This is a genomic window from Rothia sp. HMSC058E10, from assembly GCF_001809415.1.
Classification (GTDB): domain Bacteria; phylum Actinomycetota; class Actinomycetes; order Actinomycetales; family Micrococcaceae; genus Rothia; species Rothia dentocariosa.
In genome coordinates this window covers 114958-172628 of sequence record NZ_KV797643.1, presented here as the reverse complement: position 1 = coordinate 172628, position 57671 = coordinate 114958, and the positions used below count along the sequence as shown (strand labels likewise).

At 55.5% G+C, this 57671-nt stretch carries 48 protein-coding genes and 1 tRNA gene (2 of these 49 only partly in view); 17 read left to right on the top strand and 32 right to left on the bottom strand.

The window, feature by feature from the left end:
* The 4 genes from rlmB to ispD all read right to left on the bottom strand — a co-directional run.
* Positions 1-458, bottom strand: the beginning of a protein-coding gene (gene rlmB / locus HMPREF2609_RS10085) for a 23S rRNA (guanosine(2251)-2'-O)-methyltransferase RlmB (RefSeq protein WP_070536725.1). Its footprint begins 529 nt before the window's first position; 458 of the gene's 987 nt are visible here — the first part of the coding sequence; the start codon lies at positions 456-458; its stop codon lies off the left edge, out of view.
* 63 nt (positions 459-521) lie between these two features.
* Positions 522-1952, bottom strand: a complete 1431-nt coding sequence (cysS, locus tag HMPREF2609_RS10080; protein ID WP_070536723.1) for a cysteine--tRNA ligase — start codon at positions 1950-1952, stop codon at positions 522-524.
* Positions 1953-2034: 82 nt separating this feature from the next.
* Positions 2035-2559, bottom strand: a complete 525-nt coding sequence (gene ispF, locus HMPREF2609_RS10075) for a 2-C-methyl-D-erythritol 2,4-cyclodiphosphate synthase (RefSeq protein WP_070536721.1) — start codon at positions 2557-2559, stop codon at positions 2035-2037.
* 34 nt (positions 2560-2593) lie between these two features.
* Positions 2594-3364: a 2-C-methyl-D-erythritol 4-phosphate cytidylyltransferase gene (gene ispD / locus HMPREF2609_RS10070; RefSeq protein WP_070536719.1), complete on the bottom strand. Its 771-nt coding sequence runs from the start codon at positions 3362-3364 to the stop codon at positions 2594-2596.
* Between the two features lie 286 nt (positions 3365-3650).
* Here ispD and HMPREF2609_RS10065 point away from each other — a divergent pair, with 286 nt between their 5' ends.
* Positions 3651-4355 carry a hypothetical protein gene (locus HMPREF2609_RS10065; protein ID WP_037232124.1) on the top strand — a complete coding sequence of 235 codons (705 nt, stop codon included), beginning with the start codon at positions 3651-3653 and terminating at the stop codon, positions 4353-4355.
* A 90-nt stretch (positions 4356-4445) separates the two neighbouring features.
* Here the strand turns inward: HMPREF2609_RS10065 and HMPREF2609_RS10060 are convergent, their stop codons facing one another.
* The 5 genes from HMPREF2609_RS10060 to HMPREF2609_RS10040 all read right to left on the bottom strand — a co-directional run bounded on the left by HMPREF2609_RS10060 (position 4446) and on the right by HMPREF2609_RS10040 (position 8977).
* The gene (locus HMPREF2609_RS10060; RefSeq protein ID WP_004006589.1) at positions 4446-5132 is read right to left on the bottom strand and encodes a response regulator transcription factor; all 687 of its coding nucleotides are present in this window, start codon (positions 5130-5132) and stop codon (positions 4446-4448) included.
* Between the two features lie 41 nt (positions 5133-5173).
* Positions 5174-6331 carry a sensor histidine kinase gene (locus HMPREF2609_RS10055; protein ID WP_070536717.1) on the bottom strand — a complete coding sequence of 386 codons (1158 nt, stop codon included), beginning with the start codon at positions 6329-6331 and terminating at the stop codon, positions 5174-5176.
* 170 nt (positions 6332-6501) lie between these two features.
* Positions 6502-7239 carry a phosphoglyceromutase gene (locus HMPREF2609_RS10050; protein ID WP_004006587.1) on the bottom strand — a complete coding sequence of 246 codons (738 nt, stop codon included), beginning with the start codon at positions 7237-7239 and terminating at the stop codon, positions 6502-6504.
* A 201-nt stretch (positions 7240-7440) separates the two neighbouring features.
* Positions 7441-7776 (bottom strand): DUF2516 family protein, encoded by a 336-nt coding sequence (locus tag HMPREF2609_RS10045; protein WP_004006586.1) that lies wholly within the window; start codon positions 7774-7776, stop codon positions 7441-7443.
* Between the two features lie 7 nt (positions 7777-7783).
* Positions 7784-8977 carry a trans-sulfuration enzyme family protein gene (locus tag HMPREF2609_RS10040; RefSeq protein WP_070536715.1) on the bottom strand — a complete coding sequence of 398 codons (1194 nt, stop codon included), beginning with the start codon at positions 8975-8977 and terminating at the stop codon, positions 7784-7786.
* Positions 8978-9109: 132 nt separating this feature from the next.
* Here HMPREF2609_RS10040 and tmk point away from each other — a divergent pair, with 132 nt between their 5' ends.
* Together tmk and HMPREF2609_RS10030 are read left to right on the top strand one after the other, a co-directional pair.
* Positions 9110-9871 carry a dTMP kinase gene (gene tmk, locus HMPREF2609_RS10035; RefSeq protein WP_246825649.1) on the top strand — a complete coding sequence of 254 codons (762 nt, stop codon included), beginning with the start codon at positions 9110-9112 and terminating at the stop codon, positions 9869-9871.
* Positions 9868-11007, top strand: a complete 1140-nt coding sequence (locus tag HMPREF2609_RS10030) for a DNA polymerase III subunit delta' (protein WP_070536713.1) — start codon at positions 9868-9870, stop codon at positions 11005-11007. The genes tmk and HMPREF2609_RS10030 overlap by 4 nt, the downstream gene beginning before the upstream one ends.
* A 117-nt stretch (positions 11008-11124) precedes the next feature.
* On the opposite strand, the gene HMPREF2609_RS10025 is transcribed toward HMPREF2609_RS10030, so the two are convergent.
* The 6 genes from HMPREF2609_RS10025 to manA form a co-directional block, all read right to left on the bottom strand.
* Positions 11125-12480, bottom strand: a complete 1356-nt coding sequence (locus tag HMPREF2609_RS10025) for a PFL family protein (protein WP_070536711.1) — start codon at positions 12478-12480, stop codon at positions 11125-11127.
* Positions 12481-12497: 17 nt separating this feature from the next.
* A complete protein-coding gene (locus HMPREF2609_RS10020; protein ID WP_004006581.1) occupies positions 12498-12767 on the bottom strand; it encodes an ACT domain-containing protein in 270 nt (89 codons plus the stop codon).
* A gap of 152 nt (positions 12768-12919) precedes the next feature.
* A complete protein-coding gene (locus HMPREF2609_RS10015; RefSeq protein WP_070536709.1) occupies positions 12920-15379 on the bottom strand; it encodes an RNA ligase in 2460 nt (819 codons plus the stop codon).
* Between the two features lie 170 nt (positions 15380-15549).
* Positions 15550-15885 (bottom strand): HepT-like ribonuclease domain-containing protein, encoded by a 336-nt coding sequence (locus HMPREF2609_RS10010; RefSeq protein ID WP_210391470.1) that lies wholly within the window; start codon positions 15883-15885, stop codon positions 15550-15552.
* Positions 15885-16175 carry a nucleotidyltransferase family protein gene (locus HMPREF2609_RS10005; RefSeq protein ID WP_013398471.1) on the bottom strand — a complete coding sequence of 97 codons (291 nt, stop codon included), beginning with the start codon at positions 16173-16175 and terminating at the stop codon, positions 15885-15887. Before HMPREF2609_RS10005 ends, HMPREF2609_RS10010 begins: the two co-directional genes overlap by 1 nt.
* A gap of 82 nt (positions 16176-16257) precedes the next feature.
* A complete protein-coding gene (gene manA, locus HMPREF2609_RS10000; RefSeq protein WP_070536707.1) occupies positions 16258-17439 on the bottom strand; it encodes a mannose-6-phosphate isomerase, class I in 1182 nt (393 codons plus the stop codon).
* 150 nt (positions 17440-17589) lie between these two features.
* Between manA and HMPREF2609_RS09995 the strand changes: the two genes are divergently transcribed.
* Positions 17590-18993, top strand: a complete 1404-nt coding sequence (locus HMPREF2609_RS09995; protein ID WP_070536705.1) for a phosphomannomutase/phosphoglucomutase — start codon at positions 17590-17592, stop codon at positions 18991-18993.
* A 773-nt stretch (positions 18994-19766) separates the two neighbouring features.
* On the opposite strand, the gene HMPREF2609_RS09990 is transcribed toward HMPREF2609_RS09995, so the two are convergent.
* The 3 genes from HMPREF2609_RS09990 to HMPREF2609_RS09980 all read right to left on the bottom strand — a co-directional run bounded on the left by HMPREF2609_RS09990 (position 19767) and on the right by HMPREF2609_RS09980 (position 24162).
* Positions 19767-20936 carry an FAD-binding oxidoreductase gene (locus HMPREF2609_RS09990; protein ID WP_070536703.1) on the bottom strand — a complete coding sequence of 390 codons (1170 nt, stop codon included), beginning with the start codon at positions 20934-20936 and terminating at the stop codon, positions 19767-19769.
* Positions 20937-21439: 503 nt separating this feature from the next.
* On the bottom strand, positions 21440-21952 hold the full coding sequence (locus HMPREF2609_RS09985; RefSeq protein ID WP_048753342.1) for an RrF2 family transcriptional regulator: 513 nt from the start codon (positions 21950-21952) through the stop codon (positions 21440-21442).
* A 359-nt stretch (positions 21953-22311) separates the two neighbouring features.
* Positions 22312-24162, bottom strand: a complete 1851-nt coding sequence (locus tag HMPREF2609_RS09980) for a phosphoenolpyruvate carboxykinase (GTP) (protein ID WP_048753345.1) — start codon at positions 24160-24162, stop codon at positions 22312-22314.
* Between the two features lie 482 nt (positions 24163-24644).
* Here HMPREF2609_RS09980 and HMPREF2609_RS09975 point away from each other — a divergent pair.
* The 5 genes from HMPREF2609_RS09975 to HMPREF2609_RS09955 all read left to right on the top strand — a co-directional run bounded on the left by HMPREF2609_RS09975 (position 24645) and on the right by HMPREF2609_RS09955 (position 29185).
* Positions 24645-24717, top strand: a tRNA-Arg gene (locus HMPREF2609_RS09975).
* Between the two features lie 506 nt (positions 24718-25223).
* Entirely contained in the window at positions 25224-26558 is a 1335-nt protein-coding gene (locus HMPREF2609_RS09970; RefSeq protein WP_070536700.1) for a hypothetical protein, read from the top strand.
* 21 nt (positions 26559-26579) lie between these two features.
* Positions 26580-27764 carry a cell wall biosynthesis glycosyltransferase gene (locus tag HMPREF2609_RS09965; RefSeq protein WP_070536698.1) on the top strand — a complete coding sequence of 395 codons (1185 nt, stop codon included), beginning with the start codon at positions 26580-26582 and terminating at the stop codon, positions 27762-27764.
* A 217-nt stretch (positions 27765-27981) separates the two neighbouring features.
* Entirely contained in the window at positions 27982-28302 is a 321-nt protein-coding gene (locus tag HMPREF2609_RS09960; protein WP_004006570.1) for a 2Fe-2S iron-sulfur cluster-binding protein, read from the top strand.
* Between the two features lies 1 nt (position 28303).
* Positions 28304-29185: a DUF4232 domain-containing protein gene (locus HMPREF2609_RS09955; protein WP_048753352.1), complete on the top strand. Its 882-nt coding sequence runs from the start codon at positions 28304-28306 to the stop codon at positions 29183-29185.
* 291 nt (positions 29186-29476) lie between these two features.
* Here the strand turns inward: HMPREF2609_RS09955 and HMPREF2609_RS09950 are convergent, their stop codons facing one another.
* The 3 genes from HMPREF2609_RS09950 to HMPREF2609_RS09940 all read right to left on the bottom strand — a co-directional run bounded on the left by HMPREF2609_RS09950 (position 29477) and on the right by HMPREF2609_RS09940 (position 31809).
* A complete protein-coding gene (locus HMPREF2609_RS09950; RefSeq protein WP_239664711.1) occupies positions 29477-30133 on the bottom strand; it encodes a malonic semialdehyde reductase in 657 nt (218 codons plus the stop codon).
* 183 nt (positions 30134-30316) lie between these two features.
* On the bottom strand, positions 30317-30901 hold the full coding sequence (locus HMPREF2609_RS09945) for a malonic semialdehyde reductase (protein WP_070536696.1): 585 nt from the start codon (positions 30899-30901) through the stop codon (positions 30317-30319).
* A 323-nt stretch (positions 30902-31224) separates the two neighbouring features.
* Entirely contained in the window at positions 31225-31809 is a 585-nt protein-coding gene (locus HMPREF2609_RS09940; protein ID WP_070536694.1) for a malonic semialdehyde reductase, read from the bottom strand.
* A gap of 190 nt (positions 31810-31999) precedes the next feature.
* On the opposite strand from HMPREF2609_RS09940, the gene HMPREF2609_RS09935 reads away from it, so the two are divergent.
* Positions 32000-37606, top strand: a complete 5607-nt coding sequence (locus HMPREF2609_RS09935; RefSeq protein ID WP_070536692.1) for an Lhr family helicase — start codon at positions 32000-32002, stop codon at positions 37604-37606.
* A 97-nt stretch (positions 37607-37703) separates the two neighbouring features.
* Here the strand turns inward: HMPREF2609_RS09935 and HMPREF2609_RS09930 are convergent, their stop codons facing one another.
* Positions 37704-38330, bottom strand: a complete 627-nt coding sequence (locus tag HMPREF2609_RS09930) for a TetR/AcrR family transcriptional regulator (RefSeq protein WP_070536690.1) — start codon at positions 38328-38330, stop codon at positions 37704-37706.
* Between the two features lie 367 nt (positions 38331-38697).
* Between HMPREF2609_RS09930 and HMPREF2609_RS09925 the strand changes: the two genes are divergently transcribed.
* From HMPREF2609_RS09925 to HMPREF2609_RS09910, 4 genes are all read left to right on the top strand, one after another.
* Entirely contained in the window at positions 38698-39792 is a 1095-nt protein-coding gene (locus HMPREF2609_RS09925; protein WP_083296730.1) for a pseudouridine synthase, read from the top strand.
* A 76-nt stretch (positions 39793-39868) separates the two neighbouring features.
* A complete protein-coding gene (locus HMPREF2609_RS09920; protein ID WP_070449665.1) occupies positions 39869-41131 on the top strand; it encodes a glycoside hydrolase family 76 protein in 1263 nt (420 codons plus the stop codon).
* A gap of 185 nt (positions 41132-41316) precedes the next feature.
* Positions 41317-42618 carry a tRNA guanosine(34) transglycosylase Tgt gene (tgt, locus tag HMPREF2609_RS09915; RefSeq protein WP_048754561.1) on the top strand — a complete coding sequence of 434 codons (1302 nt, stop codon included), beginning with the start codon at positions 41317-41319 and terminating at the stop codon, positions 42616-42618.
* A 25-nt stretch (positions 42619-42643) separates the two neighbouring features.
* On the top strand, positions 42644-43144 hold the full coding sequence (locus tag HMPREF2609_RS09910) for an SRPBCC family protein (RefSeq protein ID WP_048753498.1): 501 nt from the start codon (positions 42644-42646) through the stop codon (positions 43142-43144).
* A gap of 145 nt (positions 43145-43289) precedes the next feature.
* Here the strand turns inward: HMPREF2609_RS09910 and HMPREF2609_RS09905 are convergent, their stop codons facing one another.
* The 3 genes from HMPREF2609_RS09905 to HMPREF2609_RS09895 all read right to left on the bottom strand — a co-directional run bounded on the left by HMPREF2609_RS09905 (position 43290) and on the right by HMPREF2609_RS09895 (position 46096).
* Positions 43290-44000 carry a hypothetical protein gene (locus HMPREF2609_RS09905; RefSeq protein WP_070449668.1) on the bottom strand — a complete coding sequence of 237 codons (711 nt, stop codon included), beginning with the start codon at positions 43998-44000 and terminating at the stop codon, positions 43290-43292.
* 284 nt (positions 44001-44284) lie between these two features.
* Positions 44285-45121, bottom strand: a complete 837-nt coding sequence (locus HMPREF2609_RS09900; protein ID WP_070536688.1) for a hypothetical protein — start codon at positions 45119-45121, stop codon at positions 44285-44287.
* A 414-nt stretch (positions 45122-45535) separates the two neighbouring features.
* Positions 45536-46096 (bottom strand): DUF6318 family protein, encoded by a 561-nt coding sequence (locus tag HMPREF2609_RS09895; RefSeq protein WP_070536686.1) that lies wholly within the window; start codon positions 46094-46096, stop codon positions 45536-45538.
* Between the two features lies 1 nt (position 46097).
* Between HMPREF2609_RS09895 and HMPREF2609_RS10825 the strand changes: the two genes are divergently transcribed.
* Positions 46098-46331: a hypothetical protein gene (locus HMPREF2609_RS10825; RefSeq protein WP_141745279.1), complete on the top strand. Its 234-nt coding sequence runs from the start codon at positions 46098-46100 to the stop codon at positions 46329-46331.
* A 171-nt stretch (positions 46332-46502) separates the two neighbouring features.
* On the opposite strand, the gene HMPREF2609_RS09890 is transcribed toward HMPREF2609_RS10825, so the two are convergent.
* The 5 genes from HMPREF2609_RS09890 to HMPREF2609_RS09870 form a co-directional block, all read right to left on the bottom strand.
* Positions 46503-47696 carry an MFS transporter gene (locus HMPREF2609_RS09890; protein WP_070536684.1) on the bottom strand — a complete coding sequence of 398 codons (1194 nt, stop codon included), beginning with the start codon at positions 47694-47696 and terminating at the stop codon, positions 46503-46505.
* A 291-nt stretch (positions 47697-47987) separates the two neighbouring features.
* Positions 47988-48488 (bottom strand): acyl-CoA thioesterase, encoded by a 501-nt coding sequence (locus tag HMPREF2609_RS09885; protein ID WP_070536682.1) that lies wholly within the window; start codon positions 48486-48488, stop codon positions 47988-47990.
* 494 nt (positions 48489-48982) lie between these two features.
* Positions 48983-50527 carry an amino acid permease gene (locus tag HMPREF2609_RS09880; protein ID WP_070536679.1) on the bottom strand — a complete coding sequence of 515 codons (1545 nt, stop codon included), beginning with the start codon at positions 50525-50527 and terminating at the stop codon, positions 48983-48985.
* Between the two features lie 177 nt (positions 50528-50704).
* Positions 50705-52159: an amino acid permease gene (locus HMPREF2609_RS09875; RefSeq protein ID WP_070536677.1), complete on the bottom strand. Its 1455-nt coding sequence runs from the start codon at positions 52157-52159 to the stop codon at positions 50705-50707.
* 366 nt (positions 52160-52525) lie between these two features.
* Positions 52526-53251 (bottom strand): queuosine precursor transporter, encoded by a 726-nt coding sequence (locus tag HMPREF2609_RS09870; protein ID WP_013398444.1) that lies wholly within the window; start codon positions 53249-53251, stop codon positions 52526-52528.
* Between the two features lie 199 nt (positions 53252-53450).
* Between HMPREF2609_RS09870 and HMPREF2609_RS09865 the strand changes: the two genes are divergently transcribed.
* Both HMPREF2609_RS09865 and HMPREF2609_RS09860 read left to right on the top strand, forming a co-directional pair.
* Complete coding sequence (locus HMPREF2609_RS09865; protein WP_070536675.1) at positions 53451-54344, top strand: alpha/beta hydrolase; 894 nt, start codon at positions 53451-53453, stop codon at positions 54342-54344.
* 142 nt (positions 54345-54486) lie between these two features.
* Positions 54487-55173: a TetR/AcrR family transcriptional regulator gene (locus HMPREF2609_RS09860; RefSeq protein ID WP_070536673.1), complete on the top strand. Its 687-nt coding sequence runs from the start codon at positions 54487-54489 to the stop codon at positions 55171-55173.
* A 121-nt stretch (positions 55174-55294) separates the two neighbouring features.
* On the opposite strand, the gene HMPREF2609_RS09855 is transcribed toward HMPREF2609_RS09860, so the two are convergent.
* Together HMPREF2609_RS09855 and HMPREF2609_RS09850 are read right to left on the bottom strand one after the other, a co-directional pair.
* On the bottom strand, positions 55295-55603 hold the full coding sequence (locus HMPREF2609_RS09855) for a type II toxin-antitoxin system VapB family antitoxin (RefSeq protein ID WP_004006550.1): 309 nt from the start codon (positions 55601-55603) through the stop codon (positions 55295-55297).
* A gap of 39 nt (positions 55604-55642) precedes the next feature.
* Positions 55643-57671: the 3' portion of an ATP-dependent DNA helicase gene (locus HMPREF2609_RS09850; RefSeq protein WP_070536671.1), read on the bottom strand. Its footprint extends 695 nt past the window's final position; only the last 2029 of its 2724 coding nucleotides appear in the window; the start codon falls outside the window, past its right edge; the stop codon is at positions 55643-55645.

Below are 57671 nucleotides of genomic sequence, written 5' to 3'. Positions count from 1 at the left end.
TACTGGTAAGGCGGAATCTGCATTGCGATCCCCTGATGCACGGCACCATCCGTCAGGCGATCCAGCTCGCTGCGGGGAATCTCCAGCATGGGCAGGTTTTTCTTATTCGCCGTCGTCATAATGTCGCGTATGCGGTCATCAACCTCAATACGGCTCATCACGTATAGGTGCTTCGCTGGAATATTAGTGCGAAGCGCCTCCAGAACCGCGTTGCGACCGGTAACAAGTTCATCGCTCACGCGCTTGCCGCCCAGACGAGTCTGGAACTTACGGTTCGTACCGGTAGCCGCACGGCGCTCCGCCGCGCGCTTCATCTTATACGCCTTGTGATAAACGCGGTCCTCAGCCTTCGGGGTGGGGCCCTTACCTTCCAACGCACGCCGGCCATGACCGCCGGTACCCTTCATCGCACCCTTTTTCTTTGCGGTAGCGCCGGGGCGCGAACCTGCCTTAGCCATATCTGTATCCTTTAGTTCAACGTCTGTCATGCCCGCTTTCGGGGCGAGTTTCGGGGGAATCTGTTATGCGTTGAGGCTCCACGTAGAGCCCTGCGCGCCGTCCTTGACCGTAATACCTGCGGCGGCGAGCACATCGCGCATCCTATCGGCGGTCGCCCAATCCTTCTCGGCGCGGGCACTCGCGCGCTGTTCCAAAATAGTGTGAATGAGCGCATCTAATGCCTGATGTTCCGCACCAGATGCTCCCGAACCGTCAAGATTCATGAGCGAAATCAGCCCCAGCACGTTCGCCATCGCCCACACGGCGTTTGCACATTCGGAGGCATCCGAACCGGCGGCAAGCGCGGCGTTACCGGCGCGGGTCTGTTCGTGAAGCACCGCAAGCGCACGCGGAATATTCATATCGTCATCGAGCGCATCCGCAAACTCCTGTGGTACGCGACGTTCCTGTGGGTCCGGAGCCATAAGCTCCGAGGTAGCGGCGAGGAACGCCTCCACACGCTCGATAGCTACCCGTGCCTCTTCTAATGAAGTAGGGCGGTAATCCAGCACCGAACGATAATGTGCCGAACCCAAGTAATAGCGCACCACCAAGGGGCGAGCCTGCTGCAGCATTTGCACGGGCGAAATGGTGTTGCCGATTGACTTCGACATTTTCTCGCCCTCGTAAGTGACCATACCGTTGTGCATCCAGAAGTTAGCGAAATCATCGCCCGCAGCCGTGGACTGCGCCAGTTCATTCTCGTGATGCGGAAAACGCAGATCCAGCCCGCCGCCGTGGATGTCGAACCGCTTCCCCAGATATTTACCCGCCATCGCGGAGCATTCCAGATGCCAGCCGGGACGACCGCGACCCCACGGCGAATCCCACGCTGCGGTCAGCGGTTCGCCTTCCTTATACCCCTTCCACAGGGCAAAATCGCGGGGATCACGCTTGCCGCGCGGGTCTGCGTCGGCGGAATCCTGCATATCGTCCACGCTCTGGCGGGTGAGCGCGCCATACTGTTCCCAAGAACGCACATCGAAGTAGACATCCCCAGAATCGTCAAGCGCCGGGTATGCGTGCCCGCGGTCGATAAGACGCTGAATAAGCTCAAACATTTCTGGGATGTGACCGGTCGCGCGCGGCTCATAGGTTGGCGGGTCAATACCCAACGTCGCATATGCGCGCGCAAAAACCTTCTCGTACCGGTATGCGAGCGCCCACCACTGCTCGTTGGGGTGTTCCCCAGTATAGGTGGGCTGTGCAGATTCAACGGACTTCGCCAGAATTTTATCGTCAATATCCGTAACATTGCGCACGGTGGTGACTTTGAGCCCGCGGTAGCGCATCCACCGCGCAAGTTGGTCGAAGACCAGGGCGGAACGGATATGCCCCACATGCGGTTCACCCTGCACGGTGGCACCGCAGTAGTAGATGCGTGCCTCGCCGGGGACTACCGGTTCAAAATCACGGATGCTTGATGTTGCTGAATCATAAAAACGCATAGTCACAGTACCTAGTTTACGGGGTATAGCACCCGAGTGGCGGGTACCGCCGGATTCTCTATTAATAATCTTCCGTCGGGGGTGAGAACTACACCATCGGGTAAAGGAGCGCGGTAGCAACGGCTGCAACGCCTTCGCCGCGTCCGGTCAGGCCCAAGCCGTCGGTCGTGGTCGCGGTAACGGTCACCGAAGCCCCAGCCGCTTCACTCAGAACGCGACTGGCTTCTGCGCGGCGCGGCGAAAATTTGGGGCGGTTACCGATCAGCTGCACGCTGATGTTGCCGATCTCGAAACCTGCCGCTCGCACGATTGCCGCCGCCTCCGAGAGAATACGCACCCCGGATGCGCCCGCCATATCTGGACGATCCACCCCGAAGTTACTGCCCAAATCTCCAGTACCGGATGCGGCAAAGAGCGCATCGGCGGCCGCGTGCGCAACGACATCGCCGTCGGAATGCCCGCTGAGCCCGCGTTCGTCCGGCCAGTACAGCCCCGCGATCCACAGTTCGGTGTTTTCCTCGCCAAAGGCATGTACGTCTACGCCGGTTCCTACGCGGGGTATGACCGGCTCTTGGGAACCGGGGCGGTTCTGCGTGCTGGGAATATCTGTCATGAAGGTGCCTTTCATCGCGGTTGTGTGCTTAGTTTCAGGAGCGGGCGGATTCCGGCGCGGTCGGGTAGAGTGCGCGCGCTATGCGCAGATCGAGCGGGGTTGTAATTTTGAAGGCATCGGCATGCCCAGTCACGGTATGTACCTGTTCTCCGTATGCCTCGACCGCCATTGCATCATCAGTAATTTGCTCGGCGACTGAAGCCTCAAGCGTGCGGCTGTGCTCATGCGCGGCACGCAGAGTGTCGATCCTGAAGCCTTGCGGGGTTTGTACGGCACGCATAAGCGCACGGGAGGGCGTGCCGGTGACGGTGCCGTGCGCATCCACGGTTTTAATGGTGTCGATCACGGGAACGACGGGGATAACGGCCCGATGACCGGCAGTCAGTGCTTGGGCGACCGTGCAGAAAACCTGGGGAGGCGTAAACGCGCGGGCGCAATCGTGAATAAGCACCCGCTCGATGGATGGGTTTTCGGCGGCGAGCGCATCGAGGGCGGCGATGACCGATGCGGTGCGGGTGTTGCCGCCTTCCGTAACGAGAGCATCAAATTCGGCAGCATCGACCAGCAATTGCGGGCACCGGTGTGCGCAGTCAGTCGGAACTGTTACGACGATACGTTCTGCAATACCCGAGGCACGCGCGCGCTCAAGCGCCCAGTACAGCAGGGTTTTTCCGTGCACATCGACGGCGGCTTTGGGCATCTTTTCTTTGAGGCGGCTGCCGGAACCCGCGCCGAGCACGACGATGGCGGTGCGAGCTGTCGGGGAAGCATTCGTGGCTAGAGCCTCTGGATAGTTTTCAGTCACATCTAAGAGGGTACCCGATAGTGTGCTTCTGAGGTTTTGAGATGTTTGCGCAGGTTTATGACGCTGAGCGAGACTCGCAAAGTTCCACGGTGTTTTCCCGAGGACGGCATAAAACCGGCGTCATGTGCAGGTCTCATACTGACGATTTGTCATCACATTGCTAAACTAGAGTGCGAGAGTCAAATCTTGTGTCGCTTCTGTGCGCTCGAAGGACTGCGCGTGCAAGGCGGCTTTATATGCACGCACACAGAGTCGCAGGGCTCATCAGAATCTAGGAGGACGCGCCGTGAAGTTCGCCGTTTCCCACTCTCTTAAGCGCGCCGGTGCGGGTGTGGCTATTGCAGCCGCGCTCATATCAGCAACCGGCTGCGGTTATATCTATACCCAGCCGACAACCCTGCAGTATGCTGCATCCGACGGGGTTAAGGCCGATCTTAACGGCGTTGAGCTTCGCAATATCATGATGGTTTCATCCGGCAAAGGCGCGGATGGTCGTCTGCTCGGCACTATCCTGAATAAGAGCGACCACGATATTACTGTTACCTTCGCGTTCCCGAGCGGCGAGAAATCCGTCAAGGTTGCCAAGGGCCAGCAGGTACGTTTAGAAAGTAATGATTCTCAGGTGATCGTGCCGAAGATTTCGCAGACTCCCGGTGAGACCCTGGCGAATACTCAGGTTTCTTCGAACGATCAGTCCACAAACCTGAATATTCCGATCTTAGACGGAACTCTCAAGGAGTACGCTTCCTATATGCCGAATGCGGCGAGCTCGCGTGCATCCTCGCAGTCTTCTCATGCGGCGACTCCCAGCGCCAGCACGCCTGCGAAAACCCCAACGCCGAGCGCATCGGCAACTGCCGTTCCCACGAATACGGCGACCGCTGTGCCTACGGCTCCTGAACCGGCAGAGACTCCTTCATACGACGAATCTGAGGAAGTCCCCGCCCCAGCCCCTACGGCGAGCGTACCCGTCTACGAGAACGTGCAGTAGCGCTGGTGAGGGTTTCACCCTCTCAAGGTATAGAAAAAAGGCTCTTTATATGACATAAAGAGCCTTTTTCTGTATGGAGATGGCGATTCTCTACGCCTCAAATTTATAGCCCAGCCCGCGCACCGTAATCACATAGCGCGGGGAGGATGCCTTCGGCTCGATCTTAGAGCGCAGGCGTTTAATGTGCACATCTAATGTCTTCGTATCGCCCACATAATCCGCGCCCCAGACCCGCTCAATCAGCTGGGCGCGCGTCATCACGCGACCGGTGTTGCGAAGCAAAATCTCTAAAAGTTCAAACTCTTTCAGGGGCATGGAAACTTCCTCACCGTCCACGGTGACGACGTGACGCTCCACATCCATACGCACCGGACCAGCTGCCAAAGCTTTCTGATCCTGTTCATCGCCGTGGTCGGGGCTCTGCCTCCGCAGCACCGCCCGGATGCGCGCCATCAGCTCCCGCGAAGAGTACGGCTTGGTCACATAGTCATCAGCCCCAAGTTCGAGCCCAAGCACCTTGTCAATCTCAGAATCCTTAGCGGTCAGCATGATGATCGGAACCGAGGAGGATGCGCGAATTTTCTTGCACACCTCCATGCCGGACATTCCGGGAAGCATCACGTCAAGGAGCACTAGATCTGGGTCTTCTCTCTCAAAGGCAGGCACCGCATCCAGACCGTTATCGACTACAACGGGCGTAAAACCTTCGCGCCCGAGCAGGAAGGACAGCGGGTCATAGAGCGCCTCTTCATCCTCAACAAGCAGAATTTTCGTCATCGTTACCTCTGTTTTAAGTCCTGTAGCTAGTGTAGCTCAGCTCACGAGTTATCGGCAGATTCCAGGATTTCAGGGGTCGAATGGTCTGCCTCGGCAAGCGGCAGACTCAGCGTAAATGTGGAGCCCTCCCCCAGGGTCGAATCCACGGTGACCATGCCACCGTGCTGCGCCATTACGTGCTTGACGATGCTCAGGCCCAGACCGGTACCGCCGGTTTGCCGTGAACGGGCCGGGTCTACGCGATAAAAACGCTCAAAAATACGTTTCTGGTCTTCCTCAGAGATTCCGGCGCCCTGATCTGTCACCGAAATCAGCAGGTTCTCGTGCGAGGTGTCGACCGTGACATCAACGCGGGTATCTTCGGGAGAATACCGCACCGCGTTCTCAATGAGGTTGTGCACCGCGATCCCAAGCAGTTCGGAGTCTGCGTAAACCTCACGGTCGGCGTGGGCATCCGTATGGATGGTGATGTTCTTGGCTTCGGCGGCGAGCTTGGAACGGTCCACCGCCTCCGCCACCAAGCTGTTGATAGACACCAATTTTCCGCTGCCGATCACATCGGCGGACTGCAGACGGGAAAGTTCGATAATATCGCGGACCAGCGCGGTCAGACGCTTTGTTTCTTTGTGCAGACGACTCGTGAAATAGTCGATAGATTCCGGGTCATCGCGGGCTTCTTCAATGGCTTCTGCGAGCAGGCTAATTGCCCCTACCGGAGTTTTCAGCTCATGCGAAACGTTCGCCACGAAGTCGTTGCGTACCCGTTGCACACGCGAGATTTCGGTGCGGTCATCGGCGAGCACCAGAATATATTCGTTTCCCACAGGAGCCACACGCAAATCGATCACCAGGGATTCGTCCTCGCCCCGGGCTATCTCAAGTTCTTTTTCCACGAAAATACCGCGGTGCCGCACGGTGCGGATCATCTCGGCAAGCTCAATCGAAAGCACGGTGTGCCCGCGCACCAGCCCCATGGCGTAGGCGCCCGGCGAAGCCTGCACGACGCCTCCGACCTCGTCTACCACCACATAGGCGCGCCCAATAACCGCGAGCACCTGCGCCGCGCCATCACTCAAGGCGGGTTCGGCAACGGTCGTGCGATGTCGTTCACGCTCGAACCGCCTCAGAATACCCATGCTCAAAAGACCTAGAGCCAGTCCGAGAACGCCGGAGGAAAAAGCGATAAGACCTGCGTTCAACGGGCGATTCCTTCCTGAAAGTGCCTATCTGATGTGCGGTGTGCATTGTATCTGAAGCGAAAACCTGACCGCCGCGGTGCCGAGGTGCTCTGAAAACGGTGAGAACCCACCGCCCCGGTCAGTTCAACACTACCGGAACGATGGGTTCTCCTACCATGCGCGTTAAATAATTACTTACCCTGGTTTGCGACAGCCGCGATAGCATCCTTCGCAGCTTCAGGGTCAAGGTACTCGCCCGGCTTGAGAGGCTTAAAGTTCTCGTCCAGCTCGTAGTACAGCGGAATGCCGGTCGGAATGTTCAAACCAGCGATATCCTCATCGGAGATGTTCTCCAGATGCTTCACGAGCGAGCGCAGGGAGTTACCGTGCGCCGCGACCAGCACAGTCTTACCGTCGGCAAGGTCGGGCTTAATATCGGATTCCCAGTACGGAAGCATACGACCGAGAACGTCTTTGAGGCACTCAGTGCGGGGTGCGTTCTCAACGTCTGCATAGCGGGGATCGTTTGCCTGCGAGTAGGGGTCGCTATCGTCCAGCGGCGGAGGCGGCACATCGTAGGAACGACGCCAAGTCATGAACTTCTCGTCACCGTATTCTTCACGGATCTCAGACTTGTTCTTACCCTGCAGCGCGCCGTAGTGACGTTCGTTCAAACGCCAGGTACGCTTGACCGGAATCCAGAGGCGGTCGGCCGCATCCAGGGCAATATTTGCGGTGTTGATAGCGCGGCGCTGCAGTGAGGTGTGCACAATATCGGGAAGGATGCCGCGTTCTTTCAGTAGTTCGCCGCCGCGCTGAGCCTCAGCACGGCCTTTATCAGTCAGATTAACATCGACCCAGCCGGTGAACAGGTTCTTTTCGTTCCACTCCGACTGGCCGTGACGCAGGAGTACTAATTTGTATGTCATAGCTTCTATTTTTTCATGCGGGCGGCGGTTTGTCATGCTTATGCCAGCAACACCACACCGCCATCTTGCCCTACATCTCGCGGCAGAAGACGAATCGGTACGCGGCACACCCCTGCATAGATGCGCCACGCGCCGAAAAGGTCAAAGTCACCCTATACCCGGGTGAAAGATACGGGCTGCACGCCTTGACGAAACGAGCGCCTAGTAGCGGCGATTACCGCCCACGGCAGGCCAGACTCCCGCCAGGAAAACACTCGAAATAGTGGCGGCGACCAGCTGGAAAAGTACCACGCTGCTTGTAGCGCTGGGGTTATATGTAAAGCTCAAGGCGCTCCAAACCCCCAGCAGACCAACCGCAGCGGAACCGCCGGTCATAGCCATCCAGAAATTCTTGGAGCGTTTGCCGTTGAACGTGTACATATTCGCGGGTGCCATGACGGACCGCACAAAGGCGAGAATACAAATCCACGCCACCACGAGGGCAAGCAACCCGTCAATAATCAGGGTGGCGTAAAACAAAAGCTGAGGAGCAGTCATATTTTCCTTACTGGATGACCTGCTCGATGGCGGTCACCAAATCCTGGTAGAGATCATCGACATTCTCAATGCCGACCGATAGACGCAGCAACGACGGCGGAATGGAGTCGGGTTCGCTCCCGTGCCGACGACGGCGTTCAATCAGGGATTCTACACCACCAAGGCTCGTTGCCGGAGTCCACACGCGCAAAGCCTCTACCACACGCTGCGTTTGTTCATCGCTGGCACGCAAGACCACGCACAGCACCGCGCCGAACCCGCCGTGCATCTGCTTCTTAGCCAGCTCATGCCCATTACTGCCCGGCAAACCGGGGTACCGTACCTCTTCTACCGCCGGATGCTCGCTCAAGCGCTCAGCCAGCCTCTGCGCGTTGTGCACCGAACGCTCCACGCGAAGCGCCAGGGTTCGCAGACCGCGTAAGCCGAGCCACGCCTCCACGGGTCCGGGAATAGCCCCGTTGGTGATGCGATGGTGCAGCATTGCCTGATATAGGTCCTCGTTCGAGGTGACCGTAACGCCCAGAAGCACATCCGAATGCCCCGCTAAGAACTTGGTCGCAGAGTGAACCACCACATCAGCACCGAAGGAGAGAGGCTTCTGCAAAATCGGGGTGGCAAAGGTGTTATCGACAGCAGTCACCACACCCAAACGTTTCGCCGCCGCGCAAATAGCGGGCAGGTCGGCGACCTCAAGCATGGGGTTCGTAGGACTCTCCAGCCAGGCGAGTACCTTCGGAGCCGCATAATCCACGGTTTCGGGGGTTACACCGGTGCGGGCAGCAGCATCTTCGAAGGCGGCGATCACCGAATCGGTATCTTCCAGATCGATGCGCACGACCTCAGCAATACCGCGTTTCTGCAAATCCTTGCTCATGGTAATAGAAGCCATGTAAGCATGTTTAGGAATGAGAATAACCGACCCGACCGGTACCAAATCCAGAATCGAGGCAATCGCTGCCATACCCGAAGGGAATAAGAGACCGTGTGTGCCACCTTCCAACCCAGCGACGACCTCTTCCATAGCCTCCCAGGTGGGGTTGGCGAACCGCGCATACACTTTATCGGAGACGGTATCAACGGTACCGGCGCCACGGTAGGTTGAGGACAAAATAATCGGTGGGTTCACCGGCGCATCATGCTCATGCGCGGGACGGCCACCGCTCACCACATAGGTCTCTGCTGACATCTTCTCTTCACTCATGCTTTTAAGAGTGGCACAGCGAAGGCTCACATGCACGCCGAACCCCGCAGAAAGTCATGTTCTGGCTCGGCAACGCCGTGAAAACGTTCACCTTCCTTTATCGCGTTCGACAGGCACGGTACCCTTAGTAGGGTGAACGATTCCCTGCACTACACGCCACAGAGTACGCCCGCGCAGCCGGGTTCAGCGCCCGATCGCCGCGGGCTTTTTATCGTCTTTGAGGGCGGTGACGGTGCGGGCAAAACTACCCAGCTTGCCCGGCTTCAAGCCGCTCTAGAGGCTCAAGGCTACACCGTGATTGCTACCCGAGAACCGGGCGGAACGCCCCTTGGCGAGTCTCTGCGGGAACTCGTTCTTAAACACGGTTCCAGTGAGGTCGATGCCCGTGCCGAAGCGCTGATTTTTGCTGCATCCCGCGCGGCGCATGCGGCGCAGAAGATTCGTCCCGCACTCGCTGCCGGGGCGGTAGTACTCAGCGACCGTTATCTCGATTCTTCCGCAGCCTACCAGGGTATTGGGCGTAATCTGGGCAAAGATACCATCACGGATTTAAGCCGCTGGGCAACCGAAGATCTGATACCGCACGCCACAATTCTGCTGGATGTTCCCCTCACCGATGAGTCCCAGCGCATGAGCGACCGCGGCACCGTAGATCGGATTGAGGCGGAAGGCGCTGATTTCAAAGCCCGCGTGCACATCGCTTTTGCTGATATTGCGCGGCAGAATGCCGACGGCGCGCACTATGTAGTGGATGGTTGTGGAAGCGTGGATGCGGTGCACGAACGGGTACTTGAGGTTGTTCGCCCGCTCTTGGAGTCCCGAGAGTTAGCCCACGATAACGGCGATACGGCTGAGAATCTTACCCCCGGTGGTTTCGGGGAGGACTCCCTATGAGCCTGTGGGATGAGCTGATTCTGCCCGCGGGCACGCTTGACCAGCTGCGCCGCGACGCATCCGCCGAACGCCCCACGCACGCCTGGCTTTTTACCGGGGCGGCGGGGGCACCGCATCGGCGAGCTGCCCTTATTTTCGCGGCGGCGCTGCTGTGTGAACAGCCCGATCCTGCCGATCGCGGATGCGGCACCTGCAAGGGCTGTGTGACCGTGCTGAACGGTTCGCACTCGGACTTTACGCATTTTCGCACCGAGGCGGTCAGCATTAGCATTGACGATGCCCGCGAGCTTGTGATGAAGGCGCAGGATAGGCCGTCGGTTGGGCGGTGGCGCGTGATCCTTATGGAAGACACCGAACGCATGCCCGAGCGCACCTCTAACGTGCTCTTGAAGGCTATCGAGGAACCGCCGCCGCACACGATTTGGCTGCTAACGGCCCCCTCCCCCACCGATGTGCTCGTGACGATTCGTTCGCGCTGCCGTCCCGTGCAGCTTCCGGTTCCTGCCATCGCCGATGTTACCGCCAAGCTCGCTGCCGACGGGGTTGAGGATGCGCTGGCACGCCACGCGGCAATCCTCGCGCAGGGTGATGCCGAGGTCGCCACCCGCCTAGCCCACGACCCCGCATCCCTGCAGCGGCGCGAAACTCTGCCGCTTCTCATCATGAACATTCGTTCTATTTCTTCGGCGTATGCGGCAGCGGACAGGCTTATCACGCTCGCGGAACAGGACGCCGCCGAAGCCGCCGCGGCGCGCGACGAGAAGGAACGCGCCGAACTATTGGCGATCCTGGGCATCACAGAAGGGGCGCGCATCTCCCCCAGCCTGCGCTCGCAGGTGCGGCGACTGGAAGACGAGCAGAAACGGCGTGCGAAGCGCATCCAATCGGATACACTGCTGCGATCGATGACGGAGATTCAGACGGTGCTGCGCGATGTGCTCACCCTGCAGCTAAACTCCGGGTCTGCCCTCATGAATGAGCATGCCCGGGATGCGCTCGCCGAGTTCGCTGCACGCACAAGTGCCACGCAGACCTTGGAACATGTGCAGGCGCTTGAGGTTGTGCTCAGCAGGCTGCGTACTAATGCGAACGCACGCCTGCTCATTGAAGGATTTATGGGCAGGTTTGTGCACTAGCTAGCCGCGTCCCGTCCCCTCATAACAAGAGCCTTGATCGTGAAAAAAGCGAATTTTCTAACGCTTTATTCACGTCAAGGCTCTTTTAGTACCGAGAAAACGAAGCCGCAGATGCTCCTAGTTCCTAAACCCGTGCACCGGCGAGGGTATCCTGCCGCAGCGGGCGATGAACGCCTCCGAAGATGGGGTATGCACCGGCATAATCGGGGCGCGCCCCAGCAACCCGCCGAATTCGACGGTATCGCCCACGCCCAAACCGACGGCTGGAATCACGCGCACGGCGGTGGTCTTGTGGTTCATCACGCCGATCGCAGCCTCATCGGCAATCATAGCGGCAAGCGTCGCGGCGGAGGTATCGCCCGGCACCGCAACCATATCCAGCCCGACCGAGCAGATCGCGGTCATCGCCTCCAACTTATCGAGCGTAATATGCCCGGCGGCAGCAGAATCGATCATGCCAGCATCCTCAGAGATCGGAATGAACGATCCAGAGAGCCCGCCCACATGCGAGCAGGCCATGAGCCCGCCCTTCTTGACCGCATCGTTGAGCAGAGCAAGCGCCGCCACGGTACCGTGAGTTCCCACAGTTTCCAAGCCTATTTCTTCAAGAATATGTGCTACTGAATCGCCGATCTCAGCGGTAGGCGCCAGCGAAAGATCCACAATATTGAAGTACACGCCCAGGCGTTCGGCGGCTAAATGACCGACCAGCTGACCCACGCGAGTAATCTTGAAAGCGGCGCGTTTGATAGCCTCGGCGCACGCATCAAAACGCTCACCACGCACTTGCTGTAGGGCACGCTGCACCACACCGGGGCCGGAAACGCCCACCGAAATAGTGGTGTCTGCCTCCTGTACTCCGTGGAAAGCGCCCGCCATGAAGGGGTTGTCGCTCACGGCGTTGGCGAAGACCACAAGTTTGGCGCACCCGAAGCCGTTGGTATCTGCGGTGAGGTCAGCGGTTTCACGAATGATTTCGCCCATGCGTTTAACGCCGCTCATGTTAATACCGGCGCGGGACGAACCAATATTCACCGACGAACACACGACATCGGTCTCAGCGAGCGCAGCGGGAATAGAATCCATGAGCACGTTATCGGAGGGGGTAGCACCTTTGTCGATCAGCGCGCTGAATCCGCCGATAAAGTTCACGCCCACGGCTTTTGCTGCGGCGTCGAGTGTGCGAGCATACTCAAGATATTCGCTTTCTCCGCTGGCCGCCGCTACCACGGAAATTGGGGTTACGGCAATGCGCTTATTCACGATCGGTATGCCCAGCTCAACTTCGATACCTTCACATACGCTTACCAGGTTTTTAGCGCGGGAGGTGATTTTGTCGTAGATTTTGCTGCGTGCCACATCGCCGTCAGAGTCGGCACAGTCTAGGAGCGAGATACCCATGGTGACGGTGCGGATATCGAGTTTTTCTTCCTCGATCATGCGGATGGTTTCGAGTATTTGGTCGTTCATCATTGAGGTTATCCCGCGCCTTAGATGCTGTGCATCGCTTTGAAGATGGTTTCCGCTTGAATACGGATTTGCACCTTTTGGGCGTGTTCTACGGCTGTCATAGACTCCTGTAGGTCGATGAGATTCTGTTCGGTGTCGTCAAAGGAGCAGTGCATAATCATGGTGAAGTACTCGCCCATAATGGTTTGAGAAACGTCAAGCACATTCACGTGGCGTTCCGTGAGCTTGGTGGTGACGGCGGCGATAATGCCTTCGTGATCGATTCCGGTTACGGTCAGAATAATTTTCACGGTGATTCCTTTACTCGTGTAAGCCCGGTATTCGCACGTTTGCTGGCACGAATGCTTGTTTAGGAATTGTAACGCACGTATAGCTATGCAGACCCGCGCAACATGCTTGAGGCGGCGCTCACGTTCTCGCGGGCGCCACCTCAGCTTGTGGGCTAGTCCAGCCGTCCGTGCGTGTTAACGCCGTGCAGCAGGTCTTTCAGATGCGGTGCCAGCCGCGGTAAATCCCATGCGCGGTGCCTGCTGATGGTGGAGACAATATAGTCGCTGAGGTTCAGCCCCAGGCGTTCGGCGTTGCGTTCCAGCTTCTCACGGTCGGCCTGGGTGCCCCTGCGCTGTTCGGATGGCTCGCGCAGGTAGTCCACCAGTGCGGGAATTGCGCGGGCGCGTTTCGTGGCGGAGTATCCGGGCGCCTTGATTTTAACCATATAGCCCGTAGAGTCACGGATAACCCAGCCCTCAGCGTCGCTGGTACGCGCATCCTGGAGCAGGCGGGTGAAATCGGCGTCATCTTTGAGGGGAATTTCTTCGACTGTAGAGATGCGCACGGAACCGTAATCCTCGGTGGGGCGCGGCTGCGCGAAGGCTTTCGGCGAGAGCCACAGATCTTCAAAGCGGGCCGGCTTCACCCTGAACTGTGCGGTGTTCGCAACCAGATCGAGCAGATAGAGCGTGACCTGTTTATAGGGCACAATGTGCGGGTCACGGAACGGATCGATCACCTCAACTGTTAGTGATGAATCCATACGGGTGAGCGCTTCGGTGAGCCGGGCGCGTTCTTCCTGGGTGAGGACCGCGTGCAGGATGCTTTCGGCATGGCGGCTGTAGGCGGTTACCCCGCTCTTGCTATAGACGGCGAGCATGCCGTCGAAAACCGTGATAATCGCTAGGTATCCGTTTTCTTTGGCGCGTGCAATGGCCGGGTAGGCGAGGCGTTTGCGAACTTGTGCCTCGCTCTCATGCCCGGGCTCGTCCATATTGAAGAATTTTTCGTACCCGCGACCTACAATTTTGCCGGTTTCGGCGTGGATAAAGAGTCCGCGCGCTTTGGCAGTGGTCTTATCCCAGGCGCCTTTGTAGAAGGCTTTGCGCGTGAAGTTGCACGCGAGCACGCCTGCTGGTTCGGTTGCGCGCACGTTCACGTTGGGGTTGGCGCGCATCTCCTCCAGCAGGCGATGCCCGTCGTTGAGGGGTTCTGCGGCACCGTTTGCAGCGTTTTTTGAGGCGCCCGCCGTTCTACTCCCCGAGGCGTAAGGATCGGGGACGAGGGAGCTCGATGGAATTTTCACGATTTCGCGCTTCCATACGGCTTTTTCGGGCGCGCCGAATGAGCTGTCCTCGCGGCTGAACACCACGGCACTCAGCTCGCCGCCGGTAAATTCGACGCTGCTTTCTAACGGAATGAGATTACTGTATCCTTCCGAACCGAGTGCCGCCGGGCGGTGACCGTAAATTTGGGTGATATCGGCGGCCCGGTTCAGGTCGTTGAGCGTGTCTTCATAACCCGCGTACTGGGTTTTACCCGCCCGCGCCTGCGAGTACGGATTAGAACCCAAATAGAATGTTTCATCTGCATACAGCCCCGTGAGGTACCCCTCCCCCACGTCTTCCAGCGTGCGATGGGAATCCGCGAAGAGCTGCGGCGCAACCCCGGCGTGGGTTACGAAATAACGCTCCTGCCCGAGAGTAAAGGGCATCATATTCACGGCGGTGTTGAGCATAGCAATCACCCGGCTGTTGTACACGCCGTGGGCGGCGAGAGCATCCAGGGTTTCGCGGGCGTCACGGTAGCGGCGCACGCCCCTAATAGTGTGCATGATGGAGCGTTCGTGGTTGCCCATCACCAGGTGCACGTTGGGCAGGGTGCCAAGGGCGGGTTCAAGAATGTCAAAGACCTTTTCGGGGTTTTGTCCGCGATCGAAGAGGTCACCGGCGAATATCCAGCAGATGTTTTCATCGCTCAGCCCGGTTTCGGGTGAGAGAGTGTCAATAAGCTTTTCGAGTTCGCTACCCATGCCCTGAATATCGCCAACCACGACTACCTTATGGTAGTTATCGAGCGCGCGCACCGGGGTGAAGAGTTCGGCGAAAACCTGGTTGGGGGCGATGTACCCGGCGACCACATCCCGGTAGTTCTTGAGGATACTGCGCCAATTCTCGCGCAGCTCACGGTGGTTGCTGTAGGCGGTCTCGATAACCTCTTCAGGTACACGCTTAGTGTATTCGCGGGCTCTGTTGCGCGTATACAGCTCGTCGAGGGTGAGTTCGCCCTGAAAATCGACCAGGTATGCGGTGTAGCAGTATTTGCGCGCAAATTCGAGGAAGGTTTTCATGTTACGCAGCAGCACGTTCATATTGTCGATAAATACGGTGTTGCCGTGCCGCATATTCTCTTCCACACAGTCATTCACCCGGCGGATAGCCTTCGACTCGGCGCTGGTGTTTTGCGATAGGGCTAGTGCGGGCTGATTATCGAGCGTGTAGGTGATGTATCCGCATTTGCGGCGCTCGGCATCCCAAGAATGCGTCAGGTCTGCAAGTTCGGGATGCGCGGCGATCCAGGTGCTCTTACCGGAACCCGCCGCACCGGCTAAGAGGAAGATTTTACGTGCCATCGGTGCTGTCTTTCGTCGTCGGAGGTTGTGGTTGGGTAATTTATGTCAGGGTTTTGCCGGATATTCCATTCCTGTATCTCTGAAATATTTATATGTTACATCTGAAGGTGCACCGAGGCACAAAAGAATATATCTAAAAATTATATTCTTAATATTTTAGTTCTATGAAGCTAAAACTCTTGTTCCAGCAGAGAAGGTAACCAATTTTTTACAGTATCCCACACGATATCGAGGTTTATATCAAAGTACCCATGAGCCAACCGGTTCCTCATATTTCGCATGCTGCGCCACGGGACCTCAGGAGTCGTACGAGTATAGTCTTCGTAATTATCCATGATTTTTGTTGCAGCTTCGCCGATAATAATAAGATTTAGGATAACTGCCTGTTGAGTCTTTTTATCTTTTAAAAAATCTTGATGAGTCATATTTTCCGTAAAAGAATATGCATCACCGGCTGCCTGTTGTATGTGCTCTATGTAATCAGAAAGACGATTTTTGCTCATCATTACACCGGCTGAGCCTCAGCAAGTACGCGTTCACGGAATTTATGGGGCAAATCTTGGGGAGTGAGAACTTCTACTCGGGTTCCAAGCGCCTGCACCAAATCTGCTTCCAGATCTCCGAGATCTAGAAGAGTAGCTCCAGGCAGAGCATCCACGAGGACATCAAGATCGCTCTCCTCATGATCGGTACCATGTAGAACAGAGCCAAAAACACGGGGATTTACTGTAGGATATTTTTTCACAATCTCGCGTATAGCACGCCGATGTGTTTCAAAAGCTAACGAAGGCCGCATAGCGCTACTCCTTTCTTAAGATACAAGTCTTATAGTAAATACTCACAAACTTGCTCTCAATATTCCCCACACAATAAACACGCTACACATACCGGGCGATATACAGTTCGCCCTCCCCCGTGATGGTGGCGGAGGTGACATCCCCAGCGTGCAGTACCGACTCGGTGCCGCGCAGCGTTATGTTCTGCTCGCCCGCAGAAATCGTGACCGAACCGTCCACCACCAGCGCGGCAGAGGTGCCTTCAAAGGTGTATTCAACCGATTCGTCAGCGAGCACCCGTATATGCTGCACGCTCATGCGTTCATCCCACATGGCGTATTGTTCCACGCCCGAGCTGTTCGCCGTCGGGCGCTGTAGTACCGGCGCATCCTGATGCTCGCCGAGCACCTTAATAAGTTCTTCCGCATCAATATGCTTTGGGGTAAGACCTGCGCGCAGCACATTATCCGAGGGATTCATGAGCTCAATCGCCGTGCCAGAGACATATGCATGCACCTGACCATCCGGGGTAAAAGCAGAGTCCCCCGGCGCAAGGTTCATCAGGTTCATCACAAACGCGACGAGTAGCCCCTTATCACCCGGATACTTCTGCGCCACCAGGTTCACCAGGTCGGCGGCATCCGACACCGTTGCAGAGACACCATCCTGTGTCATCAGCTTTTGCGCCGCAGTTACCAAACCCGCTATGGCGCGGTCAGCAGCATCTTGCGGAAGACGAATAATCTCGGTCAGCAATTGTTTTGGGCTCAGCTGTACACGAGAACTCAGCCAATCGGCGCCAAAAGCTTCAGCTAGCTCCCGCAGCTCACCTTGCGGACGCACGCCCGTCAGTACCTTCATGGGGGTTAAGGCAATTACGTTCTCAGGTTTAGAGTACCGGTCTTTATAGTTACGATGCGGCGCATCAGCCGGAATCCCGCGCGCCTGTTCATCCTCGAACCCGGCGACGGCCTGCTGCGGTGTAGGGTGAACCTGAATCGACAGCGGAGCATCAATAGCCAAAATCTTAAACAGGAACGGGAACCAGTCGCTCGCACGGTCAGGGCGCAAAAAACGGTCCGGATGCGCCGCCACCAGCTCGTTCAACGGCGACACAGACCCATCGACCGTGGCTTCAGACGGAGCCGCAGGATGCGCCCCCACCCAAACCTCAGCCTCCGGCTTTTCCGTGGGTACGGGCACACCGCGCATGCGACCCAGAACTTCGTGCGAACCCCACGCATAATTCTGAATCTTATTCTTCAACGGAAAAATTTCGCCCATGTCGCCTTGGCCTTTCTAGGAACTTTTACACGCAACATCACCAAAACTACGGCATACGTGATATAAAACCCATAAAATTCAGGGAATTCTCTGGATACTCCCACCAATTATAGAGGTACATTTCGAAGATATACCCGCTAAAATAAACGAGTGACTACTATTAACCTCAAAGACTCATTTAAGGCGTACGACGTTCGCGGTATCGTCGGCGAAACTATTACCCACGAAACTGTGCGTGCAACCGGCGCCGCTTTTGTTGATGTGCTCGGTCTGGCTGGTCAGACCGTTTTGGTGGGCGGTGACATGCGCCCCTCCTCCCCCGAATTCATGGATGCATTCGCTGAAGGTGCCACCGCACGCGGCGCAAACGTCCAAAAAATCGGTCTCATTTCAACCGACGTACTCTACTTTGCATGCGGTATTGAGAATGCGGCAGGCGTTACTTTCACTGCAAGCCACAACCCCGCCGAATACAATGGCATGAAAATGGCTAAGGCCGGGGCGGTGCCTGTATCCTCCGAAACCGGTCTTTTCGATATTTGTGATCTTGCTCAGAAGTACCTTGACGAAGGCTCTATTCCTACCGTTGAGAATCCCGGCGTCGTCACCGAAAAGGACGTTCTCAAAGCCTACGCCGAGTACTTGCGTAAGCTCGTGGACCTCTCCAATATTCGTCCCCTCAAGGTTGTTGTGGATGCGGGTAACGGCATGGGCGGTAAGACCACACCCGCCGTCTTGGGGGATGCTCTTCTGCCTGCGCTTCCGCTTGAGATTGTGCCCCTTTACTTTGAGCTTGACGGAACTTTCCCGAACCACCCGGCTAACCCGCTTGAACCCGCTAACCTTGTCGATCTGCAGAAGGCGGTTGTTGAGCACGGTGCAGACATCGGTCTTGCCTTTGACGGCGATGCCGACCGTTGCTTCGTGATTGATGAGAAGGGTAACGCGGTCACCCCTTCCGCCATTACCGCGCTCGTGGCAGAGCGTGAAATCGCGCGCGCTAAGGCGGAAGGCAATGAGCAGCCGGTTATTATCTATAACCTCATCACGTCCAAGGCTGTACCCGAGCTCGTCGAAAAGCTCGGTGGACGCGCCGTGAAAACCCGTGTGGGTCACTCCTTCATCAAGGCAGTCATGGCTGAAGAATCCGGTATTTTCGGCGGTGAGCACTCTGCGCACTACTATTTCAAGGACTTCTTCAACGCAGACACCGGTATGCTCGCCGCGATGCACGTGCTCGCGGCTCTCGGCGGCGGTAACCAGGCGCTCTCCGAGATCAGCGCCAGCTACTCCCCCTATGTCGCATCTGGCGAGATCAACTCCGAGATTGAGGACAAGGCAGCCGCTGTGGACCGTGTACGCGCGCACTACGCTGGCGCGCCTGTCAAGGTCGAAGACTCCGACGGTACCACCTTCACCAATACCGAAGAAGGCTGGTGGGCGAATCTGCGGCCTTCCAATACTGAGCCGTTCCTGCGTCTGAACCTTGAAGCACCGGATATCCCCACGATGGAGCGCGTGCGCGACGAGATTCTGGCTCTGGTGCGCCAGTAGTTCTTTGAGCTCACATTATTTTGGGCGGATGCCGATTATTATCGGTATCCGCCCTTCTTCTAAGCATTATTGGTGCTGGGTTATACGATCGCCTTACAGCCCTGGCACGAGCGCATTTGAGCCCGCTTTGCCCCGGTAGGCGTGCCGAGCGTGAACGCCAGCGCGAGGGCTTTGTAGTTTTAACAGGGGTATACCCACTGATATTTAGGTATAATGTTAGATAGCGGGCACCCCTAAACCGCGAAGCTAGGGGAACCCGCTGAGACGTTACATCGGCTTAGCCGATGGCGTCGATTAGGTCAGCAATCGCTTTGACGAGTTGCGCGAGGGCTTTGATAATTCGCGCAGCCGCCAAAGCGATTTTGCTTTTACCTTTTTTCGGCATTCCGTCTCACCCCCTTTCGGAACTACGACCCTCCACGGCTGATTAGGTCAGAAGTGTTCCGTGGGGTGTAGCCGCGACGGGGGCTTCTTTAGTTTACCTTTGGACATTTAGAAATACTTAAATAAAAATATTGGGGGCTCAACGCCCCCAATATTTTTTGTCTCTCCTCTTGAATATGGGATATTCGGTGCAGCGTCAGACGGGTCTCCCGAACGGCTTCAGGGTGTTCTCCAAGAGCCTTCTTCAGGATGCAGATGCGCACCAGAAGAGGGCCGAGGCGCCCCTGACGCCGAGAGACGGACTTGCACAGAGACTTCCTGAAGAAGGCGACTATTAGCTCACCCAGCCGCCTCTAAATACTCCAGCACGGGCTACGCTGAAGTAGCCTTTATGAGCGCAGCATCCACTGGTCCGGTCCAAAGATCTCGTAATTGATATTCTGCGCCGGTACACCTGCATCCACGAGAGCGGAACGCACGCCCTTCATGAACGGCAGCGGACCGCACAGGTATACGTTCGCCTCCGCAGGTATGCCCAGCTTTGCGATGTCCACACGGCCACGGTAATCGCCAGTTTCTTCGTCTTCTATGAACGAGATGAGCTTGCCGTGAGGAAGTTTTTCGATCAGCTCGGTCATTTCCTCACGCAGCGGCCATGTATCAAGGCGACGGTCAGCGTGAACCACGGTTACCTGACGTTGAGAACCGGACTCAATCAGCTCATTGAGGAAGCTAATCATAGGGGTTACGCCGATACCCGCTGAGAAAAGGTAGAGGGGCGCATCTGCAGAACCGAAGCCTTCCAGGGTGAGGTCACCATAAGGGTTGGAAATCTCGACGACATCGCCAATCTTGAGCCCGTGAATGATCGAAGTCATTTCGCCGTTCGGATCGAGCTTCACGCCGATACGACGCTGGTTTTTATCGGACGGAAGCAGGGTGTATTGGCGGGGCTGGCGCAGACCATCACGTGCCTTCGTAATAATGGAAATGTACTGGCCTGCTTTCGCCTCAGTCATGGGGGTGTTATCGGCAGGTTCAAAGGTCAGCACGACCACGTTATCGCCGGTTTCTTGGCGATCAACAACTTTGAAGGGCGCGTGGGTAACATTATTTGCCTGGGATGCATAGAGTCCCTTTTCGATCTTGATCAGGGCGTTCGCCATGAGCCAGTACACTTCGCTCCAGGCGCCCACGACCTCTTCAGTTGCTGCTTCGCCCAGGTCTGCGGCAATCGCCTCAAAAAGATACTTGTAGACGGTCGGGTATTCATTCTCTTGAAGCCCTAAGGATGCGTGCTTATGCGCCACGCGGGAAAGCACCTCGTCAGGGTAGGAATCGGGGTGCTCCATAATGTAGGAAGCGAAGACCGCGATGGACCCAGCAAGCGCCTTCGGTTGGGTGCCTTCGAGCTGAGACGACCGAGAGAAGAGCCCGTCCATCAGGTCTGGACGGGCGGCGAACATACGCTCGTAGAAGTCTGGTGTAATGTGCCTGATACGCTCTGCGACAATCGGCAGGGTTGCCTCGATAACCGGGCGTGATTTTTCGGAAAGCATGAGGGATGTGCGCCTTTCTTTCTTAGATTTTAGTGATATTTTGTTTATAAACCTTTTTAGGTTATCACCTTTTATTGTTCGCTAAGATGGTGTTTTCTTGCGGCGTGAAATATTTAGAATGCCTTTGTATCAGATAGTGTGTTTTGTACAGTAGTGTTTATGTGATTATTTTCACCGTGATATACCGTGATGTGAATAAAAATAATTTTGTGCCCTCACGCTAGGTTTCACGCAGAGTGAACAGCAGTGTTGTTCTACAACGTATAAACTGGCATACCAGTTACCTGCCCCTCTTACGGAGGCGGACTCAGGTCACATACCTGCCTTCTTAAACGGACACCGGGCACATACGGTCAATGTATATTCTTACGGTGCCAACCCTTGACAGAGGCAAGCTATCAAAAGAGAAAACTCCACGCTTTCACGGTTTATCCGCTACTTTCTCTCGCATAGTGCATCTACTCTCTGAGCAACAAACATTTGTCACCCTGAGACTTTGGTCTTTAATGCGATGCTACGGCGGGCCGGGGAGGTACGGGCGGCAGCTCTCGTTCCGTAGGCTCGTGCACGAGCGGCCCCAACCCCAGCTCCACAAAAACGGGTCCAGCAGGCCGCGCTCCAGCGGGAAGTTCAGAGATAACAACGTCATCAACAGAAGCGTAGAAAGCTTCACGGGCGCGGGCTAAAACCGTTCGCAGACGACAAAAACTATCTAGGGGGCAGTTGCCGTTTTCGTCTTCGCATTCGATCATAGGAATATCGCCCTCGGTACTACGAAGTACCTGCCCCACGGTCGCTTTGCGCCCCGTCTCCGATAGCAGGACGCCGCCGGATCGCCCACGGGTAGATTCAAGCAGCCCTTGATTGACGAGGAACGCCACAGATTTTGCGACGTGATTATAAGGGGTTCCGACTCCCTCCGAGATCTTCTGGGTCGAGAGTTTTTCCCCTTCCTGCAAGGAAGAAAGAAGCATCATAATACGTAGTGATACGTCTGAAAAAGCCGTCAGGCGCATGCTTCGTATCTCCTTTCAACAGTTTATTGAGGGCTAATAATATAGGGTTTGTCCGTTCTACCGGAAAATTCTAGTCTTCGCACCACCCGCACGAAAATTAGGTATGGCTTTACTGCACACAAAATGCGGAGTCTGTATAGCAATATTTTAAGGCATTGGTGGATATTTACACCTTTTCTGCATAAACTGTGCACCATCCCACACACCCGAGTATGCCATATCATGCTGTACGCGCTGCACACCCGATCGGTGGGATGTATTTTGCAACAATGTAAGAGCAGGCTTTCACAAACGGTGGGGTGGGATACGCATTGTCAGCGCATCCCACCCCACCATGGTGTCATATTGCCGAATGTTCCTTAGTCTTCAAGAGACTTTGCCAAGGCGTCACGCTCAGCTTTGACCTCTGCGGGGAGCTTATCGCCGAACTTCGCTAACCATTCGTCAATGCCGGGCAACTCGGCCACCCACTCGTCCTTTGAAACGGCGAGTGCTGCGTTAAGTTCTTCATCGCTGATGCTCAGACCGGTTAGGTCGAGATCTTCCTTCGTGGGTACGGTGCCCAGGAAAGTCTGCGTGCCGCCGCCCTTGCCGTCGAGGCGGTCGAAGATCCACTTGACCACGCGGGAGTTTTCACCAAAGCCGGGCCATGCGAAGCCACCGTCGGGGGTGCGGCGGAACCAGTTCACGTAGTAGACCTTCGGCATGTTCTCGGCACCGTGCTTCTTACCCAGGTCGATCCAGTGCTGGAAGTAGTCGCCCGCGTTGTACCCGATGAAGGGAAGCATTGCCATGGGATCGCGGCGAACCACGCCGACGGCGCCCTTTGCAGCTGCTGTGGTCTCAGAGGAGAGGGTGACCGCGCGGAAGACACCTTGTTCCCAGCTATCGGATTCGGAGACCAACGGCACGGTGGTCTTGCGGCGACCACCTAATACGATGGCACTCAGCGGCACGCCCTCGGGGTCGTAGTACTCGGGGGCGAGCATATCCACCTGGGATGCGGGGGTGCAGAAACGCGAGTTGGGGTGCGCTGCGGGACGCCCCGATTCAGGAGTCCAGTCCTTGCCGGTCCAGTCGGTCAGGTGCGCGGGTGCCTCGTCGGTCTTACCTTCCCACCATACGGAGCCGTCATCGGTGAGCGCCACGTTGGTAAAGATAGTATTGCCCTTAGAGATTGCCTTCATGGCGTTGGGATTAGTGGAGTAACCGGTGCCGGGCGCCACGCCGAAAAGACCCGCCTCGGGGTTAACGACGCGAGCCTGGTGATTCTCGTCAAATTCGATCCACGCGATATCGTCGCCGACCATTTCGGCTTTCCAGCCGTCGATGGTGGGGTCCATCATCGCGAAGTTGGTTTTACCGCAGGCAGAGGGGAACGCAGCGGAGATGTAGCGGGTAACGCCCTCAGGGTTGGTGACCTTGAGGATGAGCATGTGCTCAGCCATCCAGCCCTCATCATGACCGATAACCGAGGCGATACGCAGTGCATAGCATTTCTTGCCCAGCAGCGCGTTGCCGCCATAGCCCGACCCGAAGGACCAGATTTCGCGGGTCTCGGGGAACTGCACAATGTACTTCTCGGGGTTGCAGGGCCAGGGCACATCTGCCTGCCCGAGCTCAAGCGGGGCGCCTACGGAATGAAGCGCCTTCACGAAGAAGCCCTGGGTCTCGTCCAGTTTCGCGAGCACATCCTTGCCGATAGTTGCCATAATGCGCATTGAGCACACCACATAGGCGGAGTCGGTAATTTCGACCGCCATCTTGGGGTTCTTTGCTTTCAAAGAGCCCATGACGAAAGGAATGATGTACATGGTGCGCCCGCGCATCGAACCTTTGAAAAGACCGGTGAGCGTCTGCTTCATCTCCACGGGGTCACGCCAGTTGTTGGTAGGACCAGCGCCTTCTTCGGTCTGTGAGCAGATAAAGGTGCGCTCTTCCACACGTGCCACGTCGTCGGGGTCAGAGAACGCTGCATACGAGTTGGGGAACTCATGATCGCTTAGCCGTACGAAGGTACCTGCATCGACCAGTTCTTGGGCGAGTCGGTTGTACTCCTCTTCGGAACCATCAACCCAGTAGATACGGTCGGGCTCGGTGAGTGCTGCAACATCGCGCACCCAGGCTAAGAGCTCGGGGTGGGTTGTGGGAGCGTTCTGCAGGCTCTTTTCAAGTTCTGCAGAAAGAGTACCGGTTGAGATGTCAGTCATTGACCTATTTCCCCTTTGAGTCTTGAGAATTGCCGGGCACCTCACTGGCACGGCAGGCAGTGTGTTGTGAGGATGTTTTAAACTAACGAGGGCGTGTAGCTTCCTTAAAATACACGCCCGTGGAATTTTCCACATCCTCGTGTTCATCTAGAATAGCGCATTTAGCTGATGAGTCGAGTATTTTATATTTGACCCACTGCAGCGCTCTTGTCCTTAAGTTGGTTTGCCTGTGGATGCGGCGCAGCTTCACCGAATAATCCCGAGCGTTCCCACGAATTCCAAAATTTTTTGAAAAATTTTCCCACCCCGCAAAAACATTGAAATTACGCGGTTTTTATGCCATTTTTAGGAACTTTGCGAGTAATAGTTGAGGGTTTTTGTTAGAACTAACACTCTTTTTCGACTTGCGCGCTATCAAGGGTGCCCGTATAGTATTGTTTGTTGCTGCGACGGGTAGTTATAAGCCCGGTCGCGAGGAGCATGCGCCTGTAGCTCAACGGATAGAGCGTCTGACTACGGATCAGAAGGTTGGGGGTTCGAATCCCTTCAGGCGTACGAACGAAGCCTTTCCTGTCAAGGAAGGGCTTTTTTGCTGTCTATCAAAGCCTGCAGACGTGGCAGTTTGAAAGTCCTCGGCGAGTAATCGCCGGGGATTTCGCCGTTTCTATACCCTAAAACAACTATTGAATAGCGTATAATTGACGAGTATAGAGAACCACGATCCGATCCTTCTGAGTCACAACATGCAGGCATTCACATCTACAAACAGCTTCACCTCAGGCACTATACCCATGCCTTCAGAAGCGGTGACTATCGGGGGTCTCAACGCAAAACCAGCCTATGAAATTTCGGCTATCCATACGATCAGTGCAACCAGACGCATCGCGTAAATACTTGGCCTGCCCCTCAGTTTCCGGTGTGCCACCAGCTCTAACACCGCTTTTATCTGCTAGGGGATTAAAAACACCGTCATCCCAAGACAGGCTTCAAAAATACCGGTAATCTGGATACACCCCAATTTTCCAGGGAAAGTATTTCAACAGCGAAGGAGCGTCAACATCATGGTTCAGCTCACGATACCGCAATCCCTAGTGGGTTCCCTCATAGATATTGCTCAGCTAAAAGATATTACATACTATCCGGCAAATCACCGATGCGCCCACTGGGCAGTCTATAGCGAAGATCAGACCGAGCTTCTGTGTCCTTGTGCACCCGCCGAATCTGCATCCGTCGAGAAGCTGTTCAGCGCCGCATCCGAGATACTGTATAAGAATTTTCGACACCGTATTGAAAACGCCGACGATATTGTTTCTTTCTCAACTCAAGAGCACGAAGATGTTAGTGCAGCTCAGGCCGACGAGGTCGTCACCGGTTCTCTGCCGCTGGTTCCCGAAACCACGATTAGCGCCGCGGTGGATGCTCCCGCCGACATGATGGAGGAACCTGCGAGTGATGATAGCGCAGATACGACCCAGACTGGCCCTATACCCGTTCCTAAGGTGCCCACTCCCCTAGAGCAGGCCCAGCCGGTACCTTCCCATGAACAGCCGCAAGTTCCCACGCCCGGCATCGCCCGCATGCCTTCTCCCGCGATGTTCAAGAAGAAGAGCACGCTCACCTATACTCCTCCGCGCATTGAAGAATACCTGCAACAGCTGCGCACGAACCAAGCAGCACAGTCCTCAGCGGAAAATACAACCCCACAACCCGAGACGGCTTCTTCACAAACACCAAAGCCAGCGGGTTCACAGACTTCAGCATCCGGTGCGCAGCCTCCCGCACAGGTATACGGACACACACGGAAGACCGCGCTGCCTTCTTTGAATGATCCCATCACCAAGGCCGAACGCACCGCCAACTATCGTGTAGATCCGGGACGGTTGGACACCTTCAAAAAAGACAATATCGATCTGGTGACTATCCGCGAAGTTATCACACTGGGCCGCGCCGAACGTATTAACGGTTGGATTATTCGGTTCCGCCACAACGATTACCGAGTCGATGTCAATACCGCGTCTATGACCGTTATCACCGCCCTTGACGAGTTTGATGATTTTGATGGACGAAGCGGCACAGAATACAGCCCCGAAGCCGCTCGCGAGCTTCTTGGCGTCCCCGATATCACCGCCTGCGATTTCACCTCCGGCGCGCAGAATTATCTTAAAACCCACGGCGGCGAAGCCTTCGATGCGATGGTCTCCGCCATCAGCTCCCCCGAAAAGGTAAGGGTAAACCTCGATTGGACACGCGAATATCACGGGAGTGGCATACAGGTTACGATATCGCCCGATAACCGCATCGTCATGAGTATTCGACAATCCGCCACAGATACCGACGCTAACGGTGCTGAAGATACCCCTGAAAATTCTCTAGAATCAAACGCCACGGTCTCATAGGGGTTAGGAGGAAAGCACCTTATGAACAAGAAAATAGACATTCCCGTCGAGCTTTATGCCCGTCTGCAGGAGCTCTCCCACCTAGCGCGATACGAATACACCGAACAGGAGGGCACCTGGACTATACAGAATCCCGAGGGTGAAAGCCTGCTGGATGCACGGCGCAAAATCTCCCCGGAGGCTGCGGAGCTTTACTTCACCATCATGCCGCTTCTTGCCTCAGAATTTATTGCCCAAAACGAGGCGCTGGTAACCGCCTATCGCAACGCACCCAAGCCTGCGGCGGTCAAGCCCACAATTAAACCCTCAGGTCAGCAACTTATTCCCCTGCTTGAGGTTCCGCACGAGAACCAACGCATCGCCGAACAGATTGAGAATGATTTCTATGGCGATGTTCCGCCGGGCGACCGCATCTACCCGGTACTGCCGGGTGTCATCGATCATATGATGCGCAACAACCTGGGGTACGCGCTCGTCCTTGAGCTCATTACGGCCCCAGACAGCGAACGCCGCGACGAATCCGCCCAGGAAAACCGTTTCGGACGTGAGGTTCAGCATTATTCAAACCGGCGCCTCGGGTACACCGCCGTTCTGAACGCGAATACCTCCGAGGTTATCTCGGTACATCCTTTTGATGGCTCTACGCTCAGCGCCCCCAGCGGACACTATGAGCTCACCCCTGATGCCGAGAAACAGCTGAGCGCCCTGGGACTCACAGCAGAACTTGTGGAGCGCATCCTCGAAGAGGCGAATGATCGCCGACCGATTCCGGGCACGAGCCGTACCGTATACTCCCTGCACGGCTATTCGGTAGAGTTCTCAAACACCAACCATAAGATTGTCAGCGTGCGCAAGGGTGTGGTGAAAACACGCAACCCCTTCGAATCGCAGCCCAGGATGCGCGGCACCAAGTCGCAGCGCGGCGTTAAGATTCCCCACGATATCCACGCTTTTAAGAATCTTCTGGAAAGTCACGGTTTTACGATTACGATGGGTGGCAAGCACTACGATATTCGTCACGAAAAATTGGCGCCGGGTATGAAAGCTACCACATCTGTGACCCCCTCCGACAGCCAACGTTGGCATCTGAATTCGGCCCGTCAGATCCGCGAGATTTTTGGTGTGGATCTGCGATACGCCAATCCCAAAGATACCTGTCGCGGTATCGTGCATGCCCTGGAAACAGAGGAAGATTTCGAGGAATAACCTCCAGAACAAGGGTACTCCCAATCACCATTTTCGACTCGTTCACTAGGGTGCACGGGTCACGGATACGCTGTGCACGGCACCACTGCATCATAGGGTTAACCTTGGTACTCTTCTCGCGGGTACACCTCTGTCATACCCCCGTCGCAAAGTTTTACGGGGTAAGCTCTGAGTTTACAATAGAGGTGCATCTACACAATGTGAGGAGGAAACGCGCGTGAGCGTGAAGATCAATGTAACCGGAGAAGACGGTGACAGCCGAGAGATCGAATGGGAGGATCACCAGACTCTATTAGAAGCTGTACAGGCGAACGGGTTCCCCGTACTCGCAACATGCGGTGGCAACGCATCTTGTGCCACGTGCCATACCTTTATTGATCCAGAACACTACGCGGCTTCAGGTGATCGTACCGATGCTGAGGAGGATCTCCTCGACATGGTAGACGACGTAGCTAACGAATACTCGCGCCTCTGCTGCCAGGTGGAATACGCACCCGGCATGGATGGCGCCTCTATACAATTGCAGGCGGCGATGTAATATGACGAGTTCGGCTAAGATACTCTACTCCGCAACCGCACTTCTTTGCGCCCTTACGCTGGCAGGTTGCGGCGTTTCCGATGCCGATCATTCTGCGCAGACTGACGCTTCACCGAGCGCATCCGCCAGCGTTGCTCAGGGTAAAATTACCCGTGCTTCCGACCCGGCGCATTCTGTGTCCCCCGGTTCTATCAGTACCGCGGGCGGGGATAGTTCTCAAAGCCCTGAGGATAACCCCACAGATAATAACGACTCTCACTCAAACGATGAACATTCCGAGGATGGAGCTAAGAAAAAAGACTCCAATTCTAAGGATTCTCACGATAAAAAGAGTTCATCCGGCGAGGAAAGCAAAGATGCGGATGACTCTTCATCGAATAACGATGGAGATAACGGCACTGAAGAATCGTCCAGCCCAGAAGCTAAACAGCCAGGGCGTTCAGCAACCGGTTCTTCAGGTTCACTCCTAGCGTCAGCCTGCCAGATCACCGATCTCTCGGTTTCTGCTTCCGAAGATAAGGGCACACCCGGAGCCCGGAAATTCATTCTGACGTTCACGAACGTTTCTGAGGAGCCCTGCGTGCTCAAGGGTAACCCGACGGTTGTCTACGCAGATTCTAATTTCAGTCAGATTGGCTCACCGGCACGCCCGGCGGCAGGTTCAACGAACCCTACCGGCACGCTTCTGCACACAGGTGAATCTACAAACGCCCCAGTGACCTCGGTCAACGCTGGTCCGCTGGGTAAGAACTGTTCACCGACAATGGCGCACGGATTCTTAGTTCAGGTTCCCGGTGACGGCAACTGGACGACGGTCTCTGCTTCCTCTGAGGCGTGCACCGGCAAGGTCCAGCAGCTGTCCGTGGGACAGTTCGGTTCGTAACCACTCAGCACACGAATGATGCGCTTCGAGAAGAAGCGATAACAGCAAGAGGCGGTTCCTTATACAGGAACCGCCTCTTCAGCATCTACACAATGCTTTATTTATACACGAGGTTTACCTAAGTTTTCCACCTCATCACCCTGATACGGAAATATTTCTTACCTACCTATGAAATAGAACACCAGATGAAGGGAAAACGCTAGGAGTTCGCCCGCACGTGGTATACGCCGCCGCGTTTCAGGGCTGCCGTAAGCGCAGGAAAATCTCGTGGCGGGACGCGAAGCACGGAAATTAAACAGTGCGCGTGACATCCTCAAAGTCAAAGCGCAGCCCGCGTGCCCGATAGGGGCCCAAACCATAGCCGAGATTCACCACGAGGAAAGGCTGTTGATCTGCGCCGCCGAGCAGAACGGGGTCGGCGGCAAGAGCCTCAAAATCTACGCCGGTGATAGGCCCGGCATCTAAACCTAGCGCACGCACCACGGTAATAAAGTACCCCGCCTGTACCTGTGCGTTTAGCCTGCCCAACGGAATGCGCTCTTCTTCAGCCTCGAAGAACTCCTGCGCTGCCACGGCGTGCGGAGCGAACTCGGCGAACCGTTTCTGCCAATTCTTGTCGTACCCAAGAACCGCATTCACGGGCGCGCTGGCGGCAGCATCGCGATTACTTTCGTGAAGATATCCCAAAAGGCGTTCTTTCGCACTCTTCGACCGCACCCACGTAATGCGCAAAGGCTGATTGTTGTAGGCGGTAGGCCCGAGCGCGGTAAGCCGATAAATCTCACGAAGCTGCTCTTCAGTCACCGGATCATCGCTGAACTGATACGAGGTGCGGGGCAGTTCATATAGCGCCTCACGCTGTTCACGGGACAGGCGTGACTGGCGGCTCGGATTCGCGAGATAGGGTTCCGGTTCGATGCCCCGGTCAGCAGCACTGCGTGAGCTCACGTTCTTTCCCTTCCGGCGAGTATGCGGCATATGGAGCAAGAGGCACGTTACGCACCACTCCCCTTTTCCATAGTGCACCCGCCTCAGCTTCAACGCATAGCCACAGGGTTTTTCCCGATAGATTCCGTCAAACTTCGTCACAAAACCGGTAGGCGGTGCATCCTGGTGCAGATGCACGAGCCGCTAGAGGCTGCGGGTTACATCATCGAATCCGAACCGGGTATCGCGCGGGTACTGGGTTGGAACGCCGTACCCTAAATTCACCACAAGGATGGGATGCTCGTCGGTCCCTGCAAAAAATTCTTCGTACAGCCCCTCAAAATCGGCCCATAAGGGACCGGCGTCTAGACCAAGGGCGCGCACAGCGGTAATAAAGTAACCGGCCTGCAGGTTGGCGCTCTGCTGAGCGGCAAAGGTAACAATTTCCTCGGTCGTGCAATAGTTCCTGATAGTCTCTGCCGCGCGGGGGTTAAACACATCTGCACGGCCTATCCACGCCTTATCGTATGAGAGTATGGCATTGACAGGTGCCTGACGAGCCTTTTCTTGATTAGCCTCGATCAGGTGCTTGACAAGGCGCTCACGTGCCTCGGGGCTCTTGATCCATGTGATACGCAAAGGCTGACTATTGAAGGCCGTAGGTCCCAGATAGGTAAGCTCCTGAATCTCCCGAAGCTGATCATCAGTGACGGGCCGATCGGTAAATTTACGCATAGTTCGGGGCTCACGAAAAAGAGCGGTGATTTGGTCCTCAGATAAACGGGTCATCTCTCATATCCTTTCCTATGACGTTGGGTTCTCTCGACACGGTGAATCTATTCGTCCCCCGCAAGGCTACCGCGCCGTTCTTTCCATCATGCACCGGTTCGCACCATAAAGCTACCCCCAGAATTCACGCCACGGCAGTTCCCCATTCCCTCAAAGCCCAGCAAAAACCGGTGGCTGCCGCATCATCAGATACGGCAGCCACCGGTACACCACATATTCGCAGGCCTCCGGACACATATACCTAGCTACCGGATTCCTGCGGTTTACTCTCGCTGGGGACCGAAGGCGCACCTCGGCACCTCAGCAAGAGCGAAGCACAGCTTTTAGATGCTGCGGGTTACATCATCAAACTCAAAACGGGTACCGCGCGGATACTCGGGAGCCACACCATAACCCAGGTTTACGACGAGGAAGGGCTGCTGGTCGGTGCCTTCGAAGAATTCAGCGGCGATACCGTCGAAATCCGCGCCAGTCATGGGGCCCGCATCCAGGCCAAGAGCGCGCACGGCGGTCAGGAAGTAGCCAGCCTGAAGTGCAGAGCTCAGCGCGCCCGCGGGAATACGTGCCTCTTCAGCCTCGTAGTAGGATTCGAAGGCAGCGGCCTGGGGTGCGAATTCCCCAAAGCGTTTCTGCCAGTTCTTATCGAAGGCCAGCACAGCGGTTACAGGAGCCTTGAGGGTCTTCTCCTTATTCCCGTCCATCATGTGCTTGACCAGGCGCTCGCGAGCTTCGGGGCTCTTTACCCAGGTGATGCGCAGGGGCTGACTATTGAAAGCCGTAGGTCCCAGGTAGGCGATCTCCTGGATCTTCTGCAGCTGTTCATCGGTGACGGGCTGATCGGTGAATGCGCTCACAGTGCGAGGTTCGCGAAAGAGAGCGGTGATCTGGTCTTCGGTCAAGCGGGTCATACCTGTGTCCTTTCAGTGAAATAAATTACTTTACCTGTAAAATTTTATGGTGCATGTAATGCACGTATTCAACTATTATGGCCTCACCACACGGAAAAGTCTTGTGTTCGCGCACAATTGCCCCTGTAATATGTGCCACGCTCAAAAAACTTTCAAGGAGAATCCGGGGCACATACGAGATAATGGGACCATGCCCGACGCTCTAGAACCTTTCTCACCCGCCACTCAGCAATGGTTCCGCAACGCTTTTGGCACTCCGACCGCCGCACAGGAAGGCGCCTGGGAGAGTATCAGCAAGGGCGAAAACGCGCTTATTATCGCCCCCACGGGCTCCGGTAAAACCCTTGCCGCTTTCCTGTGGGCGCTCGATGCGCTCTACCGCGGCAAAAGCCCAGAATCGGATCAGTGCGAGCTTACGACATCGGCTCAGGCGCGAAAAAACGGGGGCGCTCGGGAAGAAATACAAAAGACCAAGAAACAGCGTGCGGGCGGTACGCGCATCCTGTATGTTTCGCCCCTGAAAGCTCTCGGGGCGGATGTGGAGCGCAATCTGCGCGCGCCGCTTGCGGGGATTGCGCATACGGCGAAGGAATCTGGGCGAACCCCACCCGATATTACCGTGGGTATTCGGAGCGGTGACACCCCGGCGCGCGAGAGGCGGCAGCTGATCAGCAACCCGCCCGATATTCTGCTGACCACCCCCGAATCGCTCTACCTTATGCTGACCTCTGCGGCACGTTCGACACTCACCGGCGTGACAACCGTGATTGTGGACGAGGTGCACGCCCTGGCGGGAACCAAGCGCGGGGCGCATCTGGCGGTCTCCCTGGAGAGGCTCGATCAGCTGGTAGAGCGGCCGGTGCAGCGCATCGGACTGTCGGCAACCGTGAACCCGCCCGAAGCCGTCGCCACATTTTTAGGCGGAGTGCACCCGGTGACAATCGTGGCGCGGCAGGTGCCCAAACGTTGGGATCTGCGGCTCTCGGTACCCGTGCCGGATATGGCGGCACTCGGCGGGGCAAACGATTACGGGCAGGGCAGCTATGCGCCCGGGGAGCAGCGGGCACCACGCGGACAGGATTCGCCCGGTTCAGCCCCGGACGCACTAGAGTTGCCGGTTCAGGCAGCTGATGATGCGCCATCCTATACTCTTGCGGATGCTATCGGCACCTTCCCCGGCGAAGAAGGATTATCTCTTGAACTGCCGAACAGCTCCGCCGAACAAGACGGTACTGCGAGCGAGGCAGCAAGTGCAGGAGCACGGAAGCCGGGCGGTGAGGGCGAGCGCGCATCCGGGTATCGTACCTCGATTTGGCCCTATGTTCAGGAACGCATCGTGGACGATATCGAGAATAATCATTCTACAATCGTGTTCGTGAACTCGCGTGGGCTTGCCGAAAAACTTACCGCGGCTCTCAACGATATTCATGTGCGCCGCGAGCTCTCACGGCGCGAGCTTGCGGGTGAGCCTCTGCCTGACATTGGTGAGGAGCCAGACATTGCGCCGCTGGCGCGGGCGCATCACGGTTCGGTGGCGAAGGATCAGCGCACGCTTATCGAAGAGTCCCTCAAGAATGGTTCGCTGCGGTGTGTGGTCGCCACAAGTTCTCTGGAGCTCGGCATCGATATGGGGCATGTGGATGCGGTTATTCAGGTGGCGTCTCCGCCGTCGGTGGCTTCCGGTCTGCAACGGGTGGGTCGTGCCGGGCACCGCGTGGGCGAGGTTTCGCGCGGGCTTTTTTATCCGAAGCATCGCGGGGATTTGTTGGGCTCTGCCGTGGCTCTGTCCGGTATGCTCGCCGGGTCTTTAGAACCGCTTACCGTTCCCGCAAACCCGCTGGATGTGCTTGCCCAGCAGACCGTCGCCGCCTGTGCTCTGGGGCCTATCGGTGTGGATACGTGGTACGAGGCGCTGCGCCGCACCGCCCCTTTCGCGAACCTTTCGCGCGCGCTCTTTGATAGTACTTTAGAGATGCTGGCGGGCAGGTACCCTTCCGATGAGTTTGCGGAGCTTCGCCCGCGCATTATTTGGGATCGCACCGCCACCGCTGATGCGCCAAGCGGCACGATTGAGGGGCGGCCCGGTGCGCAGCGACTTGCCGTAACTTCGGGCGGGACGATTCCCGATCGTGGGCTTTTTCCTGTCTACCTGGCCGGTTCTGAGGATTCCAAAGCACCTAAACGGGTGGGCGAGCTGGACGAGGAGATGGTTTATGAATCGCGGGCGGGCGATGTTATCGCCTTGGGCGCGAGCAGTTGGCGTATCGAGGACATCTCGCACGATGCGGTGCGCGTGAGCCCCGCACCCGGCGAGCCTTCACGCCTGCCGTTTTGGCATGGTGAGCGGGTGGGCCGCCCTGTGGCGTTGGGCCGTCGTCTGGGACAGTTTACCCGCGAGTTAGCGAAGTCTGCGGGTGCTGACTCCGGAAGCGAAGACGCCTCAGCGACGGTTGCGATACGCGCCGAGCTGACCCGGTTAGGGCTGGACTCTTGGGCGAGCGATAATTTGCTCTCTTATATTCGGGAGCAGCGCGAGGCTACCGGCGTGGTCCCCACCGATACGCGGTTTGTGGTGGAGCGTTGCCGCGATGAACTGGGAGATTGGCGCGTTATTTTGCATTCGCCGTACGGATATTCGGTGCATGCACCTTGGGCTGTGGCGGTGGGCGCCCGCGTGCAGGAACGGTACGGTATTGATGCCAGCGCGCTTGCGGCAGATGATGGTATTGTGCTGCGTATTCCCGCGGTGGAAGATACCCCGCCGGGTGCTGAGCTTTTTCTCTTCGAGGCCGATGGGCTAGAGGAGATTGTCAAGGATCGTGTGGGCGAATCGGCGCTTTTTGCGTCTCGTTTTCGAGAGAGCGCCGCGCGTGCCCTGCTTCTGCCGCGCCGCGATCCGGGCAGGCGCACTCCCCTATGGCAGCAGCGCCAGCGTTCGGCCCAGCTGCTGGATGTTGCGCGCAAATACCCCGAGTTCCCGATTCTGCTGGAAACCGCCCGCGAATGCTTGCAGGATGTATATGATGTTCCTGCGCTTCTTCAGCTGCATCGGGATATTGCCGCGCGGCGCATCAGCCTGTCGCAGGTGCAGACCGAGGGGCCTTCGCCTTTTGCCCGCACCATGCTTTTTGAGTACGTGGCGGAACATATTTACGATACGGATGCGCCCGCCGCCGAACGCCGCGCTGCCGCTTTGGCACTGGATCCGGCACTTTTGGCGGAGCTGCTGGGTACCGCTCAGCTGCGCGATCTGCTGGATCCGCAGGTGATTCTTGAGGTTCAGGAGCGTCTTCAGCGCACCGGGGCGAAGTATCGGGCACGCGGGGTTGAGGGCGTGGCGGATCTTCTGCGCCAGCTCGGACCGCTCACGGCGAGGGAGCTGGCGCTACGGCTGCGCGGGAATGAGGGGTCCGGGGTTGAGTCCGCGCCCGAGGTCTCTTGGAGCACCCCAAAAGGCAGCGAAAGTCGATCTAAAAAGGCTGATATTTCACATGAAACCGGGGATCCAGCCGAAAATACCGATGAGGGTCTACCGGAAGAAGACCTTGAAACTACCCCGCACGCCACCGACGAAGAGGCGCGCACGCTTGCCGAAGAGCTGGTCGCATCCCGCAGGGCATTCGTTATCAATCCGCACTCAAATATAGCGGATAGCACGGAACCGATCTATGCCGCCGTGGAAGACGCCGCCCGGCTGCGCGACGGGTTAGGGCTGCCGCTTCCGGTCGGGATTGCTCAGGCGTACCTCACGCCGGTCGCCGCGCCGCTCGAAGACCTAATCTCGCGGTATGCGCGCACGCACATCCCCTTTACCGCAGCCGAGGCGAGCGCCCATTTCAGTCGTATTACGCCGACGGGTTCGGGTGCTATTCTGCCGGTTTTACGCGCTTTAGAGACGCAAAATCGGCTGTTCTCGGGCGAGTACCTGCCCGAGGAACTGCGTGTATCTCGCGTGGAGGCAGCCGATACGATACCGCTCTCCCCCGCACCCACGGCAAGCCTGGAATGGGTGGATGCCGAGGTGCTTCGCCTGCTTCGTGCCCGGTCGTTGGCGGCGCTGCGCCGCGAGATTGAGCCGGTACCGCAGCGTGCTTATGGTGCATTCCTGCCCGCCTGGCAGGGAGTGCGCGCGCAGACGGTCAAGGTTTCGCGCAGGCTCGCAGAAACCACCGAGTACGGCGCGTATTACGAGCCCGAACGCACGGTTCAGGTTCTCGCCGAAAACAAAGGTTCATCCGCCGAGGCATTAGAGGGTCGCGAGGGCTTGCTGACGGTCATCGATCAGCTGGCCGGGGTGCGTGTGCCCGCTTCTGCCCTGGAGACCCTCGTCTTGCCAGCCCGGGTGCGTGATTATTCGCCGCAGCTCTTAGATAGTCTGTTGGCCAGCGGAGAGGTGCTTTGGCGTGGTGAGGGCGAAATCTCCGGCAATGACGGCTGGGTGAGCCTGCATCTTACCGAATCCGCCGAGCTGAGCCTGCCCGATTCTTCTCGCACGCAGGCCTTGGATGAGCTGGGCTCGGTGGAGCACGCCGTCTTTGAGGCGCTTTCCGGTGGTGGGCTGTTCTTTATGCCGCTTCGTGAGCGCGTGAACGACATCTTGGTCTCTCGCGCCGCCTCGGGCGAGGTTGTGCATTTTCCGGAGGCTTCGGAGGTATCCGCCGCGCTGTGGCGCCTGGTGTGGGCGGGGCTGGTCACAAATGATACTTTCGCCCCGGTACGTGCCATGCTGGCGGGCGGATCGAGCGCGCATCCGGTGCGGCCCGCCGCTCCCTTGGCGCGCCCGGTGCGCAGGCGCGGTGCCGCACGACTGTCGGCGGCGCGTACTTCTGCGGGTGCTTATCCACGCAGGTATAGCGGCTTGGGCGGCACCCGTGCCAGCTCTTCTGATCCGCAGGTTTCGGCCCGGGATTCCGGGCGGTTCAGTCATATTAGCCTTCCCCAGAGCCGCCCTTATACTGGGGGCACCGGGTCTTCGCAAGAGGCGGATGCTACCGTTACCGCCTATGCGCGCGCGGAACTTCTCTTAGACAGGTACGGTGTGCTCACGCGCGGCGCGCTCGCCTCTGAGGATGTTCCCGGCGGCTTTGCGGCCTTGTACCGCGTCTATGCGGCTGCCGAGGAACGTGCCCTGGTGCGGCGCGGATACTTCATTGAGGGGCTGGGTGCGGCTCAGTTCGCCTCCCCAGCAACAGTGGATGCGGTGCGTTCCTACGCTAATATTGGCGCTGATAATCCGCAAAATACCGGGGTAAAACGAATAAAAAACGAGGAAGTATTCGGTTTATTTGAGGGTGTTCTGCTGGCGGCTACAGATCCGGCGAATCCTTATGGTGCGGCGCTCACGTGGCCTTCCGTCCCCAGCTTGCTCTCGGTCTCTTCTACATTCGGCGGTGCGGAAGAGGCTGCGCGCGAAGGCACAGAGACCGCCCAGTCCGTGCGGCATCGTCCGGGGCGTAAGGCGGGTGCCTGCCTCATCCTGCTCGATGGTGAAGCGGTCCTCTATCTGGAACGCGGCGGCAAAACCCTGCTGTCTTTCACGGCTGATCCGCTCAAACTTGAGGCTGCGGCCCCGCTGCTGGCGCGCATCGTGCAGGCGGGTATTGCTGAGAAAATCGTGGTGGAAAAACTCAACGATTGTGATATTCTGGCAACCCCGGAACCGCCGACTCACCGGGGAGCGTCGAAGACCGATTCTGGCCGGCTGCCCGAGCATCCGGTGGTGGCGTTACGGCGCGCGCTGCTTGCGCAGGGCTTTTACACAACCCCGCGCGGTCTGCGGATGCGCCGCTCCCTCTAAAATGCCGGGGTCTTTAAGCGCAGAAAGCCCCGCATCGAGGGGAACCGCAATATTTTCGGTAACTCCCGATGTTAGGGGCTCATTGAGAAGCTCTAGCTTAGTACCCGCCGGTCATGGTATCTGCCACGCCAACGCAGATGTCGATAGCTTCATCGATGCGCATGGCGCGTGCACCCGCCGGAGTGCTACCGCGCGAACTGCCCTGCACCACATGTCGGGCGAAGTAATCGACTAGATGCAGCCATCCGCCTAAAATCATGCGGGTGCGGTCGTTAACGGGCATTTCGGTGCGTTCGAGTATCCATTCCAAGTACTCGTCAGGAGTACTGGGAGCATCGCTTTCACTGCCGCCTTCAGCAACATGGGCGAAGTAGGAGCGCAGCTCAACACGAAGAGCCTCCACCGGGTTAGGGTGGTGCTCGCTGAGCGCTTCAAGAACAGCCCGTGCTTCGCGCCGGGTTACCGCCGCCGCCAAAGACTCTTTGCCGGGGAAGTAATGGTACAGCAGTGCCCGAGTAATACCGGCCTCACGAGCGATGCTGCTCATGCAGGCTGCCACAACACCGCGCTGCGCAAAATGAGCCGCCGCGACCTGCAGGATTTGTTCTTCCCGTTGCGCTGGAGTCAGACACTGACCGCTCTGCCGCGTCTTCTTAGCTGCTTTTTCAGAGGCTTTTTGTACGGTTTCAGTGTGCTTAGCTTCGTTGCGTGCGTTGTGTTCCATATATCCCTCTAATCGTTCGATTTCTCGAACCTCTTTTTTTAATAGTACCGCGCTAACCCTAAGCCGCTACCTATAGAACTTAATATGAAGTTTAATGCTTATAAGCTGATTTTGCCGCGTTATTAAGCCGTTCCATGCTTCATGATAGTGAAACAAATTTTATGATTTTATTTATTTATTAGACACTTGCGCGAGGAATATTTCGCATTAACTTCACACTGTTCACCTACCACCCAAAACATGAGAGGGGCGTGCCATGATGGCCTAAGTATGTGCTGTCCTCAAGGCGCGGTCCTTATACTTTCACGCAGGGGGCTAGAGGTTTTCTCCGAACAGGTCAACCCGCAAAGCACGCTACAATCAACCTATGCCGCGACGAGTCAATCGCCACCTCTTCATACCACCCCTACCCCAGCGCGCGGGCATAGACCCCGTATCGCTGACTCTGCCCGCGTATCCAGCACTGCATGAGACGAGCAAAGGGTCGGATGCACACCCCAGCACGGTGGCTCAGTACCTCATCAGTCGATTCTCACCCGAAGACCCCGCAACAATCCTCGACTGTTTCGCCCGGCACGAGGTGCGCACCGATGATGGCACGATCCTCACCAACCAATCCCAGTATCTGCCCGGACTAAGAATCTGGTACTACCGCCCACTTCCCGAGGAACCACCGCTGCCGGATGACCTTCCAGTCCTCTATGAAGACGAGCACCTGCTCGCCGTAGATAAGCCGCACTATCTGCCCGTCACCCCGCGCGGCGCCTATGTCGTGCAGACCGCACTCACCAAACTGCGGGTACGCGAGAATAATCCTCTGCTCACGCCCGTTCACCGGCTGGACCGCCCCACCGCGGGGATTTTACTCTTCGCCAAAACTCGAGACGCACGCGGCCCCTTCCAGATGATGTTTCAGAACCGGCAGGTCACCAAAACCTACCTTGCTATCGCCCCGGCACCAGGTGAAGACCTGCGTGAGAGCATGCTGGGCGAAGGCGTGCAGGTGCGCAGCCGCATCGACAAGGATCGCAATATTCTACAGGTGCGGCAGTACTCGGCACGCGAATGCGAGCGCGCAGGCCTTAGCGTGAACGCGGAAACTCTGGTGCGCATCCGAGAAATCTATCAAGCGCCACAAAGTGTTCCTCTCAAATCTGGCGAACAAAACCCGTATCTGTCCTATCCGGTGCCCGGCGAAGAACTCGCCCTCTACGAACTCACTCCGCACACCGGCAAAATGCACCAGCTGCGGGCGCACCTGAACCTGCTCGGAACCCCGATCTTCGGCGACGTTCTCTACCCGCAGGTTCTGCCAACAGCACCAAACGATGCATCTGTGCCGCTACAGCTTCTAGCGCATCGTCTTGACTGTGTACATCCCTTCACGGGCAAACCGCTCACCCTGTACAGCGCACGCACGCTTTCTCTCGCACCGCGAAATGTGGCACGACCCCAGTACTAATAATGCGATAATGTGGTAGCACCTCGCCTCTCGTGGCAGTATCGTAGGTAGCTTTCATAAGCAAGGAAGAAAGAACGTGACCTCCAACCACCCTTCTGAATCAGTCCCCAGCACCGAGCATGCGCAACGCGCCTCGCGTGCCGCCGACTCTATCCTTAGTCGATACACCCGCCGCGTTTTTGGCGTACCCGGAACCCTGCTCGGGGCAGTGCAGATGCCCGAATCGCGTGGTCTAGGAGCACGGTTTGCCGAATGGCATTACTGGTGGCAGGCGCACTTACTCGACTGCATTATAGATGCGGGCGAACGTGCCGTCCGTGAAGGCGACACCGAACAAGCCCAGAACATGCTCGCCACCGCCAGGAGCGTGGTACGCGGCATCCATACCCGCAACCTGGGATTTGCAAACGACTTCTATGACGATATGGCATGGTTGGCGCTCGCCGTGGGGCGGCTCAATAGGCTTAGTAAAACAATAACCGGCGCCTCGGACGTTACGGCGCAGGATGCAGGATCGGTACTCTTTGAAAGGCTTAACACCGGCCTTCATTCCTGTGGCGGCATGAGCTGGTCCAAAGGCAAACGAGACTTCTGCAATACTCCGGCAACCGCTCCCGCGGCCCTTGCTTTTGCGCGCATCGGGCAGATAAAAACCGCGCAGAATCTTATGTCCTGGCTCAACGACGTTCTTTGGGACGGCGACCGTATGCTCTACTTCGATGGTGCTAACCTGCGCCCGCAGGATGTGATGGTTGATGACGTCACTGGCCGCCGTAATGTTCCCTTTGACGTAGAACGCAATATCTACACCTACAATCAGGGCACAACCTTAGCGGTGCTTCTGACGCTTGCGGAATCCTCGGAAATTTCAGACGACCGCCGTGAAGAATACCTGCTGCGCGCCGAACGCCTGATCGTCGGAATCGTCAAAAACCTCAGCGAAGATTTCGAGTTCTCGGACGGTTCACATCATCTCGTACTTCACTCCGGTAGCGACGGTGACGGTGCGCTCTTCACCGGTATTCTGGTGCGCTACCTGGCGCAAGCGGCAATGTCCACTATGCTCAGCCCGGAGGCACGATCCCTGGCGAGCGCCCTCGTGTACGGCAGTGCCCGCGCGGTGTGGGAGGGACGCCGCGAATTCGACCCCACCCTGCCGCTGAATGAACCTGGTATTGACCCGAACGAAATTCGTGACCGGACGGTCGCCATTTTCTCACCGAAGTTCACCGTATCCGCGCGCGATGCGATCGCCGCAGGTAAGCCCGTGGAACTATCCGGTCAGCTTCAGGCGTGGATGACTCTGGAGGCCGCCGCCCACCTGAGCGTGGAAGACTAATGCTTTTCCGGCTCTGGTGGGGTGCGCCGCTTATCAGGCTCGTCCCGTCATGCCCCTAGACATGGGGTGAGACGGCGCGGGTCTGCAGATGCTCTGACGTGCCGCGCCTGTATAATAGCCGTGCGCACTCCTCCCCGGAGTAAGCGCATTTTCCCTGGTCGTACCCGTATATTTCAAAGGCACAGATGAACAACGAGTTCCCCCACCCCGACTTCGGTTTTACCGTCACGAGCCGCCTTGCCGAGACCGCATCCCCGTCTGCCGAGCGTGTTGAGGCTAATGGCGGGCAGTTTTTGGGGCGCACGGGTGTGATTCGCACCCCGCACGGCGATATTGAGACTCCCGCCTTCACGCCCGTGGGTACGAAGGCGACCGTTAAGGCGGTGCTTCCCGAAGCAATGAAGGAACTCGGGGCGCAGGCGCTTTTGGCGAACGCCTACCACCTGTATCTGCAGCCCGGACCCGAGATTCTAGATGCCGCTGGCGGGCTGGGGCGGTTTATGAACTGGGACGGGCCAACCTTCACCGACTCCGGCGGGTTCCAGGTGATGAGCCTGGGTTCGGGGTTCAAAAAGGTGATTGACATGGGAACCGTTGCCGATGCGAAGGGTGCCGACGGGCGCCCGATTGGCGACGACGATGTAGCTCACGGCAAGGAGCGCCTGGCGCATATTGATGATGACGGCGTGAATTTTAAATCCCATATCAACGGGTCTATTCACCGTTTCACCCCCGAAGTTTCAATGCAGGTGCAGCATCAGATCGGGGCAGATATCATGTTTGCCTTCGACGAGCTGACTACTCTGTACAATTCCCGCGGATACCAGGAAGAGGCGCTGGAACGCACCCGTCTGTGGGCGCTGCGCTGCATTGCCGAGCATGAACGGCTCACGGATGAGCGCACGGGCAAACCCTACCAAGCACTTTTTGGGGTGATTCAGGGCGCGCAGTATGAGGATTTACGCCGCAAAGCCTGCCGCGATTTAGGTGATATGCCTTTCGATGGGTTCGGTATCGGGGGTGCCCTCGAAAAGGAGAACCTAGGCACCATTGTGCGCTGGTGCGCCGAAGAACTCCCGGAGGCTAAGCCCCGCCACCTGCTGGGTATTTCGGAACCGGACGATATTTTTGTGGGACTGGAAAACGGCGTGGATACCTTCGACTGTGTCTCGCCCACCCGCGTGGCGCGTAACGCGGCGCTCTACTCCCCCACCGGACGTTTTAACGTGACGAATGCCCGGTTCAAGGCAGATTTCTCGCCCATCTATGAGGGGTGCGATTGCTATACGTGCGCACACTATACGCGCGCCTATCTGCGGCACCTGTTCAAGGCGGATGAGCGGCTGGCGGCAACCCTCGCTTCCATTCATAATGAGCGGTTTATTGTGCGCATGGTCGATGATGCGCGCGCCGCGATTGCAGACGGCACCTACTTTGAGTACCGTGACGAATTCCTCGGTAACTATTACTCTGGTAAGAAGCCCTAAATCAACGACCGTCACGGAGTGTACGATGAGCATCACTAAGGTTCCCGACGAAGAACTTCTCATCTTCGACCATGAGATTGCCGCCCCCGTCGAGCAGGTGTTCGGGGCGTTTCTGAACCCGAATCTGCTGCATCGCTGGTATGGTCCGACGGGGTGGCGTACCCGTGCCGAAGATATTGTGCTGGAACCTTATGTCGGCGGCATGCAGCGGCTATCGATGATTAACGAGCTTGATGCCTCGGTATCATGCGTTCTGCAGAGTCGGTTTCTGGCTATTGATCCGCTCAAGGAGCTCGAATATGCCGAACAGCTTCCGGACCATTTAGGGAACCCCGGAGGCGTGGTTGTCTATCAGCGGTTCCGCTTTTTTCCCGAAACGGTTATTACCCCCGAGGGCGTGGGCGAGGGTACGCGCATCACCGTGGAGATCGGCCCCATGCCGGTTTCGGTACACGAGGAGGTACGCGCCAGCTGGCGGTCTACCTTCGCGCGGCTAGATGCTCTGCTCAAAGAGGATGCGGCATAGGCTCAGGCAGCCTTGAGACTTTTGCCGCAGGGAAAGCACCGTAACTAGCCGTCAAATGACCACGCACAATACGGGTGGGGAGCGGACAGTTCTGTTATAAGAAACTGTCCTCTCCCCACCCGTATTTTATGAACACTGGCGAAGCTTAATCTTCGGACTGATATTCCGGGTTCTTTGGGTCAAGTTCGTTATAGGCACGCATGGCAGCTTCTGGGTCGTCCAGACGCGCCGTGATCTTGATATTATGCCCTTCCACAACGCATTCGGGTGCACCGCGATCGGGGGTATAGTCCAAGAACGGACGCCAGTAACAGGTGGCATCCTGAATGCGCATAACCCAGTGCTGGGTCTGGTTATCGGGCGTGGGGGTGCTGTTGATGTACTGGGTCATGATCGACATGGCGTAATCGCAATCCACCACGCCATCAACCACACGTAACTGTGCATTGCTGCCCCGCAGATGGCCCTGCTGAGGAATTGACCCGCAAGTCTCCCCTGCACGACGCACATTCGTGGGATTACCCGCGTTCGGGTCAGCCGATGCGGTGGTGACCGTACCCGTCTTGACCGCTCCCGGGGAGGTCCACACCTGGGCGGAATTCGAGGGGTTCGGGGTGTTGCTTGCACTTGCGGAAGGCTGCATGGTGGAGTCATCATTGACCACTGGAGTGCGCTCAGGCATAACAGGTTTCGCGCTTGTACTCGGGGTTGCCGATGCGCTGCGGCTCGCAGAGCTGTTTTGATGCGGGGAGGAGGCGCTGGCAGTGTTCTGCGCGTTTGTATCGCCGCCGCCCGAGCAGGCGGTCAGCGCCAGCAGGCAGGCGGCACCGAGAGTCACGAAAGAACGAGTTTTCATAGAGATCTCCTCAACAGTGGGGACATAGTTTCATTGTACAACCGTGCAGGAATTCTCAAGATCTTCATGAAGGTTGCACCACTTCCCCGCGGCGACCCTGCTATGCCTCGTTTGCCGTTCCATCCTTCGGCTTCATGCCTTCTGCATCAGTATCATGATTTATTCCACGTAAAAAGGCTCTTGATGCGAATAAAGCGTTGAAAATCCCGCTCCATTCGTATCAAGAGCCTTTTAAGCGTACCCCAAGCAATTATCCAGAGAGGTTCGGAGAGTTATCCCTCTGACTATGACAACAGCTGATCGAGGATGCCCGGAAGGTCATAATCTGTATGAGCGTTATTAAAGGTCGTCTCTTTCTTGTCGATTTTCATCGGCTGGGTGTTATACCCTTCTCGTGTATACCAGTCGTGACCGGCTGTAGCCGTGTTGAGAGCGTCCCACCATTCCGGTGTAGTAGCGCCTAGAGTATCTTTTTCGTTCACCCACCAGAACATGGGCTGCGATTTAATGTTCTGCGGTGCCTGGGTCTCCATGCGCCCATTCTTTCCACCGCCACCGCCAACCATGATGAAACCACCGCCGGAACGCCAGGTTCCCTGCTGATCGGCATCAAGCTCATAGGTGATGAATTCGGCCCCGCCCGAGTATCCCATAAGCCACACTTGCGACTCATCTATATCTGAATCGGCGATAAACTCCTGGGCAAAGCTGCGGAAGTAGTCGCCGTTCCCATCAGCGTTTTCCCACCAAGTGGCGTAATCATTTGCTTTATTTGGGTCGAATTCATCGGGCGTATCCACAGAGACAAAGACCTTGTTGTGTTTCTGAGCTGCATTCGCCATACCTTGCATGGTGTCACCTTTAGGGTTGTAGAAGAAAGAGCTATCTACGTCGTCCCGGTTATAGTCACCATCGAAGTAAAACACCACGCCCACGGGCTGTGACCAGTCGATATTATCGGCGTAAACGTGGTACTGCGAACTCACATTTTGGGGCGAAGTATAGGTCAGGTTAGTTCCCGATTGCACCTCTGCCTGGGCAGGAACCACCATGGCCGAGCCAATCAGGGCTGGAACTGCAAGCGCGGTTAGGGCTGCAGTACACATCTTTTTCGTAGACATAAGTACTCCTCAATTTTTATAACGATAGTTTTTCATAGTGTGTGATGAATATAATGCTTTCCGTCTTTTGATACAGAGTGCATATGAGGAACACTATCATTAAAGTTTTTATAGTGATATGAAATATAATTAGTATTATTTTCTTTCACGACCCGCGCACATGGTTCTCTAAGTGCTTTCTGGATATTCTAGCGTTCGCACTAAGCCATATACTATTCTCAAAATTTGCATACCCTGCTATCCTTTTAAACTTTGAGAAAACTATAAAATATTATTCATATATACTAAAAAGGTTCTTAGTGTGAACAATGCGGAATATCTAGTGTTGTGTTCACACCAAGAACTTTTTTCTGCGGTCTCAAGCCAGAGAAAAGCTACTACGCGAAACAGCATCTTTCTCAAATAAATAACCGACTATTTATCAAAGGGTTTTCCAACAACATTGGTAGCGATACCTTCAAAGAACCCTTCCATCTGCCAGGCACCATCAAGATACCTCGCCTTAAGGGTTCCAGCGGAGTAAACAATCTTTCCCCAACCATCGGTATTCTCAGGAATTTCATGCACTTCTCCGTTACGCACGTAGAAGTCTCCATGAAACATTTGTAATTGATAAGGCCAAGAATATTCTTCACCCTTTTTCTCGGGGTGATCGGATTCTAGCCTATACACGAAGTTACCTGACTCCTCCCAATACTTACCCTCACGCGTTTCTTCCAAAAGAGCAATACTTTTAAAAAGCTTCTGATCGCCCTCAGTCATTCCAGACTGCTTAATATACGTATCGTCACCCGTTTTCATGGCATAACTTATTCCAGCCGATGCATATGCCCAGCTATAGTACAGCCCGAGTTCAGAGTTCTCACTCATTTCTTGAGGCCTTTTAGGATGCGGCCACCCATATCCTTGCTTTTCGCGCGTGGAATACATATAACCCTCGCCCGTATACTCCATATCCGCATTATTAAGCTCCACATTGAATCCTCGCTGGAAACTATTCCGCCTGCTTGGGCTAGCGCTGGGCGAAGCGCTTGATGGAGTTTCTGATGACGACGTGGAGCTCGCAGATGAAGAGCTTGCGAGAGGCGAAGCAGAGCTTTCGGTATTTGACGTATTCCCACCACATGCACTCATCAAGATAGCCCCAGCACCAGAACCAAGGAACAGGAGTGCGGTACGACGATTAACAGCTAAAGATAACATTGCTTAACCCCTCTCTAGGGTGTATTCAGTGAGAAACTAGACATATGTAAAGTATCATAGGTCACATATATCTGGTCGGATTGCCTCAGGCTCTGCACTATGACTTTAATAACTTCTTATGCTCACCCTCACCCTAAACTCTCTACTCTCTGCATACCGACTCCTCTTCTAACCGTATCTAAGCGCGATGGATGTGCCCTGTGCGGTTACGCGCCAGCGCATACAGCAGCAGGTTCACCACCGCCGCACCGGTTGCCGTCGCGCCGCCGATCATGACAATAGTGCGCGCATCCCCCAGTATTCCCGGCGTACCGAGTAGGTCACCCACAAGCACCATCGAACTAAACAGCGAGCCGATAAGAGCCCAGCACTGCCCCTGACGATGCTCGGGCACCTGCATATACACCATGTCACGAATACCCATATTGTGGATCGAGTTGAAGAACCCGCCTACCAGAAACCCAGCTCCCACAATCCAAGGATTCGCCACCAGCCCTTCCAGCAGAATCGCGACACCGATAAAGAATCCGCCCCACAAAATCGCATTCACCAGCTGCGGCTTGTACCATCCGCGCCCATAGAAAACGCTAGCGATGAGCGCCCCGACAGCCCACATCGCCAACACGAGCGAATACTCGAATGCAGTGTTCGTGATGGATTGCAGGTAGAACACCCCGGCGATGCCTTCCATCGTGGTGGAAGCAACCACGACCGCCATCACGGGTAAGAAAATCACCAGGGCGCGAGCGCTGGAAATAGCCGAGAATCCTAGGAAAATATCTTTAAAACTATCGCGCTTAACCGCATCGAAAATTTCGTGATCGCGCCGTGCTGGCACGTTAAACCAGGCGATGACTGCCGCAGTCAGCAAGAGTACCGAAGAGCCTACTATAGTGGCGGTCATGTTCCAGGTAGTGAAGAAGGCGCCCACAGGCGGGGCTACGATCGAGCAGAACGAACCGATTCCCACAATAGAGGCGGATGCGCTCGACGGGGTCATACCCGGCGCCTTCGGCAGTAGTTTGAATTCGGCGGCGTTGGTGAGATTTCCGGCGGCCCCGTTGAGCACGCTCATGGCAACGATAGTGACCGGATGCGGGAAAAACGCGATGACTGCCACGCAGAGCGCGGAGACGGCCAGGGAGCCAGACCAGCAGGCTCGACCCGAAAAACGATCGGCAACCCAACCTGTGAAAGGACCACAGAGTATGCCGGTGAAGAACCCGCCGACGGCCATGACGGTGAGCCACCAGGGCTCGGCAATGCGCGAGATATAAACAATGAGGATCAACCCGAAGGATGCGTCCGCGAATCCATCGATCAGGGTGATGAGCAGAAGGGGAGTTTTGAAGTATTGAGTTAGTTTTTTCATGCTTTCGTTTCGGTTCAGAGGGATAGTTGCCTATGCCTCTGCGCCGCCGAACACTATCTGCTGCACGATACGCACCTCCTCACGTGGTATTTTGCCTTGCGTCCTCGCGGGTAAACCATCGGACATGTTTTCTAAATCACATTGTATACGATAGGGTGACCGACTACCGGACTTCGTCCCATACCCCCCCCTCCACGCATACCCTATATACCGCGAGCAGATAGGATTTCGACGAAAAGATAACGGATTGCTATCTGCTCGTCGAAATCCTATCTGCTCGCGGTTAAAGTGCTACAGCATATGCTGTGACAAAAGTTCGCGCTGTTCGGGGGTGAGGCGAGAGAGGCGGGCGGCAGGTGCATCCCAAAAAGCCAGCACAGTGAAGGCACGCACGCACTCGGCATGATCCACCGGAGAATAGATACTATAGCCCACTCGCACTGAGGCGGCACTCACCTTTTCGACGCGCACATTTACCTCCAGCGGCTCACCCGTATAGGGAAGCTGCCCCAGATAACGCACCCCGTGTTCGGCGATAAGGGCCTGCACTCCATCGGGCAGGGTTTCAAAAAGCGGGATGGGCGGTGCGGGCAAATTCTGCGGTTTCTGCCCCGAAGACGGTGGCGGTCCGAAGATGGCAATGCGTGCCTCTTCGAGAAGGCTCAGTATTGCAACGTTATTGACGTGCCCGTAGGCATCCATATCACCCCAGCGCGGCGGCACCTGCACGGTCAGACCGGATTCGCCGGTTATCGAAGTTGATGGGTTCGCAGTGGATTGATGTGCGTTCATGCTCTTAACTCTACCTTGTGCATTTTTATGCATAAATACGTATATGGGTAAAGTTTTATGGTCATATCTTCACCAACATACAGTCATCCTGACTTCATACAGTATGCGGCAAGAAAATCTCGCTAGAACGCTATCTAATACCACCAAGACATCTTAAATAGCCTTAAATATGATGTTCCCCGGAAGCATCACCGCCTCCGGGGAACACCCAACACACAGACATTTGAACGCATACAAGATCATACGGTTCACCAATAACTATAGACCCTCTTGTAAGCCTATGATGCATTATTGCGGGTTTGTTACAGAAAAACTTTTTGTGAATTTCGCGGTCTTTTGAGAATACCCACAAAACCTTCAAGTACTACATAATAGATAAAATCATCATCACTTGAGGTTTCCCTGCAAAATATTATGGTGATGGCTGCGGCAGAGCACTCATCACTCCGCACTTCAGCGACGAAACCCAGCATGCGCCGCATCAGCAAAGCGCTCTAGCGACCGAACTCAGAGGCGGTTTTCAACGCCTCCTCTTCCTCCTCTAAGGCTGTGGCGTGATCACTGGAAGCCTGCTGTGCCTCGGCAAACGCATCCTCATCAACCGTGAGTGTGTGTTTCACACGCGCAAAGTACACAATCGTCAGGACCAGGAAGTACCCCACGCCCACAATCGCGGGAATGAGCGAACCACGCACCATAAACAGGGCAACCCACACGGCGAAAAGCACCATAATGCCCACGCCTGCCGTCATGCGCCCGCCCCACAGGCGGAATGCCGAGCTTTTGCCCTCAACCCGCCGGTACACAATATACGCAAGCAGAATCAGCACCCACACGGTGAGCGCACACACCATAATCAGGAAGATCATGGAGAGGAATGCTTCTTGCGGGCTAAATAGCGCCAGCAGAATAGCGATAACAACGCCGCTGGTGGAAACCCATACGGCACGCGAAGGCACCCCGGAGGCGTTCACCGCTGCCAGCGCGCGAGGCGCCATACGGTCGGTCGCCAGCGAGTGCATCAGGCGGGCACCGGCATACAGGTTAGCATTTGCCGAGGACAGCGCCGCAATAAGCACCACAAAGTTCACGAAATGCGCCGCGCCCGTAATGCCCAACTGATCGAAAACCAGAACGAACGGGGAGGTTTCAACCTTCTCCCCCAGCTCGCCCGCCGAACGCCACGGAATAATCGACACCACAATAAACAGCGCCAGCACATAGAACGTTGCCAAACGAATCATCATAGCCTTCGCACTGGAACGCACCGATCGGGCAGGATCCTTGGCTTCTGCGGCGGAGATAGAAATCATCTCAATACCGCCGAATGAGAACATCACGACCGCCAGTGAAAGCCAGACCGAGCCGAACCCGTGAGGCATGAACCCGCCATCATTGACAAGATTAGCGGTGCCGACCGCCGCATGTGAGGGCAGTCCGAAGAATACCAGGCACAGACCCACCAGAATAAAGGCGATCACCGAAATAACTTTGATGGACGAGAGGAAAAATTCGAGCGCCCCAAAGGATTTCACGCTCGTGATATTCAGGATAATAATTGCGACACCGAATACCGCGATGCCCGCCCACAGAGGCAGCTGCGGCCACCAGTAATTCAGGTAGGTAGCCACAGAGACCAGTTCCACGCCGGTAATGACCACGGTTGCGGTCCAATAGGCTAAGCGTGTGAGAAACCCGGCATAGGGACCAAGGTACCTGGTGGCGATAGCGCCGAAACCGCCTCGCACCGGATAACGCACCGCCATCTCGCCAGTGGCCGCACCTATGACGGAGGCGAGCGCCGAGCCGATAGCATACGCAAGAATAACGGCTGGTCCGGCCATAGCGATTGCCCGCCCGGACCCCAGGAATAGGCCGGTGCCAAGCGCCGAGCCCATAACGATCATGGTCATCTGTCCGTGCGAGAGGGAACGCTTGAGTTCGGCGCGGGCGGATTTATTGCGTGGTGCTCCGCCAGCTGGATGCGCAGCGCCGCTTCTATGCCCCTTAGCAGGTTGAGGGGTGTGGCCGTCGGTCATGTTTAAGCCTTCTTCGGGTTCTGAGTGCCTGGACTGTGATGTTGTGAAAATGTCAAAGAATGAGTGTGTTTCTAGGGTAGTACATCGCCCGTATTAACCGCGAACAGATAGTATTTTGACGAGAAGATAGCGCTATCTTCTCGTCAAAATACTATCTGCTCGTGGTATAGCAACAGGCTATGCGTCTTCCTTCTGTTGTTCGGCAAGCGCATCAAGATCGGCACGCGGGAAACCGCCGCGTTTTTTCGCCAACACCACGTAGAAAACGGAGATAATGGCGAAGAACACCACGCCCACCTGCACGGATACTACGGCGCTCGAATCGGGAAGCATGAAAAGGGCGACCAGTGTAGCAAGGACCCCGGCAAGCCCCACACCCGCCGTAATGCGCCCACCCCAGACGGTGAATCCTGAGGAGTTCCCCTGGTGCTTCTTGTATGCCTGATAGGTCAGCAAAATCATAATCCACACAACCAAAATGCACAGGGTGACCAGGGCCATCAGCAGCTCGAAAATATTACTGATTTCTGCCACCGCCATGACAGATGCGATCACCACACCCAGAAAAGAGAGCATAAGCGCGGTGACGGGCACGCCGTTATGGTTCGTGGTGCCCGCAAACGTGGGTGCCATTTTATCGCCCGCAAGCGCGTGGAGCAGGCGGGTTGCCGCATACAGCGAGGCGTTCGCGCCAGAAAGCGCGGCGATCAGAATCACGAAGTTGGTAATATCTGCCGCATAAGGAATGCCCAGTTCAGAGAACACCATCACGAAGGGCGATTGGCTGAGGTCTTTGCCGGTCTGCGCCGCCTGCTGCCAGGGCATCAGGCACAGAATAATCAACATCGAGAGCACGTAGAAACTGGAGAGCCGCCAGATCATGGCCTTGACGCTAGTGCGTACCGAACGGGCCGGGTTCTGCGCCTCTGCGGCGGAGATGGAAAGCATCTCAACACCACCGAAAGAGAACATCACAATTGCCATCGAAACCCAGACGGCGCCGAGTCCGTTGGGAAGAAGCCCACCGTCGTTCACGAGGTTTGCGGTACCCACCGCAGCGTGTCCGGGCAGGCCAACGAACACAAGAAGCAGCCCCAGCACGATAAAGACGATAACCGCAATTACTTTAATGGAAGAGAGGAAAAATTCTAGGGCTCCGAAGGATTTAACGCTCACCAGGTTCAGGATGAGAATCAGGATGCCGGAGGCTGCCACCGTCACCCACAGCGGAATTGCGGGGAACCAGTACGAGAAATATTTGCCGACCGCCACGAGTTCGGCGCCGGTCAGCGGCACAGTGGTTGCCCAATATGCCCAACGGCCGATATACCCGGCGTAGGGGCTGAGGTATCTGGTTGCGATGGTGCCGAACCCGCCGGGAACGGGGTGGCGAACCGCCATTTCGCCCGCGCATGCCGCGATAATAGCGGCGATCATGGAGCCAACAGCGTAGGCGATGATAGCACCGGGTCCCGCAATTTTAATGGCGGAACCAGAGCCCAGAAAGAGGCCGGTCCCCAGGGCGAGACCCATCGCAATCATAGTCATTTGACCGTGCGAGAGGGAACGTTTCAGTTCGCCGTTTTCTGCCGGTGCCGTCTTAGGTGCTGAGGCGTCCTGTGCTTTACTCATCAGGTGGTGCTTTCCATTTTTTCGTTCATCGGTTGGGCGCCTGCCCTCGTATGTCGCGTCGAAACCGAGCGCGGCTCGGTACCCGGTCTGTAGCAAATGTGGCAAAGGCGTATCGAATAACTATCCCGCGCCGAGCATCATCTATGCAACTTTTTGCATGGGTTTGTGCGTGGCGAAACAGATTTTCCCTATGATTCTCAGAGTTTGGTTATTTTTGGGTGTTCCACGACGTAATGCAAATTTGTGCATAGGATGCGCCACCCACCGCACAAGGATACAGCGCCACAAATATTAATGGCGAGAAGCGGACAACCCATCTGCTTCTCGCCACATCATCAATTTTTCACGGCGGTGTGCAGCATCAGCCTAACCGTCGTACTCGATCTCGTGCCGTTTGAACCAGCCAATCACCGGGTAACTGATAGGCATGAGCACAATCTCAACCAGGCACTTATACACATACCCGACCAGGGTGTAGCTGATGAATTGATCCAAGCTGGTAATCCCCAGAATAGGCGAAGCAATCGCACAGAAAATAATGGTGTCCGCCAGCTCACCCACGAGGGTTGAAGCGATCATACGCGCCCACATAAACCGCCCGGAGGTGGCCTTCTTCATGGCGACCATCACCCAAGCGTTCAGAAGCTGACCCGTCAAATACCCCAGCAGCGACCCGGCAAAAATCTGCCATACGGGACCGAGAATAATGGCGAACGCCTCTTGATTCTCATAGTAGCTGGCGGGCGGCAGGGCAACAGTCAGCAGGAAGCATCCGGCAGCAAACGCCGCTGCCACAAACGAGGCGATAATAGCCCGGCGAGCACGCTTAAACCCGTACACCTCAGAGAGCACGTCGCCGAGTACATAGGCCAGCGGGTACAGGAAGAAACCGCCGTCACTGGGGATAAAGTTGCCGTTCGTGAACGGCGGAAGCTCAAATGGGAGCGGCCCGAATTCGATACCTTTCGTAGCCGCAATATTCGAAATAATCAGAATCACGCAGGATGCGCCCAGCAGCAGGTCAAAATAGCTGCGACGCTTTGCCCACGGCGGGGTCGTAATATCCTGCGGTGCCTTAGCGGGGGTAGACATAGTTCTCCCTGAAAGATTTGATGTGAATGTTGTTTTGAGATTATGCTCGTCTGCCACCCGAGCACTCACTATCTTACCCAGTAACTCCGTTTGAGTGAGAACCTAAAAAGGCTCTTGAGGTGATAAAGCGTAGTTTCGCCAATTTATTCGCATCACGAGCCTTTTTACGGTGCAGGCTGCCTCCTCTTAAACTATAAATATGGGTCACCAAGAACCTGCTCGCTCATCCGTGCGCCGCACAACCGCGCACATCCCGCGTTTGCCCCGAAGCATTTCGGCGGCGATGCGCGGTGCCCGCCGCGCCGGTTCAGTTCTGGAACCCCTGCTCGTTTCCTCCAGCGAACTCATCGGGTACCTCCCCTATCGTGCCTACGGACGAACCCTGCACTATCGGGTTGATAACGCACACTATCTTGAGGCTGCCCAGACCGAGCCGCCCGGAATTCTTTTCTTCTTTGACGGCGATTACCTGCTTCGTTCCAACAGCAGGCTGCTCAGCCGCACCTCCAGTTTGCGCCGCGACCTCGCCGATATTGCCCGCGAACATCGTATGCTGTGCGTGCCCGTGCTGGCACCAGGAACCCTTGAAGCACCCGTTTTCAATGACCCCACAACCACCTGGTGGGTGCGTGCCCGCAGGAACGGTCGTGTTTTTCGTGCCCTTGCCGCCGACCTCGCCGAACGCTACGGATACGATCGCACGCGCATCTGGCTTGCCGGGTATTCGGGCGGAGCGGAATTTATTACCTACGAACTGTTGTCGCATTCCAACGACTGGCTGCTGGGCGGGGGCGCATCCATGATCGGCGGAGGCGGTTCCGACGGCATTCCGCAGCGCTTCCGTGGGCCCAGCCGCTCCCTAAACGGGATGCTGCTCAGCTGGCATGTGGGAGACCGTGACGGCAAAGCACCGGCTTCTGCGGGCCAGATCTGGTCAGCGCAGCGTGCAGCTCATGAGGGTGAAGAGTTTTACCGGGGACGGCAGGCACGCACCATGCTGCGTATTCTGCCAAAGCAGGGGCATCGTGGGTATCCGCTGACCTCTTTGATTCGGGACGATTTGCGTGCCGCCACACGGCTGGGCTACCTCTAAGCCGGGGCTTCTAAATTTTCCGAGCACAGTATTTTCATTCCTAGTCAGGGCGTGATGCGCTCGTTGAGAAATATCTCAAGTTTTTCGGTAATTTTTTGTGCCACAGTCGCAATTTATTGACGTTCTGCGGTAAAGTGTCACTATGCCTCGTATTTCTGCCGCAACAAACGCCGCTCAGCGCGAAAATACCAAACGTGCCATCCTCGAATCTTTCGGTCAGCTCCTCTACTCCCGAGGACTCCCCGGACTCACCATGACCGACGTCGCCAAAAACGCCGGTATTGGTCGCACAGCAGTCTACAACTACTTCGCTGACATGGGCGAACTCCTGGTTGCCTACGCCCTTGACGAAACCGAACGGTTCCTGCACGAACTTGATGAAGGGATCGCCGGAGTCACCAACCCCATCGATCAGCTCGCCGTCTATATTCGCCTGCAGATCGAAGACCTCGCCCGCAGGCACCTTCCCCCCGGGCCCGCCATGCGCTCCATGCTCTCACCCGAATCCTACGCGCGCCTCGGCAAACACGTAAGCGAACTGCAAATGGTTTTGGCAAACATCCTCTCCGACGCCATCACCGAAAAATACATACCCGAAAACGACATTCGCGAACTTGCAATGCTCGTGCACGGTTCGCTCTCCTCAAGCGCCGGACGCGCCGAAGATGCCCCCGACGTACAAACCCGCGAACGCCAGATTCAAAGCACCATCAGGTTCATCCAGATGGGACTGGGCGCCCGGTTTGATGCAGACGGGAACCCCCTCAAAATCGAAGAAACTCAAGCAAACAAAAGCGAGAAAACGACCAACCTAACCGTCGCATCCTAAAGACACTCGCCCCCCGTCCGACAGAAAACGAACCAGCGTTAAACGCGAAAGCCCCCGACCGCTACGTCAGGGGTTTTCTTCATCTCCACAAGTTGGCTACGAGGAGCGAACGCGCATCCGGCTAAAAACCCGGAACCTGATCCAAATCAAGCACCCGCGCATACATCACCGCACGCCGATGCAAAGCATTACGCAACGCCCGATGCACCCCATCCTCCAGGTACAAATCATCACGCCACTTCACCACATGCGGAAACAAATCCCCATAAAACGTGGAATCCTCCGCAAGCAGCGTCTCAAGGTCAAGCGTCTTCTGCGTCGTAATCAGCGCATCAAGACGCACCTGCTGCGGAGGCACATTACCCCAATCAGCATGCGACAAATGATGCTCAGGATACGGGCGCGAAGAACCAACCTTCTTGAAAATCATATCTACATTCTAGAATGCTTCATCCGCTGGATCGAAATGTTATTTCAGAGGCTTGAGCCCGCGCCAGGCTTTGAGAAGTGCAATATCTTTTGTGTTTGTCCTATGCTCCAACCGACTGATAATAGCTTGCTCCGTTTCTGGGGTCCAGAAGATCATCAGGTTCTTTCGTGCCCTCGTGATTGCTGTGTAGAAAATATTGTGAGTTATATCGTCTTCATTAGCATCAGTAATTACGATCTTTACAGAATCATATTCAAGTCCCTGAGCCTTATGAATTGAAGTAGCATAAGCAACTTGGAAAGGTACGGTTGTATTGTCTGAGTCATCATCTTCATCAGTGCTACCCAAATCATAGACTTCAAACCTAACCGTAGATTCATTAATCCATTTATGATCGGAACTACCATCACGAGTAGATATATTGTTTTTATCGATTTGTATATCAAACTGAATTCCACCATCAATCCATTCAAAGTTAATAATTTTACCTTTAACATTATTATGAATCTCTTGACCAAATCTCTGTGTCTCATTAAAAAGTATTGGGTCGCCCACTTTATAACGTTCAACTCCTATATCACAAAATTTGTTTTTATTTGCAGTCTGCAGAAAACGGTTAATATTATTAATACCATAAAGACCATCATAATTAAGACATAAAATAACTTCATCATTATTCGATATATTAAATAAAGAGGAAGAAAGTGGAGCAGAATATCCATGACGCACAATCTTCTCTGTAACGTCATCCTTAGATTCACGTACGCTTGTCCAAAAATCAATCAATGACTTACTCTGTGTTCTATAAGGCGTACTTAATTCATATACGGAAGATTCTGGAATAAATGAACGTATAATGTCAAACCAATTGCCAAATTTTATAGACTCGATTTGATAGGTGTCGCCAACAAGTAATAAATTTTTAAAAGAACTTTTTAATTGACTATTTTTTAGAATTTCAACCATATTTTCGTTATTTACCATACTACACTCATCTATCACAAGAAGCTCATATTCCAAATTATTATTCTGAAGAAAGCTAGCAATTGTTTGGAATTTACTATTCTTATTTGATACACGATGCTTCAAGTTATCAACCGCTGCATGAGTATTTGCTAAAAATAGTTTTGTTTTTTCCTCAAAAACCTCAGAAACATAGTTTATCATCGTAGACTTTCCTGTACCAGCAGCTCCATAGATAACAGCAATTTTTGATTCCTTAAAGATATTTTCAATAATTTTATTTTTTAAAGGATCATCTATCCTATTGGAATTTTCATTTAACCATTTATTAACAATATCGCTATATCCCTCTAGTCCTTCGCTAACATAACCTTGGATATTTTCAATAATGTAGGCAATATTATTTTCATACTCCTTAATAAATACATGATCATTCTTAATTATCATTTGGCGATTCTCAGCGTGTTTAGAATAAAGTTTCTTATTATATAAATCAATGGATGATTTTAGAGAACTTAAATTTTCTGGCTCGTCAGTTAACTCACTAATAGGAGTATAGATAACACCATGATACTCAGTATTTCCTTTTACCTTACGGGCAATAAACTCATGTTTTCTACCCGCAGGGTTTATACTTTCAATTAGGTCCCAGAAATGAGGAATATGACCAATGGGAGACGAACAATAAGGCATATCCTCAAATGGGATGCACCCATATTTTAGATTCAGATTAGACAATCTTGAGCATACACCTCTATTATTCCATTGTTTCTTTATAACTCGGTTATTCATTCGGAGCAACAAATAACGAATTATGTTTCTTCCTGGACTATTTTGTTCAATAATTTTACGAGCTTCATCTAAAATATGAAAAATTTGATACCTTCTTGATTCTTGAATAATATCTTTTTTTATTTCATTATATAAATAATCATTCATATCTATAATATCTAATAAATTCCAGGATTTTCTTGTTAGGTATCCCATAAGATTTCTATACTCAAGGCTTTTCGTATTAATTCTCCTATTTTGTCCAAAAATTTTAGCAAAATTATTAAATTCACACGGGCGGATTGAAACCTGCCAATCAGATATAATAAATATA

Bases quoted from the DNA above. Each gene is read 5' to 3' on its own strand.
- HMPREF2609_RS10005 (WP_013398471.1), bottom strand. From the start codon at position 16,175: ATGCGGCCTTCGTTAGCTTTTGAAACACATCGGCGTGCTATACGCGAG.
- HMPREF2609_RS10045 (WP_004006586.1), bottom strand. From the start codon at position 7,776: ATGACTGCTCCTCAGCTTTTGTTTTACGCCACCCTGATTATTGACGGG.
- HMPREF2609_RS09955 (WP_048753352.1), top strand. From the start codon at position 28,304: ATGACGAGTTCGGCTAAGATACTCTACTCCGCAACCGCACTTCTTTGC.
- HMPREF2609_RS09890 (WP_070536684.1), bottom strand. From the start codon at position 47,696: ATGAAAAAACTAACTCAATACTTCAAAACTCCCCTTCTGCTCATCACC.
- HMPREF2609_RS09990 (WP_070536703.1), bottom strand. From the start codon at position 20,936: ATGCTTTCCGAAAAATCACGCCCGGTTATCGAGGCAACCCTGCCGATT.
- HMPREF2609_RS09930 (WP_070536690.1), bottom strand. From the start codon at position 38,330: ATGGAACACAACGCACGCAACGAAGCTAAGCACACTGAAACCGTACAA.
- ispF (WP_070536721.1), bottom strand. From the start codon at position 2,559: ATGACAGATATTCCCAGCACGCAGAACCGCCCCGGTTCCCAAGAGCCG.
- tgt (WP_048754561.1), top strand. From the start codon at position 41,317: ATGAACAACGAGTTCCCCCACCCCGACTTCGGTTTTACCGTCACGAGC.
- HMPREF2609_RS10040 (WP_070536715.1), bottom strand. From the start codon at position 8,977: ATGAGTGAAGAGAAGATGTCAGCAGAGACCTATGTGGTGAGCGGTGGC.
- HMPREF2609_RS10015 (WP_070536709.1), bottom strand. From the start codon at position 15,379: ATGGCACGTAAAATCTTCCTCTTAGCCGGTGCGGCGGGTTCCGGTAAG.
- HMPREF2609_RS09965 (WP_070536698.1), top strand. From the start codon at position 26,580: ATGAACAAGAAAATAGACATTCCCGTCGAGCTTTATGCCCGTCTGCAG.
- HMPREF2609_RS10060 (WP_004006589.1), bottom strand. From the start codon at position 5,132: ATGACGAAAATTCTGCTTGTTGAGGATGAAGAGGCGCTCTATGACCCG.
- HMPREF2609_RS09970 (WP_070536700.1), top strand. From the start codon at position 25,224: ATGGTTCAGCTCACGATACCGCAATCCCTAGTGGGTTCCCTCATAGAT.
- HMPREF2609_RS09885 (WP_070536682.1), bottom strand. From the start codon at position 48,488: ATGAACGCACATCAATCCACTGCGAACCCATCAACTTCGATAACCGGC.
- HMPREF2609_RS09940 (WP_070536694.1), bottom strand. From the start codon at position 31,809: ATGACCCGCTTGACCGAAGACCAGATCACCGCTCTCTTTCGCGAACCT.
- HMPREF2609_RS09905 (WP_070449668.1), bottom strand. From the start codon at position 44,000: ATGAAAACTCGTTCTTTCGTGACTCTCGGTGCCGCCTGCCTGCTGGCG.
- manA (WP_070536707.1), bottom strand. From the start codon at position 17,439: ATGGGCGAAATTTTTCCGTTGAAGAATAAGATTCAGAATTATGCGTGG.
- HMPREF2609_RS09945 (WP_070536696.1), bottom strand. From the start codon at position 30,901: ATGACCCGTTTATCTGAGGACCAAATCACCGCTCTTTTTCGTGAGCCC.
- HMPREF2609_RS09860 (WP_070536673.1), top strand. From the start codon at position 54,487: ATGCCTCGTATTTCTGCCGCAACAAACGCCGCTCAGCGCGAAAATACC.
- HMPREF2609_RS09880 (WP_070536679.1), bottom strand. From the start codon at position 50,527: ATGACCGACGGCCACACCCCTCAACCTGCTAAGGGGCATAGAAGCGGC.
- HMPREF2609_RS10050 (WP_004006587.1), bottom strand. From the start codon at position 7,239: ATGACATACAAATTAGTACTCCTGCGTCACGGCCAGTCGGAGTGGAAC.
- HMPREF2609_RS09900 (WP_070536688.1), bottom strand. From the start codon at position 45,121: ATGTCTACGAAAAAGATGTGTACTGCAGCCCTAACCGCGCTTGCAGTT.
- HMPREF2609_RS09925 (WP_083296730.1), top strand. From the start codon at position 38,698: ATGCCGCGACGAGTCAATCGCCACCTCTTCATACCACCCCTACCCCAG.
- HMPREF2609_RS09870 (WP_013398444.1), bottom strand. From the start codon at position 53,251: ATGTCTACCCCCGCTAAGGCACCGCAGGATATTACGACCCCGCCGTGG.
- HMPREF2609_RS09935 (WP_070536692.1), top strand. From the start codon at position 32,000: ATGCCCGACGCTCTAGAACCTTTCTCACCCGCCACTCAGCAATGGTTC.
- HMPREF2609_RS09865 (WP_070536675.1), top strand. From the start codon at position 53,451: ATGGGTCACCAAGAACCTGCTCGCTCATCCGTGCGCCGCACAACCGCG.
- HMPREF2609_RS10025 (WP_070536711.1), bottom strand. From the start codon at position 12,480: ATGATGAACGACCAAATACTCGAAACCATCCGCATGATCGAGGAAGAA.
- HMPREF2609_RS09910 (WP_048753498.1), top strand. From the start codon at position 42,644: ATGAGCATCACTAAGGTTCCCGACGAAGAACTTCTCATCTTCGACCAT.
- HMPREF2609_RS09980 (WP_048753345.1), bottom strand. From the start codon at position 24,162: ATGACTGACATCTCAACCGGTACTCTTTCTGCAGAACTTGAAAAGAGC.
- HMPREF2609_RS10010 (WP_210391470.1), bottom strand. From the start codon at position 15,885: ATGATGAGCAAAAATCGTCTTTCTGATTACATAGAGCACATACAACAG.
- HMPREF2609_RS09875 (WP_070536677.1), bottom strand. From the start codon at position 52,159: ATGAGTAAAGCACAGGACGCCTCAGCACCTAAGACGGCACCGGCAGAA.
- HMPREF2609_RS10030 (WP_070536713.1), top strand. From the start codon at position 9,868: ATGAGCCTGTGGGATGAGCTGATTCTGCCCGCGGGCACGCTTGACCAG.
- HMPREF2609_RS09985 (WP_048753342.1), bottom strand. From the start codon at position 21,952: ATGCGCCTGACGGCTTTTTCAGACGTATCACTACGTATTATGATGCTT.
- HMPREF2609_RS09855 (WP_004006550.1), bottom strand. From the start codon at position 55,603: ATGATTTTCAAGAAGGTTGGTTCTTCGCGCCCGTATCCTGAGCATCAT.